The following is a 54,560-nucleotide window of genomic DNA, read 5'->3' as shown; positions in this document are numbered from 1 at the left end:
CAGCCCGCCGGCCGCCGAGATGGCCTGCAGTAAGGCGGCCCACCAGTGTGACGGGTGCACCTCGGTGCCGCCCGGGTGCGGAGCGCGGCCCTCGCGAACCAGCGCGCCCGTCTCCGCGTCTCGAATGACGACTTTGCAACTCTGCGTGGAGGAATCGACCCCAGCGACCAGCGTCACCCACGAACTCCTAACAAGTGCTCCAGCGCAAGCTGGTTCAGATGGGTGAAATGGTATCCGTGCCAGGCCGCCGGCCCAGGATCGAAGTCGGACGGCGTCTCGCCGTGGTCGAGGGTGGACGGGCCGGGTTCGTCGGCGTCCGGATTGGTCCCGAAATTTCGGACTCTCTTGCGATAAATTAGGGACGTCCGAATATTGGCCGAGCCCGAAACCCGCACTTCCGCCGTACGTGACAGTCCGTGGTCGTCATGGACGCCGTGCTCCGGCAGATCGGCCAGATCGCCGCCATGGACGGCCGGCCAGTGCCGGCTCTCGGAAAGGGCGGCGTCCCCGAACGGGACGCGTGCCTGCCGGCCGGCCGTCCGCAGACCGAGCGCGAATCGATCGCCAGGGGGTGGCTCGAACATGTTCCGATGCTCCCCTGGCGATCGGTTGTTCACAAGCCCGATGGATCGCGCCCCACGCTGATCTCTTCAGCGATCTTGCGGATCTCCGCCACCTGGAGGCCGGGAGCCTTGGGCAGATGGAGCAGCAGCGCCTCCATCACCACGGGCACCGGCTGGCCGGCGAACCGCCCCGCGATGCCGTGAACCGCTCTGAACAGCGCCTCTTCGGTGTCGTGCATGGGCAATCTCCTTCGTCGGGTACCGGGAGAACGCTACGGCCTCGGCAGAACAGTTTGCCCGCTCATCCCGCCAGCGTGTTCCCACCGGACTTGGAATCTGGCCCGCCCCAATTTAGTTGCACCCTCATATAATTCTTGATGGGACTCTTGTCAGGGAGGGGAACACCATGCCGGTCCAGCGGCTCAATCACGCGGTCCTCTACGTCCGCGACGTGGAGCGCAGCGTCGCCTTCTACCGCGAGGCCCTCGGCTTCGAGGTCGTGATGGGCATGCGGGGCGCCGCGTTCCTGCAGGCGCCCGGCTCGACGAACGACCACGACCTCGGCCTGTTCGAGATCGGCGCGGCCGCCGCGCCCTCGCCCGCGGGCCGCACCTCCGTCGGCCTGTACCACCTGGCCTGGGAGGTCGACACCCTTGAGGAGCTCGAACGGGTCGAGGCCAAGCTGATCGAACTCGACGCGCTCGTCGGCTCCACCGACCACAGCACGACCAAGGCGCTGTACGCCAAGGACCCCGACGGGCTGGAGTTCGAGGTGTCGTGGCTGGTGCCGGCCTCACTGCTGACCGACGAGATCCTCGCCGGACGCGCCGACATCCGGCCGCTCGACCTGAAGGCCGACAAGGAGCGGTACGGCGCCAGGACCATCGGCGGCGTCGGCGTGTCGATTCCGGGATAAAGGTACCGTTAGGTATATCCGACCTCCATCTTCCACGGAGACGGTCATGCCAAGCGACCCTGATCACGTACTCGACGCCATCGACGGTGTCGTCGACGAGTGGGAGACGCTGAGCGCGGACGCCATGCGCTGGGCGCCTCCGGAGAGCAAAAGTCCCGATCTCATCACCGAGGTGACGGAGATCTTCAGCCCGCTCGCCGACGCGTTCGCGCAGGCGCTGCGGCCGGTCAGCGACGCGTTCGAGCGCGTGATGCACGCCTTCGAGGACGACGACTAACTCGTACGTCGCCTCGGTGTCCTGCGCGGATAGGCCTTGGCCGTCTCGGCCAGGCGCACGGCGTGCTCGGCCTGCTTGCGCCAGTGTCCGTAGGCGTCGCCGCGCTGGGCCAGCCGATCCAGCTCGCTCATGGTGCTGAGCGGGATGAACGCCGGCTCGGCGTCCCGCCACGGCGTTCCCGGCAGTGGCATGAACGTGTGCGTGTGGATGCGGGCCCCGAGATCGGCCAGGTCGGAGGCCAGTTCGAGCGAGGCGGCCTGGTCCTGCTCGCTTTCGCCTGGCATGCCGAAGATGAAGTCGACGTTCGGCCTGAACCCGTGTTCCACCGCGATCCTGACCGCGTCGCGCACCGGCGCGGTGTCATGCCCGCGTCCGGAGGCGGCCAGCACCTGGTCAGAGCCGGACTGCGCGCCGATGATCAGGTTGTCGTTGGCCACGTAACGCCTGAGCAGCCGCATGGCCTCCGGGGTGACGTGCTCGGGACGCACCTCGGAAGGGAAGCTCCCGAAGAACACCCGGCCGTGCGGCGGCAACTCCTCCTTGACCCCGGCCAGCAGCTCCTCGACCGCGCCGAGGTCGGGATCAGGGCCAGGCGAGCCGTAGGAGAGCGAGGTCGGCGTGATGAACCGCACGTCGCGCAGGCCCTTGGCGACCATGCCGCGCACGTGCTCACGCACGCTGGCCACCGAGCGGTGACGGAACTGCCCGCCGAACATGAACGGTGTCTGACAGAAACGGCACGTATAACGACACCCGCGAGTGATCTCGATCGGCCCGTGCCTGCCGGCGAACGAGGGGAACGCGTCGAGCGGCAACTGCGGCGCCGACCCGGTGCGTAGCGCGACCCCGTCGGTGTCCTTGACCGCCAGCCCGGGGACCGAGGTGAGCGGCCGGTCGTCCTGGAGCGCCCGTACGAGGGAGATGATCGTCGACTCCCCCTCGCCGATGCCCGCCAGGTCCCAGCCCGCGTCGATGACCTGCTGCGGCTCGGCGGTGGCGTGCACCCCACCCGCGATGTGCAGCCCCCGGCCGCCGCTCAGCGCCCTGACCTGGGCCAGCTCGGCCGCCATCGCCTCGGCGTCAGGGGAGTAGAACGACCACAACACGAGCACCCGCTCGGCGCCGCTGTCCGCGATGTGCGCGGCGGTCTCCTCGACGGTGGTGCCGAGCCGCAGGTCGTGCTCCACCCCCGCGGTGTCGAGCGCGGCGAGCAGGGCGTGCACGCCGTACGTCACCGCCTTGCGGTATCGGACCACCACACTCACCGTCAACGCCACGCCCGGCAGCGTAGTCCATAGATTGAGGGTCATGACCGGCCTGGGAACGCTGATGCGCCACCTCCACGAGCTGATGGACGGCGCGATCGCCGACATCTACGCCGAGCACGGCCTGCCCGAATACCGCCCCCGCTTCTCCCCCGTGGTGCGCACGCTGGTGGAACGCGGCCCGATGACCATCCGCGACGTGGCGGAGGCGATCGGCGTGACGCACTCGGCGGCCAGCCAGACCGTGATCCAGATGCGCCGCTGCGACCTGGTCACCCTGGAGAAGGGCAAGGACGCCCGGCGCCGCATCGTCCACCTCAGCCAGAAAGCCATGGCGGCGCTGCCCCTGATCGAGGCCGAGTGGGCGGCGACCGAGCGGGCGGTGCGTGAGCTGGACGCGGAGCTGCCCATGCCCCTGGCCGACGTGCTGCGGGCGGCGGCGCAGGCGCTGGAGCGCCGCCCGTTCCGCGACAGGATCGCGCGCATAGACCCCACAACCGACCGCCAAGCCCCAGCGCCCGACCACCAGAACCCCGCGACCAACCAGTAGGCCCCATACCCGAGCACCACAACCCCGCGACCAACCATTAGAACCCCGCGGTCGACGGCCAGAACCCCCAAACAACCGTTAGAATCGCGGCATGACCTGGCGACATTGATCCATAACCAGGGGCCGGCGCGGGGCGCGCGGGCCTCCGAGGCGGCAAGCACTCGGAGTCCCTGCTCGTTCCCCCGGAAGGCCTCACATGCTTGTCGCGAAGCTGTACGCGTATGCGTTCCTTGGCGAGTTCGTTCTGCTCTACCCGGTTTACACGCTGTTGTTCACCGACGCCGGGTTGTCTGTCGCCGAGACCTCCTCGCTGTTCGTCATCTGGTCGGTGACGGGCCTGGTGCTGGAGATCCCGTCCGGCGCCTTGGCCGACAGGGTGTCCAGACGTCTGCTGTTGTGCCTGGGCCCGCTGCTGACCGGCCTGGGTTTCGGTCTGTGGACCCTGTTCCCGTCCTACTGGGTGTTCGCCCTCGGATTCGTGATGTGGGGTGCCGGAGAGGCGCTCATCTCCGGCTCGTACGAGGCACTGGCCTATGAGGAGTTGGAGCGGCGGGGGCAGTCGGGCCGCTACGCCGCCGTCATGGGCCGGGCCACGGCCGTCGGCCTGGTCGCCGACGCGGCGGCCATCGGCCTGGCCGTGCCGGTGTTCGCGGCCGGCGGATATCTCGCCGTGGGTGCGGCCAGCGTGCTGGCGTGCGTGTTGTGCGCCGTCACCGCCCTGACGCTTCCCGAGCACAGAACGTCCGGCGGCGAGGGGGAGAGCTACCTGGCGATCCTCAAGTCCGGAATCTCCCAGGCGCGTACGGATCGGGGTGTGCTGCACGCGCTGCTGCTGGTCACGTTTGTGACGGCGATCTGGGGGGCTTTGGAGGAGTACGTCCCGTTCTTGGGGGCCGAGACCGGCGTGGCCAAGACGACCATCCCCCTGCTGATCCTGGTGGTCTGGATCGGCGCGACGTCGGGCGGCCTGCTGGCCGGGGCCGCCGCCGAGCGGATGTCCACTCGCGGGTACGCCCTGACGATCGCGCTGGCCGCGCCGGCCATGGCCGTGGGAGCGATGAGTGGGCACCCGGCCGGGTTCGTGCTGATCGCGCTGGCCTTCGGGGCGTTCCAGCTCGCCGGTGTCGTGGCCGACACACGACTGCAGGAGCGGATCAGCGGTCCCGCGCGGGCCACCGTGACGTCCGTCGCCGGTCTGGGCACGAACCTGGTCACGCTCGTGGTGTACGCCGTCTACGGGGCGGCGTCGTCGGCCGTGTCACATGGGACGATGTTCGCCCTGCTGGTGCTGCCGTACCTGCTCATCGCCCTCATGATGGCGCGCGGCAGGGTGCCCGCCCGCCAGGAGTGACCGTCCCCGGGATCCGTTTGGGCGCAGGAGGCGGCGCGGGGGCCGCCTCCGGCCTGGGCCCCGCGCCGACGCGAACCCGGGCAGCAGCGCCTACGCACAGACACCACCTCCGGCACCGGGACGCTACCGACCGACCACCTCATCCGCCTTTCGGCATGAAATTCCATATTTGGCCCTTGTCCGAAAAACGGCCATAACACCGACATAGGGGCCCTTTTGGTATGCGCCAGGACCCGCGCCAGCCGTTAACTTGACAGAACCCCCACCCGAGGAGTGCACATGTTGAGTAAACGCTGTGCGCTGGTAGGCGCCATCATCCTGGGCGCCTGCGTGGCCACCCCCCTCAGCCCGGCATTCGCTGACCCGGCACCTCAATCCGCCTCCCCAACTCCCCCGTCCGTGATCGACGCGCTCGAACGCGACCTCGGTCTGTCAGAAGAGCAGGTCGTCACCAGGCTGGCCAACGAGGAACGCGCCGCGGCCACCCAGGCCACGCTCTCCTCCGAGCTCGGCGACTCCTACGGCGGCTCCTGGCTGAACGACGACGCCTCCAAGCTCATGGTCGCCACCACCGACGCGGGCGCCACCAAGGCCATCGAGTCGAAGGGCGCGCAGCCGGTCGTGGTCGAGCGGTCGCTCGCCCAGCTCGACGCGATCGTGGCGCAACTCGACCAGGCGCCGCAGGAGAAGAGAGCGGCGGCGGCCCTCTGGTTCGTCGACGTCAAGACCAACAAGGTCGCCGTCCAGGCCGCCACCACCGAGGCCGCCCAGACCCTCGCCAAGGCGGCGGGCGTGGACCAGAACGCGATCACCGTGACGGCCACCGCCGAACGGCCCACTCCGTTCATCAACATCGTCGGCGGCGCCGCCTACTACATCGGCGGCAGCCGCTGCAGTGTCGGCTTCTCCGTCACCCGAGGCAGCACCCCCGGCTTCGTCACCGCCGGGCACTGCGGCCGGGCCGGCAACGCCACCACCAGCCCGACAGGCACCTTCCAGGGCTCGTCCTTCCCCGGCAACGACTACGCGTGGGTCGCCGCCCCCGGCAACACCACGACACCGTATGTACGCGGTTCCGGCGGCGCGAACGTGACCGTCCGCGGCTCCACCCAGTCGGCCGTCGGCGCGTCCATCTGCCGCTCCGGCTCGACCACCGGCTGGCGCTGCGGCACCATCCAGCAGCACAACGCCACCGTCACCTACCCGCAGGGCACCGTCACCGGCCTGACCCGCACCAGCGCGTGCGCCGAGCCCGGCGACTCCGGCGGCTCGTTCATCTCGGGCAGCCAGGCCCAGGGCGTCACCTCCGGCGGTTCCGGCAACTGCAGCGTCGGCGGCACGACGTACCACCAGCCGGTCAACGAGATCCTGAGCGTGTACGGACTCACACTCAGAGTCGGCTGACCTTCCTCTGCGCGGCGCGCCTTCCCCCGGGGCGCGCCGCGCTTTTTCACGCCCTCATCACCGATGAGTTTCCCGCGGCGCCCCAGTCTGCCCATGGACGCGAAAAGAAAGGAGCACCGCGATGCAGCGACCCGTCCTGGGCAGCATGCTGCTGGCCAGCACCGACCCCGAGCGCCTGAACACCTGGTACGCCACCGTGCTCGACCCGGAGCAGAACATCGAGGTCAACGGCTACAGGCTGCTCAAGTTCGGCGAGTTCTTCCTGATGATCGACACGCGGGCGGACGTCACCGACAAGAATCCCGAGCCCGGCAGAGCCATCATGAACTTCGACGTACCCGACGCCCGGGCCGTCGTCGCCCGCATGAACCAGGCGGGCGTGTCGTGGCTGGCGGAGCTCGAAGACCGCGACGGCAGCCTCTTCGCCACCGCCATCGACCCGGACGGCAACTACGTCCAGATCATCCAGCTCAGCGACGCGCACCGCGCCGCCATGTGACGTCAGGGGGCGGAACATGTTCGAAACGGCAAAGGCCTTCAGCGGTTTCTCGGTGAACGACATCCCCGCCGCGAAGAAGTTCTACGGCGAGACCCTCGGATTGCGGGTCTCAGAGCAGAACGGCCTGTTGACGCTCCACTTTCCGGGCGGCAACGACGTTCTGGTCTACCCGAAGGAGGACCACACACCGGCCACATTCACCATTCTCAACTTCCCGGTGGCGGACATCGAGAAGGCGGCGGACGAACTGACGGCCCGCGGGGTGAGGTTCGAACGCTACGAGAACATGCCGACGGACGAGCGCGGCATCTTCCGCGGCGGCGGCCCACTGATCGCCTGGTTCAAGGACCCGGCGGGAAACGTCCTGTCGGTACTCCAGCAGTAACACCGAGGGGGCCCTTCTCACCGCGCGGAGAAGGGCCCACCATTTCCAGAGTTCATCGAGCCGACGCCCAGGCCAGGTCGCGGGCAGGAGCGGGCTCGGGGTAGGCGGCTCGGGTGAGCATGACCTGCGCCACGCTCGCCTTGAACAGGGCGGCCATCCGCACCACCGGCACCAGGGTCAGCGCGAACAGCGCGCCCACCGCCGTGGTGACGATCACCAACATCGTGGGCGTGTTGGGCAGCCCCAGCCACTCCAGGTGCCCCCCGGCACCGGGAATCCTGGCGATGACCCACCCGTAGATGGGGAAGGTCAGCCCGGCGACGGCCGCGGCCCACCAGGTGACGGTCAGCACGAAGGAGACCAGCGCGAACGGCAACGCGATGATCCCGTGCAGCAGGTCCATGCACGCCTGCCCGCTGGTCAGCGGATTCATCACACGCCGGAACCAACCCGCCCGCTCGGGGACGGGCGTGTACGCCGGACGGGCGACCGGGTGACCGAGCACTCCGGGAAGCGCGACCCGTTCAAGATCGGCCAGATGCCTGGACGCGGCGGCGGTCGCGGCCAGCAGGGGCAGGCCGACAAAAGCGACGGCACTGCCGAGACCCGCCGAAACCCCGACGACGGTGGTGGTGAACGCGGCGACGGACAGCGGCAGTCCGAGCAGGACGTAGCGGGTGTCGGTGCCAAGACGCTGGAGGGTTCCCATGGGGACAACGCTACGAACCAGGACAGGTCTCCATCGACCCTGCGTACAGGCCGATGCATGGTAGGGACAGCCCTACCAATACGGCCGGCGGACGGGCGATATGACCTCGGTGATGCGCAGGTGGTCGACTCTCGTTGCATAGCGCGGTACGCAACAGGCACAGTTCGGCCTTGAAGGCACCGCTTCGTGCCTCGCTGCACCGCCACTCGTACCAATCGGCGTCCTCCAGCAGCCAAATCAGGCGGGCGCCGTCGGCCGGCAGGCTCCAGAACTCGGGCGGCTGCGGATGGGCATCGCCAAGATCTTCAAGAAGGACGAGGGCCGCCTGGCCGAGCGGTTCCTGATCGTTGTTGACCTTCTCGTTACGGCAACTTCTATGGTCGTGAACGAGCCGGAAAGTACCGGCTCGGTGATGAGCAAGGACGGGTGAGCCGGTCATGGCATGGTCGATCGCGCAGGTGGCCCAGATGTCGGGAGTGACGTCCCGGACGCTGCGCCACTACGACGAGATCGGGCTGCTGCCGCCCGCGCGGGTCGGCGGGAACGGCTACCGCTACTACGAGGAGGACCAGTTGCTTCGCTTGCAGCAGGTCCTGGTGCTGCGTGAGCTGGGTCTCGGCCTGACCGAGATCAAGGAGATCGTCGAGCGGCACACCGACCCCATCACAGCGCTGCGTGAGCATCACCGGGGCCTGCTGGCGGAGCGCGACCGGCTGGACCGGGTTGCGGGCATGGTGGAACGCACCATCGCCGAACTTCAGCAGAACGAAGGGAAAACGACCATGTCCAAGATCAGCAGACCGGAGAACCTGTTCGAAGGGTTCAACAGCGCACAGTACGAGGCCGACGCCCGCGAGCGCTGGCCGGAGCAGTGGCAGCGCAGCGGGCAGCAGGCGCTCCTGGCCGGCCGCACTCCGCGAGAACTGGAGCAGATGCAGCGGGAGGCGACGGCGGGGATGATCCGGTTGGCCGAGCACATGCTCGCCGGCACTCCTGTCGACGCTCCGCAGGTCTTCGCCGAGCTCGACGTCCACTATCGGCACCTGAGTGAGTCCTGGACGCCGACCGCCGCGCAGTATCTGCACCTGGCCCGGATGCAGGCGGAAGAGGAGCACTTCCGGACGAACTACGAGCAGGTCGCCGAGGGGTTGGCCGAGTACATGCGCGACGCCATGACCGCCTACGCGCACGCCCGGCTGACCTGAACCCCGCCACCGCGATTCCTCGACAGCTCCTCCGCCGCGTCTCCGGGCGAGGCTCGCCCGATTACAACCTCACCGCCGGATCGCCACGCGGTGGCGTCAATCCTCCATGTGGTTCTCACGGAGGTTACGGGTGAGTGTCCGAGACGAGACTTTCGGTCACTTATGAGGGGATGCTACCTATGATCGTCCCGTGACGTCCTATGCCTCCCCCACCGTCGTCGGTCTCAGCGATCAAGATCCCCGGGAGCTGGGCGAATACCGCGTCGCAGGTCGACTCGGCGACGGTGGCATGGGCAGCGTCTACCTGGCGGAGGGCCCGACCGGCCTCGTCGCGATCAAGCTGATCAAGCCGCACTTGGCGCACGACCCCGAGTTCATGCGCCGGTTCCGGCGGGAGGTGGCGGCGGCGCGCAAGGTGAGCCGATGGTGCACGGCGCCGGTGCTCGACGCGCAGTTGGACGATGCCCCGCTGTGGCTGGTGACCGAGTACGTCCCCGGCCTCGACCTGGGCCGCCACGTCAAGGAGCACGGGCCGCTGACCGGGGCCGCAGGCGAGTCGCTCGCGGTGGGCGTGGCGGTCGCGCTGGCCGCCATCCACCAGGCCGGCATCGTGCACCGCGACCTCAAGCCGGGCAACGTGCTGCTCTCGCCGCTCGGTCCGAGGGTGATCGACTTCGGTATCTCCCGCGCGCTCGACACCGAGCAGACGACCCGGTCCGGGCAGATGATGGGCACCCCGGGCTACATGGCGCCGGAACTGTTCTCCGGGCAGGTGGACCCGGCCGCCGACATCTTCGCGTGGGGGTGCGTGGTGGGCGCCGCCACCTCCACCACCGCGCCGGGCAGGTCGCCCTTCGCCGCCGACAACATGATGCAGGCCTTCCACCGGGTCATGCAGGAAGAGCCGGACCTGGACGGCGTCGAGCCCGCGCTGCGCGACCTGGTACGTGCCGCGCTGGCCCGCGACCCCGCCGCGCGCCCCACCGCCGAGGAACTGGTGGCCAAGCTGTCCGGACCGGGCACGGAGGCGGCCGAGATCGCGCGGACCCTGCGACTGCGCGTCGGGTATGGGGAAACCGTGGCGCTGCCCCCGGCGTCGGCCGCGCCACCCAGCCGGCGGCTGCGCGACCTGGCGACCGGCGCAGGGGCCGGCGTGGTCGCGGTGGGCCTGGTGGCCGCCGCCGTCGCGGGGATCCAGGCGCTGCCACCCGCCGTGCCCAAGCCGCCGGACGTCCTCTACGAAGAGGACTTCGGCAACGACAAGTCAGGCTGGTACAACAGCGGCTCCTCCTCACTGACAACGGACCGTGGCTACACCGGCGACGGCCGGTACACCATGGCGGAGGACTACTCGAACAACTCCCACTGGGCGACCGCCCCGGTGAACGCCGTCCTCCCGGAACAGGCGCTGATCTCGGTCAAGATGGACCTCAGCCAGAGCAAGGACAGCTGGAACGGCGTCTTCTGCGAATACTCGAAAACCGACGAGGACAAGGACGATCTCGCCTACCTCCTGGAGGTCCGCGAGAACGGGTACGCCAAGATCGTCAAGGTGGCCGGGACGGGATGGACGGACCTGACCCCCGATCTCCGCATCCCCGGGTTCGACCAGAAGAACACGCTGCTGCGGGTCGAGTGCGCGCGCGGGAGCGGCGAGGTGCGGGTCGCGCTGTGGGCGGGCGAGGAGCTCATCGCGGAGCGGGTGGACCACGAGGTCGCGGCCGCCACGGGCCCGCCCAGGTTCGGGCTCTACATGGAAGCGGGCAAGGACTCGAAGAGCCGCGCGTTCTACGACGACTTCGCCATCAGCCGCCTCCCCTGAGCCCCTGACCGGCTAGCCGAATCAACAGCCTGGACACCAGAAGCGTCAGGAGACACAGTCCCTCCTGACGAGCGCCCGGCCAGGATGCTATATATGAAACCGCCACAAAGGTCACAGCTGTTGAGGCGGGCACATGGCTTCCGAACGCGAGGATCTCCGTGGTTTCGGGGAGACGGCACGCGGGCTGGTGGGTGCCACGGTCGGTGCCGACGGCCTGCTCGAGCGCGTGCGCATCACCCCGCGGGCGCTCCGGCTCAATTCCCAGGAACTGGAGGAGCAGGTGCTTGCCGCCGTGCGGGCCGCGCAGCAGGACCGGCTCGCACGAGCCGGGGAGCCCGCCGACGACCTGCCACCCGCCCTCGCGCCGGAGACCATGACGAAACGGCTTGACGAGTTCGAGGCCGAGGCACTGGGACGTTTCTCCCGGATGAACGCCTCACTCGACGAGTTGCTGCGGCGGCTGGAGGAACGGTGAGCGAGATCCCGGACGTAGTGCACGACAACGACGGGCGGGCAAGGTCCGGGCACGCGGTGCAGGCGCTGGCCGACGAGCACGAGGAGTTCAACCGGTCGCTGGGCACCGCCGTGGCCGCCGCCGGGCTGCTGCCGTACGTCGGGGTGGCTCTGGAGGCGCTGCTGCGGAACATGCTGGAGGAGTCCGAGGACCTGCACGGTCGCACCAGCCTGGCGGCCGAAGGGCAGATCGCGATGGCGGGCAGCAACGCCGCCACCGAGCTGGCCGGCGTCCAGCATGCCGAGACCTTGCGCCGGATGCTGGCATGAGCGACGACCCGCTGGTCGCGCTGGGCGCGCCACTGCTGCCGGTCGAGCGGCCGCGCGACGTGCCGACCGGCGACCATCTCACGCTGCTGGCGCGAGGCGCGGGCTTCCACCGCGACCGCGGCACCGAGATGGCGATCGCCCAGCAGCCCGCCCGCGACGAGGCCGGCCCGGCGGCGCAGGCGTCCGACGCGCACACGGCAGACACCGCCACACGGGCCGCCGACCTGGGCCGGCGGATGGATATCGCGCACGGCGGAGTCGAGACGGCGGCGCTGGTCGCGGCGGCGGGCGGGGCGGCCTACCTGTTCTACGCCGCTTACGCCGGCATCGGCCGCCAGGTGGCCCCCCAATCGGTGCCCGCCGTTCAGGCCGCCGCCCTGCGCACCGACGGCCAGATGCAGCTGGCCATGCGCAAGATCGCCGAGGTGTTCGACCGGCTGAAGAAGCAACCGCCACGCTCGGGTGGGGCGGCCCGCCTGGGCGGCGGGCCGGCCCCCGAGAACATCGTCCGGCTGCACCTCGACGGGGTGCGCCGCACTCTGGAGGCCGCCCAGCGCGCTGCCAAGGAGGCGCGCGGGACGCTGGAGGTGAGCCACGTCCGCATCAGGAACACGATCGCCACCACGCGGTCCCGTCACCCGCACAACGTGAACGACTACACCGTCCGCTACACCGGCGACTGGAACCGGCATCCCTTTCTGTCGCCCGCCGACCGGGAGTCCATGGTGGCCGCCCGTAACGGCCTGCGCGAGCAGAGCGACCTGGTCGGCCACGCGGGAGAGCGGCTCGGGGTGGCCGGCCGCCAGATCGACGACAGTCTCGCCGGGACGCGCGGCGAGGAGGCCGCCCGCTTCCGCCAGCTCCGATTCGAGGCCGACGGCCTGGCCGGCGAACACGAGCGGCTGAGCGAGCGCCTGCGGGTGCTCACTCAGCGCTACGACGGCTCCCCCGGCTAGACGGGCGAGGTGGTCTGAATCGGGTTGCCGATCGCCTCGGATAACGCCCTGACCTCAGCAACCGACATCCTCGACGATCATCCCGAAGCTTCGGCCTCAAGTGCCGACGAGTCGTACGGCGTCGGCGATGACGTAGCCGTTGGCATCGTCCGACAGGTCGATTGTGGCCGCACCGCCGGCCAAGAACGGGAAACTGCCGAGCACCACCCACTGCCCGCCCTTGACCTGCTGGTTGACACGTATCGTTGTCCCGCCGTCGGCATGGTTGACGACGTATGGCGCGTTGGAGGCCCGGTTCTCATGCGCCGTGTACCAGACCGCGACCTGATAGACGCCCGTCATGGGAACGTCCGGCCGGAACCGTACCTTCGCGGCACCCGTACCGGCCGGGTGAGTGAGATAGCTCTGCCCGTAGTATCCCGCCACCCCAGTCGCCCGGTTCCAGGTGCCCGACGCCACCTCCAGGCTCGCCATCGAGTCGTTGTCGACCACGACACCGTTGCGGACGAGTCGTACGGCGTCAGCGATGACGTAGCCGTTGGCGTCGTCCGACAGGTCGATTGTGGCCGCACCGCCGGCCAAGAACGGGAAACTGCCGAGCACCACCCACTGCCCGCCCTTGACCTGCTGATTGACACGTATCGTTGTCGCGCCATCGGCATGGTTGACGACGTATGGCACGTTGGAGGCCCGGTTCTCATGCGCCGTGTACCAGACCGCAACCTGGTAGACGCCCGTCATGGGAACATCCGGCCGGAACCGTACCTTCGCGGCGCCCGTACCAGCCGGGCGGGTGAGGTAACTCTGCCCGTAGTATCCCGCCACCCCAGTCGCCCGGTTCCAGGTGCCCGACGCCACCTCCAGGCTCGCCAGAGAGTCGTTGTCGGCCACGACTCGTGGTGCGTCGGCATGCGCCGCACCATCAGAGATCAGCATGAGCTGATCTGGAGCGATCACCAGACCACCAGCTCGTCCCGCGCCGGCCAGAGTGAAGCGAATCCGGTGCGTTCCGGACGACAGATGGACCCGCCCCACGGGATAGACCTGGTAGCCCTCGGCCACCGTCATCGTCGGGTCGACTGTGCCATGCGGCAGTTCCACCCCGTCTATGCCGGTGCTGATCCGTCCCCGGTCGGCGATCCGGTGATGGCGCACCGCCACCTCGTAGCTGCCAGCCGCGGGCACGTCGAACGGGACCTCGACGTAGGCGGGCACTTTGCCGGCGGCGTATCGGAGGGTGCGGCCACCGCGAGCATTGGCGTCCTGGACGATCTGCGGCACGCCCGCGTCGGTCCTGGCCTCATTGGTTGCGAGCTCGATGTCGCGCAACGTGAACCCGGGCCCGGTGGCCAAGCTGTCCCGCCCGTTCGTGAGCCATTCGAGGTCGAAGCGGGCCATCGAGATGCGTTCAGGAAACGCCGCCGAGGCACCATCGCGGCCGTACACCAGCAGGATGGTGCCGTCGGACAACGTACCGAGGTCGGAGTAGTAGGACGGGCCGGCGTTGACCACCCGGCTGTACCGGTAGCTCGCGCCCTCGTCGTACGAAATCGAGACGGTCATCTGCTCACGGGCGGACGAGTCCGGTCGGCTGAAGAGCAGCCGGTCCACCGAGCCGCGGGTGTACTGGACCAGGCCCGCGTCGACGGAGACGAACTGCCCGGTCGCGCCGTCGGCCACCGGCTTGGACCAGGTGATTCCGCCGTCGGTGCTGGTCGACGATATGCGGTAGCGAGTCCCGCCGGAACCCCACCGGCCGTTCAGCGTGACGGTGCCGTCGTCGCGCTGATGGACCCGCGCTTCGTTGATCGGGTAGCCCGTCGAGAACGGAACCGGACCGCCGCGTCGCCACGTGACGCCGTGGTCGTCGCTGTAGAGCATGTCGTCCCCGTAGTTGGGGTTCGGGTCCGGCGCGCGGTGGGCGACCGGCATCAGCAGTCGGCCGGAGTCGAGTTGGATGCCGTGGCCGGGGGTGGGGCTGTGGCGGGTCCAGCCGTGCGGACCACCGGTATACAGCGAGGTCAGGTCGACGGCCGCGCTCCAGGTCGCGCCGCTGTCGTCGCTGCGCTTGATGAACAGCGACCCTCCGGACCCTTTGTAGAACAGGAAGACCGCGCCGCTCTGCTCGTCCACCAGCGGTGTGGCGCTGCCCCAGCTGTGCGCCGGATCGGCGGCGACGACCGGCGTGCTCGCGGACCAGCTACGCCCGGCGTCGTCGCTGCGCCGAACGAGGAGGTCCTTGGCGCCGGCATCGGAGACTACGAAACGCCCTTCGGTGAAGGTGAGCACAACGTCCTCGGCAAGGACGTCGCCGGTCGCGGGCACCGGCGTGCCCGCCCGGATCACGGCCAGTCCCTGGACGTGGAAGTTCGCGTATTGGTCGACGGCGGTCGAGTCCCACAACGTCGTCTCGGTCAACGTGCCCGCCGCCGCAGCGGCCGTCGGCGGATCTGTCGGGGCCACCACTGCGGTGATGGCCAGGGCCAGGCTCAGTAAGGAGAACAGTGCTCGTCTACCCAGGTGTCCGACCACGCCGCAATATTAATCTCCATGAATGCCAATGGGTATGTATGTTTTTTTCAGTACGGTGCCAGAGGGTTCCGGGCGGTTGACCTGGTCTTCTGGCCTCGACGCCCGACGCACTGCCGCCGCCGGCCTACCAGCGCCGTGTCAGGGGCAGACCGGGTCGCTGATCTGCTCGGCGGCTGCTCTAGTTGCGCTGATTCCCCGTCACGAGATCGCATCGGCACAGAGCGAGTCATCCCAGCTCACACTACGAATGGCGCTGCCGTACTAGCAACGCACCCAGGTGGCGATATTCTGTGCACACACCAAGGACTCAGTATGCGTGGTGTCCACCACCAGGTCGTAGACCACGCCTTCGTGAACCACTTCCGCCTGCGAGGCGGCCATCCCCCCGATACGGTCGCCCCGGGCAATCTCGCGTCCTGCGGCAACCGCGCTATCGCACTTCACACCGACCCATAGCACGTCCAGGCCGGTAAGAGCCTTCTGCCACCGTTGCTGGGACGCTGCTCCACCGAGGAACACGTCATCCACGATGACCCGAGCGCCCACGCGAACCATTGCGGCGATCCCCTCCGCCCACGCCGCATCCAGCGTCCGGAATTCCGGCCCGACAGTGACCTGGCCGTCAGGGGCGAAGTCGATCCCCGCGTCCGATGCTTGCATGGAGGCAGGCATCGCGTCGACCAGAGTGTCAACCGAGAGGGCAAGCCATGGATCCGGCAGGATCGCCTGCAAGCACCGGGAGATCCCGGACTTGCCCGAACTGGAGCCGCCGTTGAGAACAATCACCTGAGTTGTCACCGCGTCACGCTAGAGGTCGGCCTTTCACATTCCAAATGGTTTTCGCGTGACCCGTCCGTGCCGTCCACCGACTGGCAGGGAGTGCCTTGATCACCGCCCCATCGGACACGCACACCCACTGGCGACGGTTTACGGCGCGTGACCGTTCCGGCTGTGAGACGGCTTTCTACCTGCGGCAATGGTCGTGCTCCCCGCCCGCGAGATCCGTGATCATTGCACGCCTGCCGCTGCGGCGGAACAACCGGCGGCTCACTGATCGCTTCCTCGGCGGGACCCCTTAGACCACGATCAAGGTACGCTGCGGGCCCAGATCTACGGGACTAAGCAAGATGGAAGGCCGCATGGGAGCGATCAGGAAGCGCGTAGTCGGCGAGGTGCCGATTGTGGCGGAAGACCATGGCGGGCGTGGGCAGGACGTTCTCCTCCTGCATGGTGGGGGGAGGACGCGCAGGGATTGGGATGTCTTGGCAGGGCTTCTCGTGAGTAAGGAGTTCCGGCCGGTGTCGATGGATCTCCGTGGTCATGGGGAGTCCGGTGAGGCGCCATGGTCGTGGCGAGAGGCGCTCGCAGACGTCGCGGCGGTGGTCAGGGAGTACGAACTCCACCGGCCCGTGATCATTGGGCATTCTCTTGGGGGAATGGTTGCCGCGCAGTGGGCTGAGGAGCATCCGGACTGTCCGCTGGCGGTCAACCTTGATGGCCATGGCAACCCGACGCGGCCTGACCAGTTCTTCGGCCTGGACGAGGCGTCAGCGGAACAGGCATGCAGAGAGATGACGTCGTTCCTGGCAGAGATGGGTCAAGGGCTTCCTGAGTCCTTCCTTCAGGTCATGCGCGAGATAGACACCCTTGATCTCTTCGCCGTCTATCGCGCAGCGCGTTGTCCGCTTCTTGTCGTCAGCGGCGATGCGCTGGCGTTCGCGGGCGTGTTCCCCGACCATCTCGTCCCGGCCTGGAACGCCTACTGTGTTTGGACGCAGCGGGAGCTCGAAGCAGTCGTGAAAGAGTCGCCCTTGGTGCGAGAAGCGTCCCTGCCCACGGGGCATGATCCGCATGTTGAAGATCCCGATACTCTGCTGCATCTGCTGATCGAACACGTACGACAGGGCGAACGATTGGCTCCGTGACCTGGGTTCCCTACGAGAGATCCGTGTCCGGCCCCTACCAGGCCCCGCAGGTCTGCGGGGGCCTGGTAGCGGTTCTGTCGGTTCACGCCGGCTGTGACGTCCCTCCTGAGGGTCGCATGCCGGGCCCGGTCAGCCGGGCAGGAGCGCGCCGCTCCATGATGTCGCAGCGGCCTTGTAGACGATGTTGGTCTCGCCGTCGAAGTACGGGGACAAGCTCATGTCGTAACGCAGGTTGCCATCGGTATCGGCGACGCTGGCGGTGATGCCGTTGAGGTAACCCTTGCCGCTGCTCTTGTCATAGCGCAACAACCAGGAAGAGCCCAGCGACCCTTCACCGGTGAACGGTGAGTCGACGGCGGTGAATTCTTCGGCCTTCAAGCTTGGGACCATGACAGCAGTTGTGCGGCCTCTGGACGACTCGAGGGTCTCACCCGTGTAAGGGCGCTTGCCATCGGGGTTAGGGCCGGCCGGAAAGCCGAAGACGTCGACCGAGGAGTCCAGCGGCTGGTTCCAGGCCACACCCTGTCCGCCGGTGTTGTCGACCAGCCTTCCGAAGTTGGTCAATTCACCTGAGGCGGAGGAGACGACGCCGCCGTAGACGGTGACGAAGGCGTAGTCGCGGTCATAGTCCTGGAAGACGGGGAAGTCGTAGTGGGTGAAGGCCTGCTTTCCGACGTAGAGACCCCATGGCGTCGCGCCGTCGGCGTAATCGGGAACGAAGACCCACTTGTCGAGGGTCGTCTCAGTGCGCTGGGTGTCGTACACGCACTGACCGGCCGTGGCGACGAGGTTGCGGTATTGCGACTGTACCGCGGTGCCCGTGCACCAGTGCGGCTGGCCGTCAGCGGCGACGAAGAACACCTTGCCCGAGGTGGTGGGCGTCTTGGCATTCGCTCCGCCGGAATTGAGCGGAGGCGCCGGCGCGGTAATACCGGGCAGGGTGTCAGGGGTGTTGCCGCCGGCGGGAAAGACCTCGTCGACGGCGGTCTGGATGTTGTACGGGGTGGCGTTCTTCAGGTTGGCGCCGCCACCGCCAAGCCAGAACGCCGCGACTTCGACGGCTGTCGCTTGAGAAGCGACCAGAGGATCGGTCCACACACTGCCGGCCTGGGCCGGCGCGGCCATGAGACTCGTGGCCAGCAGGCTGACGGCCAACACACCTAAAGTTCGCTTCATGTCGCTGTCTCCGGGGGGGGTCTACTCGTGCGTAATGACAGGAATTCGAACCTGCGATCTACAATTCGAGTCGACGCTACATGACCAATTCAGGCTGATCAACCGGTTTGCGGGCTGTCCGTAAACCCTGCGAGACGACGAGCTGTAGAGCCGACGGCCCCATTGAGGCGCAATGACATCCGCGAGGGGTCCTGACCGCTATGCCAGCCTAGGAACACGAGTCCGGCATGGCGGCTTGCGCCCGTCGTCCTGCCAAGGACAGAATGCGGCCACGATAGGCGTCGCCGTGGATCATCCATGGCGTGCGGCGCACAACATCGCTGGCGGCCGGTCACGGTGCGGCCATGCGCATGGCGGCAGGTGAGGTGCGCCCCGTGTGGCAGCCGTCCAGATGAAGGACGTCGGCAACCGTAGGGACGCCGCCCTCTGGACGCCCCTCTCTGACACCCACAGAAGATCAAAAAGGGCCCTCTCCCCGACCAAGGGAGAGGGCCTTTTACGTGCGGAGGATCGGGGATTTGAACCCCGGATGGGCGGTAAACCCAAACCGCATTAGCAGCTCGGGAGGTCGGCATTCAGGACAGTCCCACTTAGACCAACGTCCCTCCCCGATCCGCCTGGAACGCACTCGCACGACGGTGAACTGCAACCCAAACTGCAACCAGGAGGCAGCGACCGCCACACGTGAAATGACCGAAGAGGTGGCTACGTTCGGAGGAAGTAGCTGAGATCAGCCGCCAAGCGGGTCAGTTCCTCCCCGGCTTCGAGGACGAAGACGGACCTAGCGGACCAAGCCGTGTCATCCAAGTCGAGTCCGGGAGCCCGCAAGGTCACACCCAGCGACACGTGACCGCGCCCATCATGCCGAGCATCAAGCGCGAGTTCGCGCTCCAAGGATGTCCAGGTGCGGACACCGTTCCAACCTCGCCACTCGACTACGAGCCCCTCCATGAAGCCGGCCAGGGTGCAATCCAGGTTGGCATAGAGTCCATCGATCTTGGCGACCGTCGACGCGGTCATACCGTCGTCGTGCAGTTCCGTCGCGACGGTGTACACGTAGCCATCACCGTATGGATCCTGTGGAGGATGGACGACCCACCGCAGGCCGCCTGAGGTGTGCAGGACGAATGGTTCACTCATGATGGCTCGCAGTATGCACCTTCCTCGAACCGCAACCGGCAGGCGCAAGCCGAGAGTGTCGGATTAGAAGTGGAGCGACCACAAGAGTGAGCATGTGGCTCTGACCTCAGAGGATGGGCATTGCATGCTGCGAGTACACGAAGATCGTTCCGCATATGGTCCGGATCTTGGTAGCCTCCTCGGGTCTCCGCCATCCGAATGCCGACGGTTTTACAGCGGGTGGACGTTCCTAGCCGCATTAGGCCACTGACCTCCGGGTACGGCTTTGTCTGATCTGCTACCGGGGAATGTCATCCCGCATATATCCCGCGAGGCAGAGGCTGGCACACGATCCCGTCACTCCACCAGCCACCAATGCACATTCTCAAGATCCAGTAGATGTCTCGAGCACCCTCACCTGCCGGCCATACCGTCGTGTCCATAAGACAGAACGACAACGTGGACGTGCTCAAGGTCATGGCCAGCCGGTTCCGCATGCAGCTCTTCAGCCTCCTGCGCCGGATTGGCCCGGTCACAGTTCTCACTGACTCCCTGCTGCTCTCTGTGGATTCCCACCCCGTCGGACACGCGAGCTGGCGGGTGCGGCGACGTTGTCGCTACCGCTGGATGGACAGCTTGGGCGCGGGACTCACAAAGCCCCAGAACATAGGAACAGTGTCGGGTATACCCTAGGAAGATGTCCAACTGGGAGGCCAAACAGCAGGCAGATATCTTCGTACTGCTGAAGGACCTCGGCGGCCTACGAGTGAAGTGCCTCAACAACGAGCCTTCACTGAGGATCCTCCAACGTCGCGTCGGCGTATCACGGGGGACGATCAGTAACTGGCTAAAAGGTAGCACCTTCCCAACGAACATAGATCAGCTCACCGTGCTTGTACGGCTCATCAGAGCTAAGGCAATTGACTCTGGCATCGCTGATAGCCATACACATCTCTGGGATGAATCTCAGTGGCGCACGGCGTACGAAGCCGAAGCTGAGAAGCGCGCCGGCCGGACGCAGGAGTACGTTAAGCGAGCCCAGGCTAGCGCTGCCCTTGGCAGGCTTGCAGTTGGACGTCCGCTGATGGATGTCACTGACCCCTATGCGTATGAAGTGCACCGGTGCATCGAAATCCCTGGAGTGGATCCGAGCACGCTACCTGCATACGTCAGTAGAGAACACGACGCGACATTGGCTTCCATAGTGAAGAGCGCAATCGCTGGCCAAAGTCAAATTGCAATTCTAGTGGGCGGGTCATCAACTGGTAAGACGCGTGCATGCTGGGAGGCCCTCCACGCCCTTCGCGCTGGCAGTAGTGACTGGAGGTTATGGCACCCGATCACGCCTGCTCGCCCCGATGCGCTTATCGAGCAACTGAAGCGCGTTGAACCACATACGGTGATATGGCTCAATGAGGCCCAAGAGTATCTGAGCACCTCGCCTGCACAACTCGGAGAACAGGTAGCTGCGCATCTACGGGACCTGCTCCGCGATGCTTCGCGGAGCCCTGTCCTTATAATGGGGACGCTCTGGCCCGAACATCGAGATGAGATCAGCACGCCACCATCACCCAACCAGAGGGACATACACTCTCAAGCACGTCAACTCATCGCGGGACAAACAATTGAGGTGCCTTCAGCTTTCAATGAGCGAGCCCTAATCAATCTGTTAGATGCGGCTAAGACCGATATGAGGCTAGCTCAATCCGCGGCAGAGGCTGAAGCTGGACAGATCACTCAGTTCCTAGCGGGAGTACCCGCCCTGCTGGAGCGCTACCGCCATGCTCCAGCAGTTGCGCGCGCCCTTGTGCATGCCGCTATGGATGCCAGACGACTCGGATACGAGCTAGTGATGACGAAGCAGTTCTTGACAAAGGCTGCAGTCGGATATTTGACCGACAACGAATGGAATTCACTCTCCGATGACTGGCAAGCCGACGCCTTTTCCTACGTTGCTAAGTTCTGCAATGGAGTGCCCGGACCGCTGACGCCTATCAAGTCCCGCGTAATCGGCGAGACGCAAATCGAAAAAGTCAGACTGGCCGACTACTTAGATCAAATAGGGCGAAAGGAAAGGAATGACCAGCTTCCTCCTTTAAGCTTGTGGGACGCCTTGCTTGCGAGCAATAATGCTGGCGAGCTGGTGGACTTTGCAGCTGAGGCTCGCAAGAGAGGACTTTTCAAATATTCTCTCCGTCTTCTTAAGCGGTCCGCCAGCCTCGGGGATCCAGGTGCAGCCGCCCTCGCGATTGCCTATCTCAAGGATATGGGAGCCGCCGTAGACCAAGCAGTGGCATTCGCCATTAAACACGCCGATCATCGAGATTCCTTTCTTTCTGGCCGGCTAACAGAAGAACTTATGAGGGCAGGGTATATCAGCGAGGCGCGATCGTATTTAGATCAGGCCATTACAGAGGCTCCGCTGACGACAGTTATCGGAGTTAGCCAACTACTTCGTTGCATAGAAATGGCTGGCCTAGACGACGAGGAATACGATCGCCTTCTCTCGCGGGATCCAGCAAATCAGATCGAGATTGGCGACGCATATTCAGTAGCTAGTTTGCTACGCTCATTCTATGAAATCGACGCAGAAGAGGAGGTATTTACCTTAGCCCGAAGGGCTGCGCAGTCTGTAGCGATAGATGATGCCGAGGACGTCGAGTGGCTCCTGGTCGCAATCATGGAATGCGGCGATATAGATTCGGCTCATGTTCTAGCCGAACGCGCCGCCCAGGGAACTTCTGTCGATGACGACGATGACCTCTTTAACTTGCTGAATGCATTAAGACACATACATGCTCAAGCAGCAATCAATACCCTGCTAGCCCGCATGAATGCTAAAGCGATCCACGATGGCCCAAATAGTCTCATACAAAGCATCTACTTCGCTAACCAGTGGAAACCAGATACCGTACCGAGCCTTCTAAAGAGAGCCAGAAATGAGTGCTCCTTAGACGACCCAGCCAATGCCGCCATGCTTTTGGAGACTCTTTGGGAACTTGGGTCTAAGAGACAGGCTGTCGGTGTCCTGAAACGCGATCCAGCTCGCCTCGCCTCGCTCCACGACCTCAGCGGAGTAACCAGCCTCCTTCGGGTGCTGGTCGCGCTTAAGGCAGAAGAACAAGTAACTATACTAATCGAACGAGCTGTCGGCCATGCGCCTCTTAATGAACCCCAGAGCGTTGCTGCGCTACTCGCGATTTTGCGAGATCTCAAGCTGAAAAGCGAAGCGGAACGCGTTCTTTCTCGGTTGCATATCGGTAGCCTCAGCAGGAAGGACCCTGCTGGAATCGCTCAACTTATCGAAATCCTTAACGCTATCGACGAACGTAGCGCTATTCAGGAGATCATCAACGGTGATCCCGCGAGCTCTGTGGCACTTGAGCGCCGCGGTATTCGCAGTCTAATGAAGCAGTTTCTTGACTACGGCGCTCGCGATCAGTACGACACTCTGGCCACTCGCGTGGCCACATCCTTCGACCTTACACCAGTTTACTACGTCTCCTTTCTCCGCGATGCCCTACTTGATCACGGAGACAAAGGTCGAGCCGATCTCCTTGAGCGCCGAGCTGTAGCGTCGGGGCTTTTTTATGAACTGTTGCATGAGTTTGACAATAAGTCAGAGCTATACATGTTCGGTCGAGAACTAGATGGGTCCCCATCTCGCCCGTGGGGATGGGGAGACCTCACCTAAGCATTCAGCGGTAGGCAGCTACGCCCGCGAAGAAGATCGCCATTACGGTCCCAGCCGCGCCAGCTCCAGCAAGGAACGCATTTGTCGCGCTTGCTCCGCCATATTTCACGACAATGCCAGTCACGAGTCCTACGTTGAGCGCAGCTAGCAGCGCCACGAAGAGCACGAGAATTTCGTTGGAGTTCATAGCCCGAGCTTCACTGTCCAACTATGTGTCCAACAGCCGGATAAAGCACATTGGACAGTTATCCCGAGGTGGCTCCCAGAAATCGCTTCGCGACCTTGGCTTATGAGTGCGCCCCTGCAGTCCGCCCGTTCAAGTGTCGAGATCGGCGATCAACCATCTTGCACGGTGAGCCAGGGTGAGGAACGAACCCTGGATCGTCGATCGCCCCAAGCACATACGGTGGCCTGCCACCCCGTGGCGATCGTAAGGGCTGTATCTGTGTGGCGGCGTGGCAACCTCGGACGGTGCGTTCGGTTGGGATGGCGGGGTCGGCGCGCGGTGCCCGGCCCGGTGTCCCGCCGCCGTCCGGGACCGGCCCCCAGGCCGCACGCCCGGACGGCGGGCGGGCGGAGGGCCGGCGGTACGGCGGCGCGCCGCGCCGCCGCTTGATCCTTATGAGCGCTATTCGGCAACGTTCTGGGCTGTCACTGAGAAGTGCGTGTACGCCGGGGTTGTGGGCCGGTAGCTTCGCGGTGTGGCTGATGACGCTGAGCTGACGCGCTGGGTCGTGCATGGGGAACGGCTGATCTACGACGACCGGTGGATTCGGCTGGGGCTGGCCGATGTGGAGATCCCTGGTGGGGAGCGGTTCGAGCATCATGTGGTGCATCTGGATCGGGCTGCCATTGCGGTCGTCGTCGACGAGCAGGACCGGGTTCTGTTGATGTGGCGGCATCGGTTCGTGTTCGACCGGTGGGGGTGGGAGCTTCCCGGCGGTTTGGTCGAGGCGGGTGAGGACCCGATGATGACTGCTGCGCGGGAGGTGGAGGAGGAGACCGGGTATCGGCCTAAGCAGGTTGAGCACTTGGTGAGCTATCAGCCGATGGCCGGCATGGTGGACTCCGAGCACATCCTGTTCCTGGCGCGTGGGGCCGAGTTGGTGGGCAAGCCTGAGGGTGAGGTGGAGGCCGACCGGATCGAGTGGGTTCCGATGTCGGAGATCCCTGACATGATCGCCCGTGGTGACATCTGGACGTCCGGGACGTTGGTCGGTCTTCTCCAGGCTCAGCAGCGGCTCAACGGCCAAGGGCGCGGTTGACCGCACGAGACAGTTCCTCAATGCGGCGTCGCTGACGGCGGGAGCCGGTCATGGTCGCGAGTTGCTGTGCGCGCTGAATATGAGGCTGGGCGGCTTCGGGTTCGCCGGCCGCGAGGAGGGCGTGTCCCAAGTCGCAGCGGACGCCGGATTCGGCGCGGTTGTAGGTGCCGTCCATTCCGGCCAGTGCTGAGCGGAGGTCCTCGACGGTGCCGGGGTCGCCGAAGCGGAGAAGGCAACTGCCTCTCCAGCGGGCGAAATGGTGGACGTTGATCGACAGGTAGGGCGTCTCTGGGTCCCCGTCCCCTTCCGGCAATACTGCGGCGGCCTGGTCGAGTGCGCGACGGCAGGCGTCCTCGTCGCCGAGGACGGCGGCGGCTTCTGCTTCGGCTGCTGCCAGCCAGGTTCTAAGGCGGGCGGGGACGTGGTCGCGGTGAGTGGCGTGGATGTACTGGAGCAGTTCCGCGGCTTCGGCGGGTCTTCCCAGATCCATGAGGACATACGCCTGCTCACCGGAGACGTAGGCGAGGACGGCGGGGTCGTCGGCTTCTTGGGCGGCGGCCTTGGCACGTTCGTAGTGGCTCCAGGCGTCGTTGAGGGCCACAGTGTTGATGGCCTGCCATCCGGCCAGTGACGCGGTCTCGGCGAGGAGGTGGGCGAGTTGGGCGCGGATTTGGGGACGCACAGCGTGACGGTGGGCGCGTTCGATCTGGGCTATCTGGGCTCGCATCTTGTCGGCGATGGCGGGTCCGCCGATGCGGCGGTCCTGGAGGCGGAGGTTGTTGGTGTCCGTCGTGAGGATCATGACCATCGTGGGGTCGATGGCTGAGGCGGCGTCCAGGCGGGCGGCGAGTTCGCTGGTCTGCTCCTGGTGCTCGTCGTCGTGATCGCCAGTCGGTGAGGCGAGGTCGAGCGGGGCCAGCCCAAGGAGCATTCTGGCGTGGTCGGGCAGGCCGAGTCCGGTGGCGATGCGCTCGAATACCGCGAGCTCCTCGATGGGACCGGCGGTCCCGTTGAAGATCTTGTTGACTCGGGGTTGTGCGATCTCTGTTGCTGATGCGATGCGCACCTGGCTGAGTCCGGCGCATTTGGCGACGAGGCGAAATAGCCCGGTGATATCGCGTTTTTGGAGAATTTCGCGGCTTTCGTCGCGATCCCACACCCATTCTGGTATGTCGATCGGGTCGAAAGCGGTTTTACGCATGCGGTCCTCCGGAAGTCGGCTCCCAGGTGGTGCATTGAGATGCCGCAGACTCTATATGCCTCCGCTGTATAACACCGTGGGATATGTATAAAAGGTCTGGCTCCTCATGCTGTCGGGCATGACAACTCCAGTCAGGTGCACCGAATGCGACGGCCGAGGATGGAAGATCGTCACCCGGCGCGGCCATGCTGCGGCAGCGAGGTTGGGCATGGCCGCGTCCGCCAAGGAAGACTGCCTGCACTGTGACGGCCTCGACCAGGGCGGCGCGCTGGGTGAGCTGTTCGAGTGGGAAGTCCGTATCACCGCCAGCCAGGGCGAGGAACTGGGACCGTGCGGGGCGAGCCCGTTCCAGGCCACCGCCATGGACGAGCTCCGCAAGGCGATGCGAAGAATGCCTGAAGGCGCTGCCGTGCGGGGGTGCATCGTGCACAGCGTCCGCGACTTCGGCGCCCTCCCCGACGACCACTTCCGCCGGGAGATCTTCCGCGCTTCGCTCGACCCGGCGGGCATGGTGCGATTCACGCGGGTGGCCGAATGAACACGACGAGAATGATCACGATCGACCCGGCTCATTCGGCCGAACTTCTCCGGCAAGCGCTGGCGGGTAAAGGAGTTGTCGCCGACGTTCACGACGGATACGGGCTCGCGCTCGTATCGGTCTGGGTCGGGCTGGTGGTGTGGTGCGACGGCCGGAATTTCTGGTGGCGCACGGGCTGGAATGCCGCACGTCGGCGAGTTATCTATGCCTGGCATCCCGCGATTGACCCGGTACGGGCCGCTCAGCGCGTGGCCATGTACTACGCGGATCTGCGGGCCGCGCATCCGGCAATCGTCCCACTGGCCGATTTCGTCCGCGAGATCGAGCCATGAGCGCAAATGCCTTCTGGGGATGCGGAGTGGAGGCCGTCCGGCGAAACTCCGTGCTGGTGCAGCATGCGGTGCGGACGGATGGCACGACGGCCTGGTGTGGGGTGTCGGTCCGTCCGGTGATGGTCGGTACGTGGCATGTGCCGTTCGCCCCGACCTGCTCGTCCTCCTGTTCAGCGTGCGTTCGGCACTGGTACAAGGCCCGTGCCGGACTATAGAAGACTTGCCTGAAAGGGCCCTGACAGGCCGTACCTTAGCCAGTACTGTACTTGTGCGGACGAGCGCAAGAGTGAACGGACGGCCAAGATGAGCATGGACTTCGCCCCGCCGAAATACGCCCAGGTCATGCGGGCGATTCAGGAGCGGATCGAGTCGGGCGAGTATGCCCCAGGTGACATGCTGCCGTCCGAGACACAACTCGTGCGCGAACTCGGCGTGGGCCGTACCACCGTCGTGCGGGCGCTTCAGACTCTGGCCATGCAAGGGTGGATCGAGCGTGAGCATGGGCGCGGCTCGTTCGTGAAGGGGCGTCCCGAGAGCGGGGCCGATCGTGTCCGGCCGAGTCTGAGCACGGCGGAGCAGGGTGAGAGCGCTGGCAGCCTCGTGGAGGTGACCCGTGTTCCGGCACCTCGACACGTGTCCCGGCTCCTGGGTGTCGCCGAGCGCACGCCCGTGATCGTGCGTAAGCGGGTGGCCCGTCAGGGGGATGTGCTGTCAGCGGTGGAGACGGTGTGGATTCCGCTGGAGATTGCTGTCGGCACTGACCTGGACAAGCCAGAACCGCTGCGCAACGGCATCCGCCGGCATCTCCAGGCGGTCAAGCATCTCCGGTTCGACCACATCACCGAGCGCGTCTCCGCGCGAAAGCCGACCAAGGAGGAAGCCGAGCTGCTGGGGTCGTCCAACCCGGTGCTCAGCGTGCTGGCGACCGTGCACGACCCGGCGGGAGCCGTGCTGCTGGCCATGAGCCTGGCGTTGCCTGGCAACCTGCACGAGCTTGAGGATGTCTTCAAGGTCAGCTAAGTCTTACCCCATCTCTCCGCCATAACCACTTGTGCGGACGAGTTGGCGGACTTACATTCAACTCATGCGGACAAGTGGACGAGCGAATGACCGCTCTCCCCGCTAGCGAGAGGAACCACATGGCAATCCAAGGCCCCATTCCGATCAGCTTCGACCAGGTCTTCCCGCACGGCTGCTTCCTCGTCGGGCAGGCCGAGCAGGTCAAGGACTTCGACGCCTCGACCAACGGCAGGACCGTCTACGCCAAGGACAAGACGACCGGACAGCCGGTCTGGCAGGTCCCGGTCATGGACGGCGACCCGACCGTCAAGGCGTCCCAGAAGACGGTCGCGGTCAAGATCCTTTCCGAGACCGAACCCACCGCGCCGCCCGCCGTGCCCGGCCTCCCGATCACGCCCGTGGAGTTCGTCGGGATGACCGTTACGCCGTACGTCGGTCAGACCGGGCGGCTGGCCTACTCCATCCGCGCGACCGGGATGCGCTCGCCGCGCGCCAAGCAGGCTCCCGCCAGTAAGGAGGCGGCGGCGTGAACCTCGGCCCCTACACCTACGTCACGCTCTCGATGGAGCCGGGCGAGCCCACGCACGTGGACGTCTCCTTCTACACGAGCGGCCTTCAGGCCCGATCCAGCGTGATCAACGAGCGCCGTCCGTCCCTGTCGATCATCAGCCGGGACGCCAAGGTCGCCGTCTCCACCACGGGAGGTGGGCCGGTCACCAACGCCGACCTGGCCATCGCCCGCGAGATCTTCACCGCCGCCGCCCAGTACCTGGCCGACTGCGAGCGCCTGCACGCCGAACACGACCAGCCGGCGGCCTGACAGACAAGGCGGGGCCGCTGGAAGCGGCAACTTCCGGCGGCCCCTCGGTTCTCCCTGATCTCACTCACGAGAGGTTCCAAGCATATGTTCAAGCGGCTGCCTGGCGACGAGACACGCAACCTCGTCACCACCACGCCCGACACGGCCGTCGTCTTCCGCCCGGCCGTCATCCGCACTCCGGCCATCCTCACCCTGATCATCTTCGCCTGGCGTCTCCTCGCCGCCCTCGTCCGGCTCCTGTGGCGTCATCCCATCGCCATGCTCGCGACGCTCACCCCCGGCGTCCTCACGCTGCTGTACGGCTGGCAGACGGCGCTGCTGCTCACGGCACCCATCCCGGCAGGTCTGGCGGCCTGGGCCCTGACCCACCGGACCAGCTTCGTCCATCTGATCGGCTGGCGGCTGCTGGCCTGGTGGCGGCTCGTCTGGGTCTACCGGCGGCACTGGCAACCCGTCATGATCGTCTCCGGCCTCGGCAGGCACCTGTGGGGCCGTGACTACCTACCTCGGCTCGGCAAGGTCACCTGCACCGCATGGGCCGACCTCGTCGCCGTCCGCATGCTCAAAGGACAATCGGTCAAAGACTGGGCCGACCGCCTCGACCACCTCGCCCAAGGGTTCGGCTCCGCGTCGTGCCGGGTCGCGCTGTCTCGGGGCGGTCGCCTCACGCTCACCTTTCCCCGGCATGACCCGCTGGCCGAACGCATCCCGGCGATTCCTGTGCCTGACTCGCCGACCGTGGAGCCGGTCGAGATCGGCAAGCAGGAAGACGGGCGGCCATGGCTGCTCAAGGTGCACGGCACACACGTCCTGGTCGCGGGCGCCACCGGGGCAGGAAAAGGCTCGATCATCTGGTCCACCATCCGCGGACTCCTCCCGGCCGTCCGCGCGGGCCTGGTCGAGATCTGGGCCCTGGACCCCAAGCTGATGGAACTGTCCTACGGACGCGCCCTCTTCGGTGACCGATACGCAGCCACCCCTGAAGACTGCGCCGATCTCCTCGACCAAACCGTGAACGTCATGCAGAAACGCGCGGCCCGCTTCGCCGGGGTTCAACGCTCCCACACCCCAACCGTGGATGACCCCTTCGTCCTGGTCGTAGTCGACGAGGTCGCGTTCCTGACCGCCTACCAAGCCGACAGAGACCTGAGACGGCGGATCTCGGCCGCGCTGGCCACCCTCACCACACAAGGCCGCGCGGTCGGCGTCGGTGTCCTGGCAGCACTCCAAGACCCGCGCAAGGAAGTCATGAACATCCGCAACCTGTTCCCCGACAAGATCGCACTGCGGCTGGACGAGTCCGAGCAGGTGGACATGGTCCTCGGCGACGGCGCACGGGACCGGGGAGCGCTGGCCGACCACATCTCACCCATTCCCGGACTGGGCGCCGGCGTCGGCTACGTCCGGCTGGAGACCTCGCCCGACCCGATCCGCGTCCGCGCGGCCTACGTCTCCGACACCGACATCCGCGCCATGGCCGACGCCTTCGCCGCCGGAGAGGACGCCTGATGAAGGTCTGCTTCCACGGCACCGCCGAAGAGATCGAGCTGGTGGCAGGACGTTCGATCCTCGTCATGCTCACCGTCCGCGACCTGCCTCGCGTGCGGGCGTTCGAGGTCTTCCACACCCGCATAAGCCGTCACCCCTATCAAGGCCTCTACCGGCTGTGCGCCGAGCTGGCCGAGACGGAGGGCGGCGACCATGCGTGAGCTCTCCTACCTCCTGGAGGGGCTGCGCTGCTCGGCCTGCCTGAGCGACAACACGCTCTGGCTGGACCTGGCGGCGGGCCTGGTCGAGTGCCGCGAGTGCGGCCAGGGCGCACTTATCGACCACGATGGGGAGGACATGTGACCTACGACCGCGCGTTGCCCCGCGCCGAACGGCTGGCCATGCCCCTGGCCCGCGATGTGGCCGAAGAGGTCGCCAAGCAGTACGGGGTGTGCATCCGGCCCGTCCCGCTCAAGCGCCTCGACACCCACACCGGCCTCTGGGAGATCATCGACGTCCCGTGCGGGGCCACTCTGGAGGTCAAGTGCCTGCCGTGCGCCAAGCGCAACCGGCACCTGCGCATGGCCCAATGCCGGGAAGGCTGGCACCTCGACGAGGAACCCACGATCACGCCGGACGAGCCGAACGACGAACAACGCTGGCTGGTCGAGTTCCGCGCCGACGTCCAGGCCCAACGCGACCAGGCCGACCAGGACACTACCGACCTGGACGAGCTGATCGCCGGGCTGGATGAGGAGATCAACGCGGCGGGCATGCGCGGCAACGTCCTCGGCCGGACGGTCCCCAAGCGCAACCGCTCGACCAGGCGACGGCAGGACGCCCCCGAACTGCCCAAGCGCAAGATGACGGCAACGACGCTCGGGCGCACCTTCGAGTCTGCGGATGGGAAGACCTACCGGCCGTCGCTGTTCGTCACCCTCACCCTCCCGTCCTACGGCAAGGTCAACAACGGCGTTCCCGTCAATCCCGACACCTACGACTACGCCCGCGCCGCTCGTGACGCGCTGCACTTCTCCAAGCTCGTCGACCGCTTCGTGCAGAACCTGCGCCGCGTGGCGGGTTACGACGTGCAGTACTTCGCCGCTGTGGAGCCTCAGAAGCGGCTCGCGCCGCACCTGCACATGGCCATCCGGGGCACCCTGCCACGCGCGGAGATCAAGCAGATAGCCGCCGCCACCTACCACCAGGTCTGGTGGCCGGCGACCGACCGGGTCGTCTTCGACGGTGACCACCTGCCCGTCTGGGAGGACGGCACGGGCTACCTCGACCCCGGCACGGGTGAGGTGTTGCCCACCTGGGACCAGGCGCTCGACCAGCTCGACACGGACGAGACGGCCGAACCCCTGCATGTGATCCGCTTCGGCGTCCAAGTGGATGTGCAAGGCGTGCTCGCGGGCACCCCGGACGCCGACCAGTGCATCCGCTACCTGTCCAAGTACCTCACCAAATCACTCGGTGACAGCCTCGACCCCGACGACCAGGCCCAGCGCGACCACGCCGCACGGCTGGCCGAGGCACTGCGCTTCGAACCCTGCTCCCCGAACTGCCCGAACTGGCTGCGCTACGGCGTCCAGCCCAAGGGCGCCAAGCCGGGCATGGCTCCCGGACAGTGCCGTAGCAAGGCGCACAAACCCGACCACCTCGGCTACGCCGGACGCCGCGTCCTGGTCTCCCGCAAGTGGTCCAACAAGACCCTCGCCGAACACAAGCAGGACCGCCGTACCTGGGTCCTGGAAGCCCTCGGTCAGACCGACCAGCCGACCGACCCACACCGCTACGTCTGGAAACCCGTCCCGGCCGGAGACGCCAACGTGCCGCCACTGGCCGTTCGCCTCCTCCGATCGGTCCACGAACGGCAACGATGGCGAGCCCACATGGCCCAACTCCAAGCCCAGGCAGACGCTCAAGATCTTTCGGCAACTGGAGAGGCGGCCTGACGTGGACAAGCTGTTCTACCGCCCGAAGGATGCCGCAACCGTTCTCGGCATGAGCCGAACGGCCGTGTTCCGGTTGATCAAGACGGGCGAACTTCGATCGATCAAGCACAACGGCTACCGGCTCATCCCCGGCACCGCTCTCCTCGACTACGCCCATGCTCTTGAGACCCAAGCGTCCGAGGAGGTGGCCTGATGTCCGTCAGAAAGCCCAATGGACGCTCCTCGATCTTCCTCGGCAAGGATGGACTGTGGCACGGCTGGGTGACGGTGGGGATCAAGCCGGATGGCTCCCCGGACCGACGCCATCGTAAGGGCAAGACCGAGACCGAGGTAACGCGCAAGGTCCGCGAACTGGAGAATCAACGAGACTCGGGCCGGGTGAGCAAGGCCGGCCGTGCTCCGACCGTTGCGGAGTGGATGTCCGAGTTCCTCGACGTGATCTGTGCGCGCCTGGTGCTGTCGGAGAAGATGGCTCCTCGCACGCTCACCGACTACCGGTCCAAGTCGAGAAACTGGATCGCGCCGCTCCTCGGCAAGCATCGCCTCGATCGGCTCGCCCCTGAGCACCTGGACACCGCCTACACCACGATGCTTGAAGAGGGCCTCTCCTCCAGCAGCGTTCTCAAGGTTCACCGCATCCTGTCGCGTGCCCTCACCATCGCCGTGCGGCGGGGACGCGTCGCACGAAACGTAGCCACGTTGGTGGACGCTCCTTCCGCCGCCACAACGGAGATCGAACCCCTGACAGGAGAGGAGGCGCGGCGCATCCTCGATATCGCCAAGACCAGGAGGAACGGCGCTCGCTGGTCCGTCGCTCTCGCGCTCGGCATCCGGCAAGGCGAAGCTCTCGGGCTCCGCTGGTCGTACATCGATCTGACCACAGGGGAGATTCGGGCATGGTTCCAGATCCAGCGGTCGGAGTGGCAGCACGGCTGCAACAATCCACACGCCTGTGGAGAGAAGTGGCACCGCAAGGCGTGCAAGAAGAACTGCAAAGAGCATCAGCATGATCGCGACTGCAAGCCGAACTGCAAGAAGCGCTCCCACCGCTGCTACAAGCGCCCATGCCTCAAGGACTGTACGAGCCACGCGGACAAGTGCCCGAAGCGCACCGGCGGCGGCCTGATCTTTCGGCAACGCAAGGGCAAGAGCAAGCTCACCCTCCAATGCCCGCCGGCACTTCTGGCCCTACTGCGAGCCCACAAGAAGCTCCAAGCCGCCGAACGGCTGAAGGCTGGGGATAAGTGGACCGATCACGATCTGGTCTTCACAACGCAACTCGGCGGGCCCATCGAGCGCACCGAGGACTGGAAGCAGTGGAAATCCATCCTCAAGCAGGCCGGCGTACGAGACGCCCGCGTTCACGACGCCCGCCACACCGCCGCGACACTCCTCATCGAGCAAGGCGTCCACATCCGCGTCGTACAGGAGATCCTCGGCCACACACGTGTGACGACAACAGAGCGCTACACCCACGTGGCCACGCTCCAAATGAAGGACGCCAGCAACCGCATGGACCAGGCCCTCTGGGGTCAGCCCTGACGGGCAACTGCAACCCAAACTGCAACCCTGATGTCCACAGAGATCAAAAAAGGCCCCCTCCCCGAAATCGGGAGAGGGCCTTCCGCCTGCGGAGGATCGGGGATTTGAACCCCGGATGGCCGGTAAGACCAAACCGCATTAGCAGTGCGGCGCCATAGACCTGACTAGGCGAATCCTCCTGGAAGCCATCGCGGCTCAGCACAGCGTACCGGCCTTCTGGCGAGGCAGCAAAGCGATTCTCCGCCCAGCCTTCACCAAGAGTTATCAACAGCCTGTGGGTAACTGCCTGTGGATGAAGCCCGCCCAGAGCATGGACGGGCTTCGGGGCTGTGGATAACTGTCGGGATGCGCGGTTGTGAGGGCCGGACCGACCCCCAAAAATGCCCCGAAAAGCCCCCAGATGCTAGGCCGGGTTGGCCTCGCCCTCGATCTCGATCTTGACCTTCTTGCCCACGAGCACCCCGCCGGTCTCCAGGGCCTGGTTCCAGGTCAGACCGAAGTCCTCGCGGTCGAACTCCGCGCTGATCGAGTAGCCCCAGACGACCTGGCCCCACGGGTTCGAGCCGACGCCCCCGTACTCGACCGTGAGCTCGACCTCCTTGGTGACGTCGCGGATGGTCAGGTCGCCGACGACCGTGAACTCGTCGCCGGAGTGGCCGACCACGCGGGTGCTCTTGAAGGTGATCTGCGGGTACTTCTCGACGGCCAGGAAGTCGTCGCTGCGCAGGTGGCCGTCGCGGTCGACCATGCCCGTGTCGATGCTTTCGGTCTGGATGCTGAGTTCGGCGGTGGACTCGAGCGGGTTCTCGGCGATCGTGACCGAGCCCGTGAAGGCGCCGAAGTGGCCGCGGACCTTGCTGACCATCATGTGCTTGACCACGAACCCGATGCGGGTGTGGGCTGCGTCCAGGTTGTAGGTGCCGGCGGCGGGGACGGTCAGGGACTCCCAGGTGCGGGTGGTCATTGGGGTTCTCCTCGTTGAAGGTAAGGTGACGCTTGCTGTGCGGATGTCTGCGGCAACAATTTTCTACACGAGGAATATTCCACACGTCAACTATCATCGGCTAGGATGGTGAGGGTGATGAACGTTGACGACGCCCGCCTGACAGCCATCGGCCTCCTGACCGAGGTGCACGCCGGCCTGATGGGCAGGCTACAGCCGGTGCTCGCCGAGGCGGGGTTGTCCGAGATCGACTTCGAGACCGTCATCCGCCTGGCCCGTTCACCCCACCAGCGGCTGCGCATGAGCGACCTGGCCGCGCAGACCGGGCTGTCGACGAGCGGCGTGACCCGCGTGGTCGATCGGCTCGAACGCGAGAGCCTGGTGCGCAGGGAGGCCTGCGCGAGCGACCGCAGGGCGTCCTACGCCGCGCTGACGGACACGGGACGCGAACGGCTGGAGGGGGTGCTCCCCCAGCATCTGCAGGACGTCGAGAGCTGGTTCACGGGCCTGCTGGAGCCCCAGGAGCTGCAGGCGTTCCTCTGCAGCCTGCGCAAGATCAGAGCCGTCGTACGTCCCTGCGCTACCGCGGGGGTTGTGGAGAACGAAGTCCCAGCGCGTCCCTGAGCTTGGACATCGCCCGCGACACCGTGCTCTTGACCGTCCCCACACTCACCCCGAGCGTCCTGGCGATCTCCGGCTCGGTCATGTCCTCGTAGTAGCGCAGCACGATCGCCGCCCGCATCCGCTCGGGCAGCGACTCCAGGGCCTGTTCGAGCAGTTCGTGCACGTCCCCGTCGCGAGCCGGCCCGTCATTCGGGGGCTCGGGCAGTTCGGCCGACGGGTACTCCTCCAGTTTGCGCCGCCGCCACTGCGAGATGTTGATGTTCACCATGGCCCGCCGCACGTATCCGTCCAGCGCCCTGCGGTCCTCGATCCGGTTCCAGGCCAGGTACGTCTTCGTCAACGCGTTCTGAAGCAGGTCCTCGGCGTCCAGCGGATGCCCGGTGAGCTGATGAGCGGCACGCAGCAGCGCGGGCCCGCGGGCCCGGACGTACTCATGGAACTCATCTTCCCAACCAGACATCGTGGCCAGAATCGCAGCCTGATGCCCGATTGGGGTGGAACCACAATTCAGGTTTCGGCCCGCCGACGATAAAGGTAGGCCAAGGTCGGTGGCGGTTTCTACGCCGCCGGATGTCCACACCCTTCCCCAGGGATGCGTATTTTGCTCTGATCTGCCCCCGTACGGTGTGGACTACCCCCAAGTCGTGTGAATCTAGTAGCCGACCCGAGGGAGGGCCGATGGGGGATCCGAGCGTTGAGCGCCGCCGGGTGCTCGCCGCCGCGGCGCTGGGCCGCGAGTCCGGCGTTCCAGGCCCCGACCCGAGCAACGGGGAACCGCTGCGGGCCGTGGCGGGCGAGGTTCTGGACGTCAGCCCGCACCTGATCATCATCGAGACCCCCGGCGGCACGGAGGAGCGGCTGGTCATCGCGCCCTGGGCCACCGCCTGGCACGGTCAGGACGTCGGACCGGCCGACATTCCCGTGGGTTCGATGGTGATGATGCGCGCCCTGCGCGACGGCCGCGTGATCGAACGGATCTGGGCCGACGCCACCCGCATCACCGGCACGATCCTGTCGATCACCGGACGCAGGGACCTGACGGTGGAGCTCGACTGCGGGCCGCACCGGGGACATCGCTCGGTCGTCATCCCCTACCGGGCGACGGGACGGCTGCAGGTGCGCCATCCCAAGTTCGAGCCCGGTTACCTGTTCGACGCGATCGGGATCAGGCGCGACGGGGCCGGCCTGGCCCTGCTGCCGGCGACCTCCCAGCCCGCCTACCCGGCGCGCGCCGTGCCGCCCCCGCCGCCCGCCTACGCCGGCGTGCAGTCGCGCATTTCGGGCACGGCCACCTGGTCGGACACGTTCGACGAGGAAGAACGCGGCGCGGCCTACCCGATGCTGGAGGGCTCCGACATCGGTTGCGCCGAAGCGGGGACGTCCTGTGCCGGCCTGCCGTACCTGGCCGTCGGTTCGCTGCTCCAGGTCCGCAACCTGTGCTCTCAGCGCTCCGCGAACGTGCCGGTGGTCGCGTGCGGATGCCTGGCCGGACGGTTCTGCGACCGCTGCGTCGAGTGCGACACCTCGCCGCGCGGACGCATCGCGGAGTTGTCGCCGTCCTCCTATGTGGAGCTTGGCGGCGATCTGATGAAAGGCTGCTTCAACGCTCAAATCGGATTGGGGTGACCCGCGTGCTGGAATCACAGCTCCCGCTCCTGATCATGCTGCTCGTCCTGGGGACGGCGGCCAAGGTGGTCACGGTGCGCTCGGGCGGTGAACCGGGCGCGCTGTCCCAGTTGGGGCCCGCGGTGCTGGTGCCGGACCGCATGCGGGCCGCGGCGCTGCTGATCTGCGCCGCCGGTGAGTTGATGCTCGCCACGGGCCTGCTGCTCACCACTCATCCGTTCTTCAGGTGGGGGACGGCCGCCTTCTTCGCGCTGTCCACGTACGTGCTGCTGGAGCTGCGCAGGCGGCGTCCCGACGCGGGCTGCGGCTGCTTCGGCGAGGTGAGCTCGGCGCCGGTCGGGCTGCGTTCCGTCGGCAGGACGGTGACGTTGACCGGCATGGCCGGGGTGTCGGTGTGGGCGCCGGTGTCCGGATGGGAGGCCGTGGGCCACCTGTCGTGGCTGACGGCCGCCGGGGCGGTCCTGCTCGCAGTGCTGTCGCCCGAGATCGAGGAGCTCATCGATCGTGTGCGCTTCCGCGCCCCCTGCGAGCAGCGCCGCAGCCCCGCCGAGTCGGTCACCCTGTCCAGGCTCAGGTCGAGCGGCACCTGGCGGACCCACCGGGGCGAGCTGGCCTCGGCCGAGCCGTACGACACCTGGCGCGAACTGTGCTGGCGTTTCTTCGCCTTCCGCAACCACGACGAGGACGACGTCGTCTTCGCCGTCTACCTCAGCGGGCGGCGCCCGGCGGTGCGGATGGCCGTGGTCAGCGCGGAGGACAGCGAGTCTCTGGCGGAATATACGCCAGTATCGGCCTGACGCTATACAGCGTTAGATTCCGCTCGACAGGCATGGCGATATTGCTCTATTGGGCTGTCTAGCTTCCCCACTAGACAGCCCAATAGAGGTCTAGGGGCGTCGCTCAGATGGGCTGAGCGCGCAGGAACTTCCCGAAATGCGGCACCGTGAACGCGATCAGGCCGCGCTCGGCGCTGTAGATGAGCCCTTTCTTGATGAGACTGTCACGGGCGGGCGAGAGGCTGGACGGCTTCCGCCCGAGGGCGTCGGCCACGTCGGCGGTGGCGACCGGCTCGTCGCCGATCTGCGCCATCGCGTGCATGTAGTCGCGCTCGGCCGGGGTGGCCCGCTCGTAGCGGCTGCCGAAGAACCCGACCGCGAGCTCCTCCTCGGCCTCCGGTGCGGAGACCTTGACGTCATCGATGGTGATCGGGCTGCGCGGCGCCAGGTCCCAGGCGACCTTGCCGTAGGCCTGCACGAAGTAGGGGTAGCCGTCGGCGGCCTCGTAGAGAGCGTCGAGGGCGTCCTGGGTGAACTCGACGTCCTCCTCACGCGCCGGCAGGATCAGCGCCAGGTCGGCGGCGTCGCGGTCGAGCTTGTCGATGCGCGCGTAGCGGAACAGCCGCTCGGAATAGCTCTTGCTGGCCGACAACACGCTCGGCAGGTGGGGCAGCCCGGCGCCCACCACGATCAGCGGCCCGCCCGACTGCGACAACTCGTGGCAGGCGGCGCAGAGCGCCGAGACGTCGGCGGCCTGGACGTCCTGCATCTCGTCGATGAACAGCGCGATGCCGACCGCCAGGTCGGTGGCCACCGACGCGGCGTCGACGAACAGTTCGGTGAGGTCGATCTCCAGATCGCCCGAGTCGGCGCGCCCGCGGCTGGCGGGCACCTCGATGCCGGGCGACCAGTGGGAGGTGCCCTTGGCCGCGGAGGGGTCGCGCATGGCGAACGCCTTGAGCACCCCGAGGAACTCCTCGATGCGCTCGGGCGCCCGATGGCGCGGGGCCAGCTCGCGGATGGCCATGTGCAGGGCCGCCGCCACGGGCCGCCTGATCGACTGGTCGGGCCGGGCCTCGATCTTGCCCGTGCCCCACAGCCGCTGCATGGCCATGGATTTGAACGTGTTGAGCAGGACGGTCTTGCCGACGCCGCGCAGGCCGGTGACGACCATGCTGCGCTCGGGGCGACCGCGGGCCACTCGCTCCAGCACGACCTCGAACTGCTGCAGCTCTCGATCCCGCCCGGCGAGCTCCGGCGGACGCTGGCCGGCGCCGGGAGCGTAGGGGTTTCGCACAGGGTCCACGCTCTCGGACTTTATTGCCGGATATAGCGGCCGTCTTAGATTTGGGAAGAAAGTGCTACGGCGTGTCCGAGCAGGGGCGGTCGCGAGCACCGTCATCGGACACACCCCCTCTCACCTGGCCGAACCCTTGTTCGAGTGCGATACGTAGAACTGTAGCGCGGACTCGAACACCTATGCGATGGTTTCGAGTAAAGATCTTCGCAACGTGGCGCGAGGCCCGCCGGCAGCGCGAAACTTGGCACCCGTCGCCGCGCCGCAATAGCGTTCGGAGCCATGCGGACCTTCGCGAACGTACAGGAACTCAAGGCGGCCATCGGCGAGACGTTCGGCCCCACCGAGTGGCGCACCGTCACTCAGGACCAGGTCAACCTCTTCGCCGACGCCACCGCCGACCACCAGTGGATCCACGTGGACGTGGAGCGCGCAAAGGAGGGACCGTTCGGCGGCACGATCGCCCACGGATACCTGACCCTGTCGATGCTCCCGGTGTTCATGTTCGAGATGGTCGAGGTGCAGAACATCGCGATGGGCGTCAACTACGGCCTCAACAAGGTCCGCTTCCCCAGGCCGGTGCCGGTCGGCGCGCGGATCAGGGCCGTGGGCGAGCTCACCGACGTCAAGGGCACGCCGGCCGGCTACCTGTCCACGCTGAAGATGACGGTCGAGGTCGAGGGCGAGCGGCGGCCCGCCTGCATCGCCGAGACCCTTTCCCTGTACGTGCCGGCCGAATAGGTCCCGTGCAACAGTAAGGCGCCCTCATCGCTCCCTGGGTTCGTGGAAGATTTCGACGAGTTCGTCCGGACCCGGGGCGACGCGCTCCTCCGGTACGGCTACGTGCTGTCCGGCAACTCCGAGGACGCGGCCGATCTCGTACAGGAGGCGCTGGCCCGTCTGGGCGACGCCTGGCCCCGCGTGCGCAAGAAACACGACCCTGAGGGGTACGTGCGCACGACCATGGTCCGGTTGCACATCAAGTCGTGGCGCAGGCGGCGCCGGGAGGACCTGGTCGCCGCCGTCCCCGACCACGGCCGATCCGACCGGTACGGCGACGCCGACCTGTGGGCCGAACTCCAGCAGCTGCCCCGCAAGCAGCGGGCCGTGATCGTGCTGCGCTACTACGAGGACCTTCCCGACCAGGAGATCGCCGAAATCCTCGGGGTGTCGCGCGTCACCGTGCGCAGTCAGGCGGCCCGTGCCCTGGACAAGCTCCGGATCAAGCGAGTGCTGCAGGAGGCACGATGAGAGGCGAGCAGGACCTGGTCCGGACCCTGCGGACGGCGGCGGACCAGGTGGAGGGCCTCGACCTGGCGGGCGGGGTGGCCCGGCGGCGGCGCGCCCTGCGTACCCGGCGACGGGTGGGAGTGGCGCTCGCGGCGGCGGCCGTGGTGGCGATCGTGGGCGGCACGACGGTGGCGCTGTCCGGCGGGGAACAGCGGGCCCAGCCGGCCGAGATCGTGACCCCCGAAGTCCCGAAGATCACGCCGGTCGAACAGTTGTGGCCGCGGGCCGTCGTCAAGATGCCGGCGAAGAAATGGAAGCCGGTGACCGGCCTGAGCCCCACTCAGGTGCTGCTGGCGGCCAATTCCGCGTTCGAGAAGGCCGGGCAGCTCGGGGTGTACGACTCGGCGCGCGGGACGACCCGCGTTCTCGGCGACATCCCCAGTCCCAAGAAGAAGTACTACCCGCAGAAGTTCGCGGTGAGCTCGCGCTACATCGCCTGGTACGGCGAAACGCCCCAGGACGACGACCCCTGGGCGGATTTCTGGATCATGCCCAGGGAAGGAGGCACGGCCAGGCGCGTGACCGAGGTGACGGCGGACGTCGACGCGATCGGCCTCACCGGCGACTCCCTCGTGTGGTCGGTACGTGGCGGGGGCGTCTACCGCGTGCCGCTGACCGGCGGAAAACCCTCGCGCGTACCCGGCTCCGACGGCCTCCATCTGACCGCCTGGCCCTGGGCGAACGGCCGGGCCTCCAAGGAGCCCGGCGCGAACGAGAACCGGGTCGTCAACCTGGAAACGGGCCGATCCGTCGACGTTCCGCTGCCTCCTCAGGTTCAGATGACGCAGTGTCACGCGGAGTGGTGCGTCGGCGTGAGCGGCGGCCGCATGATCGTGCAGCGAGTGGACGGAACCGGTAGGAAGACCCTGCCCGTGATGTTCCGGCCCCACGGGGCGCGCTGGCTGCTGGGTGACCGTTATGCGATGTTCGGCGTGTACGACGAAACCCGGCGAGGACTGCCGATCGCCGTGGTGTACGACCTGGCCACCGGTGTGACGGCGGGACTCGGCGAGAAGTCCGAGCCGTGGGTGAGCGGGTCCGTGATGATGGGTGCGAATTCGTCGGCGCCCTCCACCACGCCCTCCTGGGACGCGGACGTGACGTACCACAGGGAATGCGGGAACGGCCGCTGCGTGGTGAAGACACGCGGGGGCGGCAAGCAGCTCACCGTCGTGAACCTGCTGGCCGCCACCCGATGATTCACGCGCGCACCGCGTACTACAGGCGTTGCCGCGAGGGCCGTGGCAACGCCTGTACGGCGGGAGGTGGGCCCTGCGCCCCCTGAGTTATCGGCCTATGCCCCCTCCGAGTAATAGATCGCCGCCTGCACCCGGCTCCTCAACCCCAGCTTGTTCAGCACCCGGCTGACATGCGTCTTGGTGGTGGCCTCCGCCATATTCAGCTCTTTGGCGATCTCGGCATTGGACAGCCCCCGCCCAATACACGCCAGCACCTCCCGCTCCCGAGGCGTCAAACTCTCCGGATCCCCCGCCGACTCTCGACGCGCCGGCGCCTGCTCGGCGAAGGCCGAGATCAACCTCCGCGTAACCCCGGGCGAGATCAGCCCATCCCCCCGCGCCACCAACCGCACGGCCTCGACCAGCGACTCGGCATCGGTGTTCTTCAACAGGAATCCAGCGGCCCCCGCCCTCAAAGCCCCGAAAACATATTCATCGAGATCGAACGTCGTCAGGATCAGCACATCGGTGACCCCCGCCAGTTCTCTGGTGGCGGAGATGCCGTCGAGCCGCGGCATGCGTACGTCCATCAACACGACATCAGGCCGCATCTCCCGAGCCATCGCCACGGCCTGCTCGCCGTCACCCGCCTCCCCGACGACCTCGATGTCGTCCGCCCCATCCAGAATCAGCGCGATCCCGGCCCGTACCGCCGAGTGATCGTCGGCCACCAACACCCTGATACTCACGATCCCACTTCCTTACGAGTCACCCCCGGCCAGCACAATCGCCCCCTCACGCCGCATTGCAGAAAACGCTAGGTTTCCAAACTCGCGGCCCCAGCCCCCGAACGACCGTTCTCCCCGGGCACGAACGCGAAGGACCGCTCTTCGGCCGTGGGCAACACAGCGGCCACCCGCCACCACCGGCAGTCCCCTTCTCCCTGCCGCGAAGACCCACGTCCGGAAAAGGCCTCATGAAACGACGGGGACCCCTGCAGGGAAGATGGGCCGGCCTCGAAGGTCCCCCCGACCAACGCGGCCCGCTCCCGCATGCCGATCAGCCCGGCCCCGGCCCCCGGCAGCCGCGCCCCACGCCCACCGAGCGCGTTCTCGACCCACACCAGAACCCGTCCGGCCTCGTACGCGAGAAGGACCCGAACGGGCGAGTCACCATGCTTCAACGCGTTGGTCAGGGCCTCCTGCAAAATCCGGTATCCCGCCAGGTCGACGCCGACGGGCAATTCCCTGGGTTCCCCTTCGATCCGCATTTCCGCGTCGAGCCCCGCCCTTCCGACCCTGTCCACCAGGGTCTCGGCATCGGCCAATCGCGGCCGGGTGGCCTCGGCGGAATCGTCCCCTTCCTGCCGCAACAGCCCGATCATGGATCGCATCTCGGCCAGCCCTTTCACGCTGTTCTCCCGTACGGACTCCATGATTTTCCGGACCGTCGCCTGATCCAGATCCTTGCGGGAAAGCGCGGCCGTGGACTGAATGGCGATCGCGCTGAAATGGTTCGCGATCATGTCATGCAGCTCACGGGCCATCCGTGTGCGTTCGGCCGCGATGGCCGCCTGCCGATCGAGCTCCGCCAGATGAGCCACCTGCTCGGCCCGAACCCGTTCGGTGTTCGCCCGATCCCGCTGCTCCCGCAGCACCAGCGCGGTGGTGACAGGCGTCACCAGCACCAGCCCGGCCTGCACCCCCATGACGGCCAGCATCCGCCAGTCCTCGGCGAGAACCCACGCCACGGCCCCGCCCGCGACCGCCAACGCCGTGGTGATACCGAGCAACACCCGGGCCCACCGAGCCGGCCCATAAAGCACGGCGGAATAGAGATTGTCGGTGAACACCAGAACGGTCGCCAGGGACGGCCCCACGAACCCGTCCAGCGTGATCCCGACGACCCCCAAGCCGAGGGAGGCCAACGGCGCCCGCCGCCGCACCACCACTCCCGCGCAGGTGAGCGCCAGCGGCACGACGAGCAGCCAATCGGAAACGCCACGCTCAAGGCTGGCCCCGCCGACGATGAGGATCACCCCCACCGCGAAGGCCACCCCAGCCCCCAACGCGTCCCGCTTCATGCCCCCCATCTCACCACCCCGCGCGCCCTTCTCCCTCCTGCGGAGGGCCAGCCTGTGGATACACCCTTCGATGTATCCACAGGCTCGTTCACACAGGGGACGTTGATCGTCGCCGTCCTCATCGGCTGCGAGATCACCTTCTGATTCGTCAACGACCCGCCCCCGCTCGATTTCATATCCGGACTGCTCAAGATCCCTTGACCGCCTCGCATCCACACCTTCTGTGCCCCCGGGACCGCGCCAACGCGCGCATGATGGTGGATCTGGTTCGAGGTACCCGCCAGAACCCGCTATGCTTGCTTACGCAGCGAGCGGCCGTAGCTCAATGGATAGAGCATCTGACTACGGATCAGAAGGTTAGGGGTTCGAGTCCTCTCGGCCGCGCACATGCGAAAGGCCCGCTACCAGGGAAAACCTGGAAGCGGGCCTTAGTGTTTGTCAGGACAATCTCGGGATCTTGCTAACACCTTTGCTAACAGGGTGGCCCCCACTGCTCCCCGATCGCCTCAGCGAAGACGTCCGACGACGACGCTTCCGCCGCACGGATCACGTGGGCGTACACGCGGAGCGTGATCGACGGGTCTGCATGGCCGAGGCGGGCCGCGACGACGTGCACCGGCACGCCCGCGAGAAGAAGCGTGGTCGCGTGGATGTGTCGGAGATCGTGCAGCCGGGCATGCGGCAGTGCGATGTCCGGGTGAGCCTCGTTGTTGCGCATTGTAACGTTACGTATGCGCGGGCTGTGGGGGTTCGGCGCGTCGTCACCTCACTTCCCCATTCATGAGCTGCCGCCATAGTGCTTCGGCGTCGACCACCCGCACCCGCGGACTCTCAACGATGACCGAAGGAGAGATGGACCGGTCGTACCTCCGGATGAATCCCTGCCCGCCCGTTCGACACAGCTCGAAGACCAGAGACAGGCATTCGCAGGTGTAGGCCCGGACACGGACCCGATCCGGTTCCCGCTGTAGCGGGTACCACCTCACCGGCTCCGCATCCGAACGAGGCGAGACGGGATGCATGCCGTGATAGTCGTCATCATCTGCCACAGGGTTCACCGCCCTTCGTACGCACGGTCGCCAGTACGGCGCCCACAGCGACCGCCATCGACAAACAGGTGTTGGTGAGCGAGTAGCCAACCCCAGCCACATCGTTCGCCCTCATGGGGCAACCAGCCGGAGCGCACACGCGGAACCCCACCCGGAGGGGCCCTGGACCTTCGCTCACCAACGCCATGTCTCCAAGCTAGCAATCCTGTAAGCCCCTGTCTATTCCGTGAAGCTCCATGGAATTCCACGAGCCAGAGTGAAGGGCCGTGAAACGCCCTCCTACGCTCATACCGTGGCCAGATATCTCGAGCACACGCGCACCTGGGAGTTCGACGAGGACCGCTCCCGCTGGGAGCAGATCCTCGAAGTCTTGACCGCGCGCATCGACTCAGGCGAGTGGGGACCCAAGTTCAAGATCTCCGAAGTCAAGCTCATGGAAGAGTTCGGAGTCGCCCGCCCCACCATACGCAAGGCGATGGAACGCCTCAGAGGCGCCGACAAGGTCTACACCGTCCCCAACCTGGGCAGCTTCGTAAAGACCGGCAACGAGGCCGAATAGAACAAGGCCGTCGACAGCCGAAGACCGAACCTCGGCACGAGTAGGCTCTCGGGCCGTAAGCCAGCGGATCGACTACTTACAACGACCCGAGCGTGCCTGCCGCCAACAGCTTGGTCCCCTCCGTGAACGTCGTGGTCACCAACGAGGCCGGCGAGCTGTTGCTCATCCGCCGCTCAGACAATGACAACTGGGCGCTGCCCGGTGGCGCCATCGATCTCGGCGAGTCCATCCCGCAGGCAGCCATCAGGGAGACCCTCGAAGAGACCGGAATCCTCTGCGAAATCACTGGACTGGTCGGCACCTACAGCGACCCCGGCCATGTCATCCACTACACAAGCAACGACGAGATTCGACAAGAGTTCTCTCTCGTCCTCACGGCCCGACCCGTCAACGGCCGGCCGACGCCGAGCAGCAAATCCGCGGCTCAGGATCGGTCACTACCTCCAAGGAAACTCTCCGCACATCGGCTGAACCAGCCCGGCCGAAGGAGTCCACCACTGAACGACGGCGCCAACCGCCATTAGGCCGCACAAGCCCAGCTCAGAGGCATGTAGATCGACCGGATGAGACCTTCTCCACCGTTTCAAGGCCAGTCCGCCTGCGGCCGTCTGGCACGCGTCGGGCGGTCGCTGGCCGCGCTGCGGCTCTCCGACCGGTCGCGACCCGCGCCGCCCGTGCGCTCAACCCCAAGGCAGAGCATCCTACTCAGAGAGTCATGACGGATAACGTAGGAGTCAAGACCGCCTTGTCTTGGTGCGCGCTCGCATGCATCATCTGCGTCCACTGATCAACTTGAGTCGGTGTCGGCCGAGTTTCTCTGACAGCCTGTCCGTAAATTCCCTCGTGAGGGTAGGCCAGTTCCAGAATCGCAACGCAAAGTGTGTAAACGCCCAGGGCTCCTGAAGGTCCCAATCATTCAAGTGAGCGCATTACCCGCAAGCCTCACATGTACGATCAAGCGATTCGCCCGAAATCCATTCGTAGATAGGAAGCACAAACTTGTCCCAATGCCCAGTGGCCACTCTGGCATGCCACAAAGGCGTGGAGAATCTACACGCAGGACAGGTGGCCGATTCTCCCCTTCATGGGATGACAAATTACGCGTCCAATGGAGAAAGAGGCTATCCTTTAGTCACGACGCCTCTTTGATCTCTTTGTTTCTCGTCAGCACATACTCGCCATCAGCGATTGGAGCTCCCCTTAAGAACTTCACGACTACCGCTAGCGTCCCCTCGTCGAGCAAGGAAGCATTCCCCTCAAGCGCCAACTTGATTGCGCCCCTCAATTTCGGAGGGAGATTATCATCCTCGATGCGGACATTGATTAGCATTCTCTTCTGTTCTGTTGCGTATTCTTCGGCTGCTAGAGCCGCAATAAGGCGCTGCTGGAATTCTGCGCTGCTCATACTGGTTCTGGGCCCCTCGACCGCAGCGTCCACTTCTCTAAACGAATCTGCAGGTGGAGTTGCAGCCAGAACGGCCAGTTCGGCAGTACCGGCTTGGCCGCTAGCCTCTCTAGTTGTAGATCGGAGGCTCTTGGCAATCCCGCTCAACTTCCGCTTTATAGCTGGAGCGACGACCTCCTTGACAACGGGGGAAACAACTTCCCTTACGACTGTCTCGAGCACTTCTGCTATCGCGTCTGCTAGCGCCTGCTGGGCTGGCGAGAGCTCCCGCACGTCCGCGCTTCTTGGTGAATCCGTTTCATACGCGTGAACTCCAAGCAGCGCGTCCTCGTCAGCCGGAAATGATTCGGTGGGCCCTAAGAGCTTATTCGTGCCGTCTTCACGCAGGAGGTCGCGCTCAACGCCGGGAGTATCTTTCGAGCCCGAAAGATGCGTTCCATCTGGAATTCGAACCCAGCGGAGGTGCCAATCTTGATTCACACGACTCCTTTACTCCGACGCCTTAAGCAGAAAGATACGTTATTCGCGCGTACTTGGCTCTCCAGCGCGTCCAGGGGCCCGGCAAGTCATGGGAGAGTCCGGCTTGATCCGCTTGGTGTATACGCGCCCGTGCTGGTGGTAGCAGGGCGGCCATGACCGATTCAGATGATCATCGAGGTTCTCTACGCCTTGCCATCATGCCGAAGATTGTGTCACACGAGTGTCAAATGTTAGCCCAATGACAGATTTGGCTGTCCGTGGAGTCACGGGAGTTCGTGCCCTCGATCCGGGCCGGCCCTGATGAAGGGGTCAGTCAGCCGGGTTGCAGTCTGGGTTGCGACACGAGACCGTTCAGAGCTGTTCAGGACGGATCGAGCGCAGGTGCTGACCTGCATTGAACGATGCGGAACGGCCCGAACTGGATCTCTTAATCGGCATGTTGGTGATCCACCGACTTCCAAGACACCATCGCCGCGCCAGTGCCCTGACGCGTTGCCGTACGGCTCACCATGCAGGTACGCGGGCGGGCTTGCCGGCGGATCACCACAACGAGTATCGGCAGCTCACGTGGGCGCTGGCAAGCCCGCTTCTGGGAGCCATCTTGGGAGCCACCCGGACGGACGATCACGAACTGAGCTGGACGGGTCTGAACGATCCTGGAGATCGTTTGGGGACCTACGGATCAGAAGGTTGGGGATTCGAGTCCTCTCGGCCGCGTTCCAGATCAAAGGCCCACTGGGGTCATCCCGGAGGGCCTTTGACGTAGCTCGTACAGCAGCGTTGTACAGCTACGCCGCCGCATGCAGACGGCCTCCTACGACATCAGCGGCTCCTGCCCGGCCACCCTTTTCAAACGCCACCGAGGCCCTCCCGTAGGCGGTGAACCCAGTCCGCCGAAAAGACTTGCTCAAGCCGCTCCTTGCTGGTCTCCAGCAGTCCCTCTTTCGCCAGAGGAAGTAGAGCGCCGTCCTGGATGGCCTTGTGGTCCTCGGGCGCCGGGCAGATCAGAACGGCAAGGATCCGGCACGTCCGTTGCAGCTCCTCGACTCCAGTCGTGTGGACCATGCTCTTGATGGGCTCCCACGCCGTTCGTACGGCAAGGCTTACCAGTGCTTCGAGGAGAGGGCTGCGATGCTCAGTCTTGCGGGACTGCATGATTACCGTCGTGACGTACTCCGGTATTCGGTCCAAGGCTTTCGAGAATCTCTCGATGGCTTCAGCCAAGGCTACGAGGAGATCGCACCAGAAGTGATTGGTGAGTCGCCTCCTCGCCTCCCGTGGCTTGCTGCCGCCGAATCTCTTGTCAAGCTTTTGGATTACAGGACCAGAGAGGATATTTCCGACTTCCTGGATATACTCGATAGCGTCGGGGTTTTCGGATAGCCAGTCGACAAGGTCGACTGTGGCACTATCGGTGGCGGCTGCCTTTCTCCGTCTGGATGGCTCTCGCCGCCCTCTGGGAGGCTGGGTGGAGGCCCAGTTGGTGTCGCTGCGGTCTCTCGCCTCTTGACGAGCGATGGGAGAGGGGTCACGGGCCAACGAGAGACCGTAGGTCCAGCCGTGCTGCGCCCCACCGCACGCGGAACATCCACAGTCATGCCCCTTGGCGCGTTCGCAATTCACAGGGTGCGTCATTCGCCCTCCGCCGCGCTCGGCCGACTCGCCAGAATCCTCATTCCTTTTGAATCACAAGCAGCGAAAAGCGGAATGACCATCACAGCCAGTCCGGCATATCTCATCGGTTATGAGAGAAGAGCGGAAAAACTAAAGCCCCTTTGAGGCGGCCCTAAAAGGGCCTTTTTGGCTGTGCGAAGACCAGCTATCTGTCGCTCCTGGTCATCGATATCTGCGAGTGACGCAGGATGCGCATCGCCACGCGCGGGTGGACATCGAGGGCGGCCAAGAGTGAGGCACAAGTATGCGGGGTGTCGTGCACGCGAATGCGCGGGACGCCCGCTCGGCGGCAGTGGCTCTCGAAGGTCCGATTGAAGTTGCGCGGCTCAATCGGCGCGCGGTCGGGCAGGCCGAGGCCGGACGAGGGGACCCTGCGCGGGCTGCAAGAGGTCTACCTCAAGGAGACCGAGGGCGACCTGGAGGACAAGTGATCAAGCGTAGAGGTCGTCAAGTGTGATCAGGCGCACGTCGTTCCCTGGTTCGGCGCCGAGTTCGTGGGTGAATCCGGCGCCCGAATAACACGTGAGCACCGTGTCACGGGTGTCGTATCCCTTGGCCGTGAGCAGGTCGCGCGCGCGCCGGAGCCGGGCCACATGCTCGGCTCCCATGGCTCTGTCCCACTTGACCTCGCCCAGTGAGAGAACCCGTCGCGGGCGTCCGTGATCCGCGGGCGCCAGAACAGCGACGTCGACCTGGATCTGCGTGCGGTTGGCGGGATCGGGTACGACTCCACTCCCTACCTCACCGGCTGCGGCATCGGCATGCAGGGCATACTCGCGGCAGAGCACCTCGACATGGGGGCCGACGACCTGCGACAGGAAGCGTGCCCTGCTGCCCCGCCACACCGTCGCCGCGTCCCCGCGCTCCAACCGCGCCCACTCCCTGACCATGATCGCCTGATAGAACGTCATGAGCGGTTCGGCCACTCGGTAGTAGCTGCGGTTCGGCCGGAAGAGATCGCGCTCTTTGACCAGGAGATGGCTGTCTTCCAGGACGCGGAGCGGGTGCGCGATCTCGTTGGACTTCCGCCCCACGTAGCCGGCGATTCCCCCTGACGTCGTGTTGCCGTCGGCGACGGCGGCAAGGACGGAGTGGTAGAGCGACGGGTCGCGGATCTCCGTCTCCTCCGCCAACAGATAGCGGGCCTCCCTGAACAACGGGACCTCGGCGTTCAACACGGATCTGATCACCCAGTCGTCGAAATCCGCCGGCCCGGCCGGAATATCGCCACGGACGAACTCCTTCCGGTAGGCCGGGGTCCCACCCACCACCGCGTGGACCTGAGCCGCCAGACGCGGATCGCTGATCCCCCAAAAGCGGGCGGCCTGGCGGTAGTCGAAGGGCCTGATGACCATTTCCAGTCCCGCGCGTCCGCGTAGCGGAGCCGTACCGGACAGCAAACCGCCCATCACCGACATCGCCGAACCGCAGAGCAGCACCCTGGCCGTGCTGGCGGCTCCGGAGCCGCCAGGACCCAGCTCCCGCTGGATGATCGAGGGAAGCTCCGGGGATGCCTTGGCAAGATATGGAAACTCGTCCAAAACGACCGGCACCGCCCGATCGCGCACGACACCGAAGAGGTAGGGGATTGCGTCGATCCAATCGCGGAAGGCCGGGACAGGTGCGCCGGTGAATCCGATCAGTTCGTCCGCGAAGAGGCGCAACGCCACCGCCTCCGTCACCTCGAGCGCGGGGAAGTAGATGCCGCCCATGCTGCTCGCCAAGGCCTGCAGGAGATAACTCTTCCCCTGGCGGCGGCGGCCGCTCACCACACCGAGCCGAGCTCCCGGGCTCACTTCCGAAGCGAACGAGACCAAGCCCGCCCACTCTCGCTCACGGTCGAACACATGCTGAGGCTTCCGCATCTGTCGAAGTATACTTGAGCGAACTAAAGTTGACTCAACCGTACTTCACAAGAAGCTACAGCGAAAGGCCCACAGGCGCGGCTCCCGGTGTCCGACTAAAGCACGGCCTCAACGACCGGGGAGAGACGACGTCAGCGGGCAATCGCCCCGATTCGGGCCAGAACGACCTCATCCCCAGGGGAGATCGGAGACTAAAGCGTGCTTGCTCGACACAAGTGTGACGAAGGTCGTGGACGCACATCTCCCCGTGCCATGCGGACGGCACCCCACCATCGGCGGAGGCCTGGACACCATCGGAGCGCCCGCTCCAGATAGTAAAGGATCCCCTATACTTGAATGCGTGCAGGACGAGTGGGACATCTACGTTACCGACGAGGTTGATGCCTGGATCAGCAGCCTTGGTCCAGAGCCGCATCGACTCGTCATCGATGCGCTCGATCGGCTCGCGGAGAACGGTCCAGCGCTGGGTAGGCCACTCGTGGGCAAGGTGGACGGCTCGCATATCGCAAACCTGAAGGAACTACGCCCCCGGTCCACCGGACGTAGCGCGCTTCGACTGCTGTTCGTCTTCGACCCAAGACGGGACGCCATCGTTCTTGTTGCCGCAGACAAGATCAAGGCGAGCCCTCGCGACCCTAACCGCTGGTATGAGGAGGCCATACCGCACGCAGAGCGGCTGTACGAAAATTACCTAAAAGAGCGCGCAGAAGGGGAGGGGCAGAACCAATGACGACGTTCAAGAAGTGGAACCGCGCCAAGCACGTTGAGCAGGCCGGAGGAGAAGAGGCCCTTGCCGAGACCCGGCGCATGGTTGACGATTTCATCGACGCTTGGCAGCTTGCCCAGCGCCGCAAGAGCGCCGCTCTGACGCAGAACGAGGTCGCTGCCTTGATGGGTGTGACGAAGGCGCGTGTCTCGCAGATCGAGCGTGGCGAAGTCTCATCAGTGGATGTGGTGGCCCGCTATGTGGAGGCCATCGGCGGACATCTTGAGCTCACCGCTAGCTTCCCTGGCGGCACCTACCGGCTACGCGCCGGCAGGGCGAAGAAGACGCGTACGCGACACTTCAAGTTCATGGGCTCGCGACCATTCACGCCCGATAGCTAGTTCAGCAAGGGCAACCGCTTTGCTGCCTCGGCTCGAAGGTGCGCCAATCATGAGGAGGGTTGGGAGTTCATGGTGCCACGCAACCGGAGTGCCAACGACGGTCTTGGAGGAACCTGGACCGAGGTGGTTGGCGCTCCGGTACCGCATGGCCTCCACCAGCAGCGGAAGCCTTGCGCGGAAGGACCTGGACAAGCCTGATCCGACTACAGATCAGAAGGTTAGGGGGTTGGAGTATCCACCTCATACCGCGTTAGGCCTGGTAGCTGGAGTAGGGAGGACCTCGTCGGGTCCCGTTTGGACAACGCTCGGCGGCTTGGCGCCCGGTCGGTGGCAGCTACCGACCGGCCAGACTCTGGATGACGAGTTCGTCAGCCGATCAGCTCGATGCCCCGGGCTGCGGCCTGTAGAAAGATCGGGTCGCTGGTGATCGCGAACTCCCTGACCGCGGCCTCGGTCAGCTTGATCGCGTGCTCGTCGCCGTTCGCCAGCGCCCGTTCGGCCAGGTCTTCGGGCGTGAGCGGGGCGGCCGACGGTAGGGGCTCGGCCAGCGAGTCGGCTGCGTAGCCGGTATAGATGGCGGCGGCGACCTGCCAGAGTGCGTCATGAGTGGACGCCCGGAACTCCTCCGGCAGTTCCTCGATCACTGAGGCCACTGCGACTGGCGCGGTGATGGCATGCAGGAAGACGACCGGCCTCTTCCTGCCATGCGTCAGGAAGATCTTGGCGAAGGCTCGGGCGAGTTCATGGAGGGATGTGGAGGCGTCCTGCGGCGGTGCCAGGTTCGTCAACGCATCATCGAACCCGTGGGCTTCGCTGGCCTTGACGAGATTTGTTGTGATGCTGCCGGTGCGCCTGCCCGGGATGAGGGGGAGGGCGCCGATGGCCTCGTCGAGTCGCAGCCGGCCGCGCGTGGCCGGCCGTCCGGCCAGCGGTCGGTGGGCGGCTGCCCAGTAGGCCAGCGCATGTGCCAGCTCGGTACGTCGCTCGCGGGTCTCGTGCTCGGCCAACCCGCGCAAGGCGTGGGAGGTGCGGATGATGCCGTGTGTTGCTCCCGCCGCCGCTCCGGGCACCAGGCGCGGCCACCACTCACCGGCGACCTCGCGCCACGGCGCCTCCTCGATCCGCCGCTCGAAGTGGAGCGTCCAGTCACCGACTCGAGTCAGGTCGCCGATTGCGGCGCGCCAGTTCTGCGCGTCGACGGGCATGCGCGGACCAGGCCGCTCATCGAGTTTGGGCAGGTATGTGGAGACCCAGTCGGACAGGGCGTCGGCGAATCCGAGCCTCGTCAAGGCTTCCACGGCCATCGGCCCATGGTTGGACAGGCCGCCGCTGAACTCGGGGCCGGTGGGAGCGAGCCGGTGCAGGGCCTCGTCAAGCTGATCCATATCGCCATTCTCCTATATAGAGTGCCTTCTATATAGTAGGTTTCGATATCATGGGCAACGTGGAGATCGACGTCTTGCGTGCTCTGGCGCACCCGGTACGGCTTGGCATCGTGCGCAGACTGGCCCGCGAGCCAGACACCTGCGCGTGCGACTTCACCGACGAGTTCGAGGTCAGCCAGCCAACAATCTCCGCCCACCTCAAGGTCCTGCGTGAGGCCGGTGTGGTGACAACCCGCAGAGAAGGCAACACCATCTGCTACTCACTGGCGCCGCGCACGCTCACCGACGTGGCCTCTATGTTGAACGAGCTGGCGGGCATGTCCCTGGTGCCCTGAGCCAGCTCGCCGAGCCGCCGTGGAGCAACGCCGCCTTACGAGACCAGATCCCATGGCTGAGGTGACAGCAGCGCTGACAGCAACGTCCTCACACAGCGACGTATTCGCGCCACCGTCCACATGAACCTGACCACGGTCTCAATCAGCCGAGCAGGGTGATTTGCTCCGCCTGAAAAGCGGACGGTCACACCCCCACTCCGCCGACCTACTGACTATCGCTCTCCCTTACCTGGGCAGCTGCTGCCTCTGTGAAGTCCAGTAGGGCACGGCGGGCTTTGCGTCCCCGATCCCTCCGGTCCGACTCATCGGCAGCCAATGGGATTTCCTCGGTAAGTTTCAGCGCGGCGGAGGCAAGTTCGCTGAGCGTCCCATTCGCCGCCACAAGGCGCAGCCTGAAGAGGGTCGAGGTGGCATCGACTCGCTTCTGATAGGACGCATCCCGCGCCGCGATAAACGCCTGGCTTTGCGGGTCTTCCTGCTCGCGATGCCACCGGTCGTTCTGGCTCTGCCGAAAGTCGGTCAACGCGCCGGCGAAGGCGCTGTAGGCAACCAATCGCTCCTGCCAGAGTCGCTCTTCTCGCGCGACCTGACGGGCCTGCTTCGCCGCACGAGCCTGGAACACATACGTGACGGTGACCCCGAGCAACGTTCCTACGACCGCGATGATGCTCGTTATCGCGCTTACCATCTAGCCAGTGGAACACAGGGAAAGCCTTTAAAACCTTGCCTCCAGGCAGTCATCAGCTGTCCACCACCGGACGGACGGTGAGGCCCTTCGGTGCTGGCGGCACGGAGGCATGCAGGGAGATGTCGCTGGCATCCGCTTGGATGAGGCTCATGACTGCTCACGATGTGGCCCGCCTGCTGCCCGACATCCCGCAGCTCCGTGATCTGTGCCGGTCCATGGCGGTGTTGGAGGCCATCCTGAGCCCGGAATGGTCCGACCGCTACTACTCCTACGACGCCGACTGGAGCGCTGGGGAGGAGATGGCTTCGATGCGCAACGGGTCGGGGGACGAATACTCCATCGTCTTTTCTGCGGCGGGTGCCTACGTCCGCGGCTTCGACCACGAGGCGGGGATGAGCCCGTACGGCAACGACGGGCCGTGGCCGGGAGTGCTCGACTCCGTCCCTGAGGTCTTCCGCCACTGTGTACAGGAGCCTGCGTTCTGCGACGAGCACGGCATGCCGGTCGTGACCATCTGCCTGTGGCGCGCGGCCAGTGATGGCTGTTGGCGGGTGGGTGAGATCGATTACCCGGACGGTGTGAGCGATCCCGATGGGGCGATGCACCTGTTCCCACAGCTCGTCGACCCAACTCCGGAGGCGTTCCAGCGGTTCGCGGAGGACTACTACGAGGTACCCGTGGATCTCAATGCGGTGCGGCACGTCTACGCCCTCCGTCCGCTGACGCAGGCAGTGGTCACCGCGCTGAACGCTGACCTCCCCCTGGCGGACCTCACCGACGACCTTGCGTCAGCCCAGTATCCATGTGCGCCGTGAGGCGCTGATGATTCGAGTGGAGGTGAGAGACCTTCACCGCCGACCCTGTCGCAGCAGGGCGGTGGAGCTGGCGGCAGCCTGATCCG

61 protein-coding genes, 2 tRNA genes and 1 pseudogene (1 of these 64 running past the window's edge) are annotated in these 54,560 nt (G+C 65.9%); 40 read left to right on the top strand and 24 right to left on the bottom strand.

Annotated elements, in window-relative coordinates:
* The 3 genes in view from ACFOY2_RS42505 to ACFOY2_RS42495 are tightly spaced (at most 29 nt apart) and all read right to left on the bottom strand, a layout consistent with a single transcriptional unit that may run on beyond the window.
* On the bottom strand, positions 1–177 hold the 5' end (the start) of the coding sequence (locus ACFOY2_RS42505; protein WP_379533809.1) for a xylulokinase. It extends 1,338 nt beyond the left edge of the window; 177 of the gene's 1,515 nt are visible here — the first part of the coding sequence; it begins with the start codon at positions 175–177; its stop codon lies beyond the left edge, outside the window.
* Positions 174–584 (bottom strand): hypothetical protein, encoded by a 411-nt coding sequence (locus ACFOY2_RS42500; protein WP_379533808.1) that lies wholly within the window; start codon positions 582–584, stop codon positions 174–176. The genes ACFOY2_RS42505 and ACFOY2_RS42500 overlap by 4 nt, the downstream gene beginning before the upstream one ends.
* A 29-nt stretch (positions 585–613) precedes the next feature.
* Positions 614–802: a hypothetical protein gene (locus ACFOY2_RS42495; protein WP_357813374.1), complete on the bottom strand. Its 189-nt coding sequence runs from the start codon at positions 800–802 to the stop codon at positions 614–616.
* Positions 803–969: 167 nt separating this feature from the next.
* On the opposite strand from ACFOY2_RS42495, the gene ACFOY2_RS42490 reads away from it, so the two are divergent.
* Positions 970–1,479 carry a VOC family protein gene (locus tag ACFOY2_RS42490; protein ID WP_379533807.1) on the top strand — a complete coding sequence of 170 codons (510 nt, stop codon included), beginning with the start codon at positions 970–972 and terminating at the stop codon, positions 1,477–1,479.
* Between the two features lie 46 nt (positions 1,480–1,525).
* Complete coding sequence (locus tag ACFOY2_RS42485) at positions 1,526–1,756, top strand: hypothetical protein (protein ID WP_379533806.1); 231 nt, start codon at positions 1,526–1,528, stop codon at positions 1,754–1,756.
* Here ACFOY2_RS42485 and ACFOY2_RS42480 read toward each other — a convergent pair.
* Positions 1,753–3,033 (bottom strand): TIGR04013 family B12-binding domain/radical SAM domain-containing protein, encoded by a 1,281-nt coding sequence (locus tag ACFOY2_RS42480; RefSeq protein ID WP_379533805.1) that lies wholly within the window; start codon positions 3,031–3,033, stop codon positions 1,753–1,755. The genes ACFOY2_RS42485 and ACFOY2_RS42480 overlap by 4 nt on opposite strands.
* A gap of 31 nt (positions 3,034–3,064) precedes the next feature.
* Here ACFOY2_RS42480 and ACFOY2_RS42475 point away from each other — a divergent pair, with 31 nt between their 5' ends.
* The 5 genes from ACFOY2_RS42475 (at position 3,065) to ACFOY2_RS42455 (ending at position 7,210) form a co-directional block, all read left to right on the top strand.
* Positions 3,065–3,571 (top strand): MarR family winged helix-turn-helix transcriptional regulator, encoded by a 507-nt coding sequence (locus tag ACFOY2_RS42475; RefSeq protein WP_379533804.1) that lies wholly within the window; start codon positions 3,065–3,067, stop codon positions 3,569–3,571.
* A 196-nt stretch (positions 3,572–3,767) separates the two neighbouring features.
* Entirely contained in the window at positions 3,768–4,922 is a 1,155-nt protein-coding gene (locus tag ACFOY2_RS42470) for an MFS transporter (RefSeq protein WP_379533803.1), read from the top strand.
* A 279-nt stretch (positions 4,923–5,201) separates the two neighbouring features.
* Positions 5,202–6,326: a S1 family peptidase gene (locus ACFOY2_RS42465; RefSeq protein ID WP_379533802.1), complete on the top strand. Its 1,125-nt coding sequence runs from the start codon at positions 5,202–5,204 to the stop codon at positions 6,324–6,326.
* Between the two features lie 121 nt (positions 6,327–6,447).
* Positions 6,448–6,825 (top strand): VOC family protein, encoded by a 378-nt coding sequence (locus tag ACFOY2_RS42460; RefSeq protein ID WP_379533801.1) that lies wholly within the window; start codon positions 6,448–6,450, stop codon positions 6,823–6,825.
* Between the two features lie 16 nt (positions 6,826–6,841).
* Complete coding sequence (locus ACFOY2_RS42455; protein ID WP_379533800.1) at positions 6,842–7,210, top strand: VOC family protein; 369 nt, start codon at positions 6,842–6,844, stop codon at positions 7,208–7,210.
* Positions 7,211–7,262: 52 nt separating this feature from the next.
* Here the strand turns inward: ACFOY2_RS42455 and ACFOY2_RS42450 are convergent, their stop codons facing one another.
* Entirely contained in the window at positions 7,263–7,919 is a 657-nt protein-coding gene (locus ACFOY2_RS42450; RefSeq protein WP_379533799.1) for a sensor domain-containing protein, read from the bottom strand.
* 286 nt (positions 7,920–8,205) lie between these two features.
* Here ACFOY2_RS42450 and ACFOY2_RS42445 point away from each other — a divergent pair, with 286 nt between their 5' ends.
* From ACFOY2_RS42445 to ACFOY2_RS42420, 6 genes are all read left to right on the top strand, one after another.
* Complete coding sequence (locus ACFOY2_RS42445) at positions 8,206–8,349, top strand: hypothetical protein (protein WP_379533798.1); 144 nt, start codon at positions 8,206–8,208, stop codon at positions 8,347–8,349.
* A gap of 7 nt (positions 8,350–8,356) precedes the next feature.
* Complete coding sequence (locus ACFOY2_RS42440; RefSeq protein ID WP_379533797.1) at positions 8,357–9,124, top strand: MerR family transcriptional regulator; 768 nt, start codon at positions 8,357–8,359, stop codon at positions 9,122–9,124.
* A 190-nt stretch (positions 9,125–9,314) separates the two neighbouring features.
* Positions 9,315–10,946 carry a serine/threonine-protein kinase gene (locus ACFOY2_RS42435; RefSeq protein ID WP_379533796.1) on the top strand — a complete coding sequence of 544 codons (1,632 nt, stop codon included), beginning with the start codon at positions 9,315–9,317 and terminating at the stop codon, positions 10,944–10,946.
* 133 nt (positions 10,947–11,079) lie between these two features.
* Positions 11,080–11,421, top strand: a complete 342-nt coding sequence (locus ACFOY2_RS42430; RefSeq protein WP_379533795.1) for a YbaB/EbfC family nucleoid-associated protein — start codon at positions 11,080–11,082, stop codon at positions 11,419–11,421.
* Positions 11,418–11,729: a hypothetical protein gene (locus tag ACFOY2_RS42425; protein WP_379533794.1), complete on the top strand. Its 312-nt coding sequence runs from the start codon at positions 11,418–11,420 to the stop codon at positions 11,727–11,729. The genes ACFOY2_RS42430 and ACFOY2_RS42425 overlap by 4 nt, the downstream gene beginning before the upstream one ends.
* Entirely contained in the window at positions 11,726–12,685 is a 960-nt protein-coding gene (locus ACFOY2_RS42420) for a hypothetical protein (protein WP_379533793.1), read from the top strand. The genes ACFOY2_RS42425 and ACFOY2_RS42420 overlap by 4 nt, the downstream gene beginning before the upstream one ends.
* A 96-nt stretch (positions 12,686–12,781) precedes the next feature.
* Here ACFOY2_RS42420 and ACFOY2_RS42415 read toward each other — a convergent pair whose 3' ends face one another.
* Together ACFOY2_RS42415 and cpt are read right to left on the bottom strand one after the other, a co-directional pair.
* The gene (locus ACFOY2_RS42415; protein WP_379533792.1) at positions 12,782–15,217 is read right to left on the bottom strand and encodes a golvesin C-terminal-like domain-containing protein; all 2,436 of its coding nucleotides are present in this window, start codon (positions 15,215–15,217) and stop codon (positions 12,782–12,784) included.
* 261 nt (positions 15,218–15,478) lie between these two features.
* The gene (gene cpt, locus ACFOY2_RS42410) at positions 15,479–16,015 is read right to left on the bottom strand and encodes a chloramphenicol phosphotransferase CPT (RefSeq protein WP_379533791.1); all 537 of its coding nucleotides are present in this window, start codon (positions 16,013–16,015) and stop codon (positions 15,479–15,481) included.
* A 341-nt stretch (positions 16,016–16,356) separates the two neighbouring features.
* On the opposite strand from cpt, the gene ACFOY2_RS42405 reads away from it, so the two are divergent.
* The gene (locus tag ACFOY2_RS42405; protein ID WP_379533790.1) at positions 16,357–17,142 is read left to right on the top strand and encodes an alpha/beta fold hydrolase; all 786 of its coding nucleotides are present in this window, start codon (positions 16,357–16,359) and stop codon (positions 17,140–17,142) included.
* A gap of 129 nt (positions 17,143–17,271) precedes the next feature.
* Here the strand turns inward: ACFOY2_RS42405 and ACFOY2_RS42400 are convergent, their stop codons facing one another.
* Both ACFOY2_RS42400 and ACFOY2_RS42395 read right to left on the bottom strand, forming a co-directional pair.
* Entirely contained in the window at positions 17,272–18,300 is a 1,029-nt protein-coding gene (locus tag ACFOY2_RS42400; RefSeq protein ID WP_379533893.1) for a trypsin-like serine peptidase, read from the bottom strand.
* 723 nt (positions 18,301–19,023) lie between these two features.
* A complete protein-coding gene (locus ACFOY2_RS42395) occupies positions 19,024–19,458 on the bottom strand; it encodes a DUF6228 family protein (protein ID WP_379533789.1) in 435 nt (144 codons plus the stop codon).
* Between the two features lie 676 nt (positions 19,459–20,134).
* On the opposite strand from ACFOY2_RS42395, the gene ACFOY2_RS42390 reads away from it, so the two are divergent.
* Positions 20,135–23,131: a hypothetical protein gene (locus tag ACFOY2_RS42390; protein ID WP_379533788.1), complete on the top strand. Its 2,997-nt coding sequence runs from the start codon at positions 20,135–20,137 to the stop codon at positions 23,129–23,131.
* 4 nt (positions 23,132–23,135) lie between these two features.
* Here the strand turns inward: ACFOY2_RS42390 and ACFOY2_RS42385 are convergent, their stop codons facing one another.
* Entirely contained in the window at positions 23,136–23,318 is a 183-nt protein-coding gene (locus ACFOY2_RS42385; RefSeq protein WP_379533787.1) for a hypothetical protein, read from the bottom strand.
* 514 nt (positions 23,319–23,832) lie between these two features.
* Between ACFOY2_RS42385 and ACFOY2_RS42380 the strand changes: the two genes are divergently transcribed.
* Complete coding sequence (locus ACFOY2_RS42380; protein ID WP_379533786.1) at positions 23,833–24,396, top strand: NUDIX hydrolase; 564 nt, start codon at positions 23,833–23,835, stop codon at positions 24,394–24,396.
* On the opposite strand, the gene ACFOY2_RS42375 is transcribed toward ACFOY2_RS42380, so the two are convergent.
* Complete coding sequence (locus ACFOY2_RS42375) at positions 24,374–25,597, bottom strand: XRE family transcriptional regulator (protein ID WP_379533785.1); 1,224 nt, start codon at positions 25,595–25,597, stop codon at positions 24,374–24,376. The two genes, ACFOY2_RS42380 and ACFOY2_RS42375, sit on opposite strands and share 23 nt — an antisense overlap.
* Positions 25,598–25,715: 118 nt before the next feature.
* On the opposite strand from ACFOY2_RS42375, the gene ACFOY2_RS42370 reads away from it, so the two are divergent.
* From ACFOY2_RS42370 to ACFOY2_RS42320, 11 genes are all read left to right on the top strand, one after another.
* Positions 25,716–26,135, top strand: coding sequence for a hypothetical protein (locus ACFOY2_RS42370; RefSeq protein ID WP_379533784.1), 420 nt, complete (start codon positions 25,716–25,718; stop codon positions 26,133–26,135).
* Between the two features lie 11 nt (positions 26,136–26,146).
* Complete coding sequence (locus ACFOY2_RS42365) at positions 26,147–26,467, top strand: hypothetical protein (RefSeq protein ID WP_379533783.1); 321 nt, start codon at positions 26,147–26,149, stop codon at positions 26,465–26,467.
* Between the two features lie 309 nt (positions 26,468–26,776).
* Positions 26,777–27,487, top strand: coding sequence for a GntR family transcriptional regulator (locus tag ACFOY2_RS42360; RefSeq protein WP_379533782.1), 711 nt, complete (start codon positions 26,777–26,779; stop codon positions 27,485–27,487).
* Positions 27,488–27,606: 119 nt separating this feature from the next.
* A complete protein-coding gene (locus ACFOY2_RS42355) occupies positions 27,607–28,017 on the top strand; it encodes a plasmid replication, integration and excision activator (RefSeq protein WP_379533781.1) in 411 nt (136 codons plus the stop codon).
* Complete coding sequence (locus tag ACFOY2_RS42350) at positions 28,014–28,307, top strand: hypothetical protein (protein WP_379533780.1); 294 nt, start codon at positions 28,014–28,016, stop codon at positions 28,305–28,307. The genes ACFOY2_RS42355 and ACFOY2_RS42350 overlap by 4 nt, the downstream gene beginning before the upstream one ends.
* Positions 28,308–28,391: 84 nt before the next feature.
* Entirely contained in the window at positions 28,392–29,816 is a 1,425-nt protein-coding gene (locus ACFOY2_RS42345; RefSeq protein ID WP_379533779.1) for an FtsK/SpoIIIE domain-containing protein, read from the top strand.
* Positions 29,816–30,016 (top strand): hypothetical protein, encoded by a 201-nt coding sequence (locus ACFOY2_RS42340; RefSeq protein WP_379533778.1) that lies wholly within the window; start codon positions 29,816–29,818, stop codon positions 30,014–30,016. The genes ACFOY2_RS42345 and ACFOY2_RS42340 overlap by 1 nt, the downstream gene beginning before the upstream one ends.
* On the top strand, positions 30,009–30,158 hold the full coding sequence (locus ACFOY2_RS42335) for a hypothetical protein (RefSeq protein ID WP_379533777.1): 150 nt from the start codon (positions 30,009–30,011) through the stop codon (positions 30,156–30,158). Before ACFOY2_RS42340 ends, ACFOY2_RS42335 begins: the two co-directional genes overlap by 8 nt.
* Before the next feature lie 38 nt (positions 30,159–30,196).
* Positions 30,197–31,753, top strand: a complete 1,557-nt coding sequence (locus ACFOY2_RS42330; protein ID WP_379533892.1) for a replication initiator — start codon at positions 30,197–30,199, stop codon at positions 31,751–31,753.
* Position 31,754: 1 nt separating this feature from the next.
* Entirely contained in the window at positions 31,755–31,946 is a 192-nt protein-coding gene (locus ACFOY2_RS42325; RefSeq protein ID WP_379533776.1) for a helix-turn-helix domain-containing protein, read from the top strand.
* Entirely contained in the window at positions 31,946–33,295 is a 1,350-nt protein-coding gene (locus ACFOY2_RS42320) for a tyrosine-type recombinase/integrase (RefSeq protein WP_379533775.1), read from the top strand. Before ACFOY2_RS42325 ends, ACFOY2_RS42320 begins: the two co-directional genes overlap by 1 nt.
* Positions 33,296–33,384: 89 nt before the next feature.
* Here ACFOY2_RS42320 and ACFOY2_RS42315 read toward each other — a convergent pair.
* Both ACFOY2_RS42315 and ACFOY2_RS42310 read right to left on the bottom strand, forming a co-directional pair.
* A tRNA-Ser gene (locus ACFOY2_RS42315) sits at positions 33,385–33,474 on the bottom strand.
* A 224-nt stretch (positions 33,475–33,698) separates the two neighbouring features.
* Positions 33,699–34,259 carry a YceI family protein gene (locus tag ACFOY2_RS42310; protein WP_379533774.1) on the bottom strand — a complete coding sequence of 187 codons (561 nt, stop codon included), beginning with the start codon at positions 34,257–34,259 and terminating at the stop codon, positions 33,699–33,701.
* A 117-nt stretch (positions 34,260–34,376) separates the two neighbouring features.
* Here ACFOY2_RS42310 and ACFOY2_RS42305 point away from each other — a divergent pair, with 117 nt between their 5' ends.
* Positions 34,377–34,862, top strand: coding sequence for a MarR family winged helix-turn-helix transcriptional regulator (locus ACFOY2_RS42305; RefSeq protein ID WP_379533773.1), 486 nt, complete (start codon positions 34,377–34,379; stop codon positions 34,860–34,862).
* Here ACFOY2_RS42305 and ACFOY2_RS42300 read toward each other — a convergent pair.
* Positions 34,819–35,322: a SigE family RNA polymerase sigma factor gene (locus ACFOY2_RS42300; RefSeq protein ID WP_379533772.1), complete on the bottom strand. Its 504-nt coding sequence runs from the start codon at positions 35,320–35,322 to the stop codon at positions 34,819–34,821. The two genes, ACFOY2_RS42305 and ACFOY2_RS42300, sit on opposite strands and share 44 nt — an antisense overlap.
* A gap of 218 nt (positions 35,323–35,540) precedes the next feature.
* Between ACFOY2_RS42300 and ACFOY2_RS42295 the strand changes: the two genes are divergently transcribed.
* Positions 35,541–36,488, top strand: a complete 948-nt coding sequence (locus ACFOY2_RS42295; protein ID WP_379533771.1) for a hypothetical protein — start codon at positions 35,541–35,543, stop codon at positions 36,486–36,488.
* Between the two features lie 5 nt (positions 36,489–36,493).
* Positions 36,494–37,285 carry a MauE/DoxX family redox-associated membrane protein gene (locus tag ACFOY2_RS42290; protein ID WP_379533770.1) on the top strand — a complete coding sequence of 264 codons (792 nt, stop codon included), beginning with the start codon at positions 36,494–36,496 and terminating at the stop codon, positions 37,283–37,285.
* A 103-nt stretch (positions 37,286–37,388) separates the two neighbouring features.
* Here the strand turns inward: ACFOY2_RS42290 and ACFOY2_RS42285 are convergent, their stop codons facing one another.
* Entirely contained in the window at positions 37,389–38,570 is a 1,182-nt protein-coding gene (locus ACFOY2_RS42285) for an AAA family ATPase (RefSeq protein WP_379533769.1), read from the bottom strand.
* A gap of 273 nt (positions 38,571–38,843) precedes the next feature.
* Between ACFOY2_RS42285 and ACFOY2_RS42280 the strand changes: the two genes are divergently transcribed.
* From ACFOY2_RS42280 to ACFOY2_RS42270, 3 genes are read left to right on the top strand one after another with little or no spacing between them, the layout of a single operon-like run.
* Entirely contained in the window at positions 38,844–39,302 is a 459-nt protein-coding gene (locus tag ACFOY2_RS42280; protein WP_379533768.1) for a MaoC family dehydratase, read from the top strand.
* Between the two features lie 42 nt (positions 39,303–39,344).
* Entirely contained in the window at positions 39,345–39,812 is a 468-nt protein-coding gene (locus ACFOY2_RS42275; RefSeq protein WP_379533767.1) for a SigE family RNA polymerase sigma factor, read from the top strand.
* Entirely contained in the window at positions 39,809–41,050 is a 1,242-nt protein-coding gene (locus tag ACFOY2_RS42270) for a hypothetical protein (RefSeq protein ID WP_379533766.1), read from the top strand. The genes ACFOY2_RS42275 and ACFOY2_RS42270 overlap by 4 nt, the downstream gene beginning before the upstream one ends.
* A gap of 95 nt (positions 41,051–41,145) precedes the next feature.
* On the opposite strand, the gene ACFOY2_RS42265 is transcribed toward ACFOY2_RS42270, so the two are convergent.
* On the bottom strand, positions 41,146–41,778 hold the full coding sequence (locus tag ACFOY2_RS42265; RefSeq protein ID WP_379533765.1) for a response regulator: 633 nt from the start codon (positions 41,776–41,778) through the stop codon (positions 41,146–41,148).
* Between the two features lie 68 nt (positions 41,779–41,846).
* Entirely contained in the window at positions 41,847–43,112 is a 1,266-nt protein-coding gene (locus tag ACFOY2_RS42260; RefSeq protein WP_379533764.1) for a sensor histidine kinase, read from the bottom strand.
* 311 nt (positions 43,113–43,423) lie between these two features.
* On the opposite strand from ACFOY2_RS42260, the gene ACFOY2_RS42255 reads away from it, so the two are divergent.
* A tRNA-Arg gene (locus ACFOY2_RS42255) sits at positions 43,424–43,496 on the top strand.
* 88 nt (positions 43,497–43,584) lie between these two features.
* Here ACFOY2_RS42255 and ACFOY2_RS42250 read toward each other — a convergent pair.
* Positions 43,585–43,830, bottom strand: coding sequence for a tyrosine-type recombinase/integrase (locus ACFOY2_RS42250; RefSeq protein WP_379533763.1), 246 nt, complete (start codon positions 43,828–43,830; stop codon positions 43,585–43,587).
* Between the two features lie 623 nt (positions 43,831–44,453).
* On the opposite strand from ACFOY2_RS42250, the gene ACFOY2_RS42245 reads away from it, so the two are divergent.
* Both ACFOY2_RS42245 and ACFOY2_RS42240 read left to right on the top strand, forming a co-directional pair.
* A complete protein-coding gene (locus tag ACFOY2_RS42245; protein WP_379533762.1) occupies positions 44,454–44,720 on the top strand; it encodes a winged helix-turn-helix domain-containing protein in 267 nt (88 codons plus the stop codon).
* Positions 44,721–44,787: 67 nt separating this feature from the next.
* Positions 44,788–45,244, top strand: a pseudogene (locus ACFOY2_RS42240) (NUDIX domain-containing protein).
* Between the two features lie 608 nt (positions 45,245–45,852).
* Here ACFOY2_RS42240 and ACFOY2_RS42235 read toward each other — a convergent pair.
* From ACFOY2_RS42235 to ACFOY2_RS42220, 4 genes are all read right to left on the bottom strand, one after another.
* Positions 45,853–46,605, bottom strand: coding sequence for a hypothetical protein (locus ACFOY2_RS42235; RefSeq protein ID WP_379533761.1), 753 nt, complete (start codon positions 46,603–46,605; stop codon positions 45,853–45,855).
* Positions 46,606–47,454: 849 nt separating this feature from the next.
* On the bottom strand, positions 47,455–48,144 hold the full coding sequence (locus ACFOY2_RS42230) for a hypothetical protein (RefSeq protein WP_379533760.1): 690 nt from the start codon (positions 48,142–48,144) through the stop codon (positions 47,455–47,457).
* Between the two features lie 280 nt (positions 48,145–48,424).
* Positions 48,425–48,610, bottom strand: a complete 186-nt coding sequence (locus tag ACFOY2_RS42225; RefSeq protein ID WP_379533891.1) for a tyrosine-type recombinase/integrase — start codon at positions 48,608–48,610, stop codon at positions 48,425–48,427.
* 100 nt (positions 48,611–48,710) lie between these two features.
* Positions 48,711–50,126 (bottom strand): AAA family ATPase, encoded by a 1,416-nt coding sequence (locus ACFOY2_RS42220; RefSeq protein WP_379533759.1) that lies wholly within the window; start codon positions 50,124–50,126, stop codon positions 48,711–48,713.
* A 358-nt stretch (positions 50,127–50,484) separates the two neighbouring features.
* Here ACFOY2_RS42220 and ACFOY2_RS42215 point away from each other — a divergent pair, with 358 nt between their 5' ends.
* Together ACFOY2_RS42215 and ACFOY2_RS42210 are read left to right on the top strand one after the other, a co-directional pair.
* A complete protein-coding gene (locus tag ACFOY2_RS42215; protein ID WP_379533758.1) occupies positions 50,485–50,874 on the top strand; it encodes a type II toxin-antitoxin system RelE/ParE family toxin in 390 nt (129 codons plus the stop codon).
* Entirely contained in the window at positions 50,871–51,251 is a 381-nt protein-coding gene (locus tag ACFOY2_RS42210; protein WP_379533757.1) for a helix-turn-helix domain-containing protein, read from the top strand. Before ACFOY2_RS42215 ends, ACFOY2_RS42210 begins: the two co-directional genes overlap by 4 nt.
* A gap of 368 nt (positions 51,252–51,619) precedes the next feature.
* On the opposite strand, the gene ACFOY2_RS42205 is transcribed toward ACFOY2_RS42210, so the two are convergent.
* Complete coding sequence (locus ACFOY2_RS42205) at positions 51,620–52,636, bottom strand: hypothetical protein (RefSeq protein WP_379533756.1); 1,017 nt, start codon at positions 52,634–52,636, stop codon at positions 51,620–51,622.
* Between the two features lie 50 nt (positions 52,637–52,686).
* On the opposite strand from ACFOY2_RS42205, the gene ACFOY2_RS42200 reads away from it, so the two are divergent.
* The gene (locus ACFOY2_RS42200; RefSeq protein WP_379533755.1) at positions 52,687–52,971 is read left to right on the top strand and encodes an ArsR/SmtB family transcription factor; all 285 of its coding nucleotides are present in this window, start codon (positions 52,687–52,689) and stop codon (positions 52,969–52,971) included.
* A gap of 205 nt (positions 52,972–53,176) precedes the next feature.
* Here ACFOY2_RS42200 and ACFOY2_RS42195 read toward each other — a convergent pair whose 3' ends face one another.
* A complete protein-coding gene (locus tag ACFOY2_RS42195; protein WP_379533754.1) occupies positions 53,177–53,659 on the bottom strand; it encodes a hypothetical protein in 483 nt (160 codons plus the stop codon).
* Positions 53,660–53,808: 149 nt separating this feature from the next.
* Here ACFOY2_RS42195 and ACFOY2_RS42190 point away from each other — a divergent pair, with 149 nt between their 5' ends.
* Positions 53,809–54,474, top strand: coding sequence for a hypothetical protein (locus ACFOY2_RS42190; RefSeq protein ID WP_379533753.1), 666 nt, complete (start codon positions 53,809–53,811; stop codon positions 54,472–54,474).
* Positions 54,475–54,560: the final 86 nt, after the last annotated feature.

This window comes from Nonomuraea purpurea, from assembly GCF_042650645.1.
Classification (GTDB): domain Bacteria; phylum Actinomycetota; class Actinomycetes; order Streptosporangiales; family Streptosporangiaceae; genus Nonomuraea; species Nonomuraea purpurea.
Note: the sequence above shows the minus strand (reverse complement) of the source record. Positions and strands in the feature narration are given on the sequence as shown.

Excerpts from the sequence above, each read along its gene's own strand:
- ACFOY2_RS42340 (WP_379533778.1), top strand. The coding sequence starts at position 29,816 with ATGAAGGTCTGCTTCCACGGCACCGCCGAAGAGATCGAGCTGGTGGCA.
- ACFOY2_RS42195 (WP_379533754.1), bottom strand. The coding sequence starts at position 53,659 with ATGGTAAGCGCGATAACGAGCATCATCGCGGTCGTAGGAACGTTGCTC.
- ACFOY2_RS42210 (WP_379533757.1), top strand. The coding sequence starts at position 50,871 with ATGACGACGTTCAAGAAGTGGAACCGCGCCAAGCACGTTGAGCAGGCC.
- ACFOY2_RS42375 (WP_379533785.1), bottom strand. The coding sequence starts at position 25,597 with ATGCGTAAAACCGCTTTCGACCCGATCGACATACCAGAATGGGTGTGG.
- ACFOY2_RS42455 (WP_379533800.1), top strand. The coding sequence starts at position 6,842 with ATGTTCGAAACGGCAAAGGCCTTCAGCGGTTTCTCGGTGAACGACATC.
- ACFOY2_RS42205 (WP_379533756.1), bottom strand. The coding sequence starts at position 52,636 with ATGGATCAGCTTGACGAGGCCCTGCACCGGCTCGCTCCCACCGGCCCC.
- ACFOY2_RS42390 (WP_379533788.1), top strand. The coding sequence starts at position 20,135 with ATGTCCAACTGGGAGGCCAAACAGCAGGCAGATATCTTCGTACTGCTG.
- ACFOY2_RS42465 (WP_379533802.1), top strand. The coding sequence starts at position 5,202 with ATGTTGAGTAAACGCTGTGCGCTGGTAGGCGCCATCATCCTGGGCGCC.
- ACFOY2_RS42250 (WP_379533763.1), bottom strand. The coding sequence starts at position 43,830 with ATGCGCAACAACGAGGCTCACCCGGACATCGCACTGCCGCATGCCCGG.
- ACFOY2_RS42385 (WP_379533787.1), bottom strand. The coding sequence starts at position 23,318 with ATGAACTCCAACGAAATTCTCGTGCTCTTCGTGGCGCTGCTAGCTGCG.
- ACFOY2_RS42330 (WP_379533892.1), top strand. The coding sequence starts at position 30,197 with ATGCCCCTGGCCCGCGATGTGGCCGAAGAGGTCGCCAAGCAGTACGGG.
- ACFOY2_RS42310 (WP_379533774.1), bottom strand. The coding sequence starts at position 34,259 with ATGACCACCCGCACCTGGGAGTCCCTGACCGTCCCCGCCGCCGGCACC.
- ACFOY2_RS42490 (WP_379533807.1), top strand. The coding sequence starts at position 970 with ATGCCGGTCCAGCGGCTCAATCACGCGGTCCTCTACGTCCGCGACGTG.
- ACFOY2_RS42320 (WP_379533775.1), top strand. The coding sequence starts at position 31,946 with ATGTCCGTCAGAAAGCCCAATGGACGCTCCTCGATCTTCCTCGGCAAG.
- ACFOY2_RS42440 (WP_379533797.1), top strand. The coding sequence starts at position 8,357 with ATGGCATGGTCGATCGCGCAGGTGGCCCAGATGTCGGGAGTGACGTCC.
- ACFOY2_RS42475 (WP_379533804.1), top strand. The coding sequence starts at position 3,065 with ATGACCGGCCTGGGAACGCTGATGCGCCACCTCCACGAGCTGATGGAC.
- ACFOY2_RS42260 (WP_379533764.1), bottom strand. The coding sequence starts at position 43,112 with ATGAAGCGGGACGCGTTGGGGGCTGGGGTGGCCTTCGCGGTGGGGGTG.
- ACFOY2_RS42280 (WP_379533768.1), top strand. The coding sequence starts at position 38,844 with ATGCGGACCTTCGCGAACGTACAGGAACTCAAGGCGGCCATCGGCGAG.
- ACFOY2_RS42335 (WP_379533777.1), top strand. The coding sequence starts at position 30,009 with ATGCGTGAGCTCTCCTACCTCCTGGAGGGGCTGCGCTGCTCGGCCTGC.
- ACFOY2_RS42305 (WP_379533773.1), top strand. The coding sequence starts at position 34,377 with ATGAACGTTGACGACGCCCGCCTGACAGCCATCGGCCTCCTGACCGAG.
- ACFOY2_RS42345 (WP_379533779.1), top strand. The coding sequence starts at position 28,392 with ATGTTCAAGCGGCTGCCTGGCGACGAGACACGCAACCTCGTCACCACC.
- ACFOY2_RS42470 (WP_379533803.1), top strand. The coding sequence starts at position 3,768 with ATGCTTGTCGCGAAGCTGTACGCGTATGCGTTCCTTGGCGAGTTCGTT.
- ACFOY2_RS42295 (WP_379533771.1), top strand. The coding sequence starts at position 35,541 with ATGGGGGATCCGAGCGTTGAGCGCCGCCGGGTGCTCGCCGCCGCGGCG.
- ACFOY2_RS42370 (WP_379533784.1), top strand. The coding sequence starts at position 25,716 with ATGACAACTCCAGTCAGGTGCACCGAATGCGACGGCCGAGGATGGAAG.
- ACFOY2_RS42355 (WP_379533781.1), top strand. The coding sequence starts at position 27,607 with ATGGCAATCCAAGGCCCCATTCCGATCAGCTTCGACCAGGTCTTCCCG.
- ACFOY2_RS42405 (WP_379533790.1), top strand. The coding sequence starts at position 16,357 with ATGGGAGCGATCAGGAAGCGCGTAGTCGGCGAGGTGCCGATTGTGGCG.
- ACFOY2_RS42485 (WP_379533806.1), top strand. The coding sequence starts at position 1,526 with ATGCCAAGCGACCCTGATCACGTACTCGACGCCATCGACGGTGTCGTC.
- ACFOY2_RS42190 (WP_379533753.1), top strand. The coding sequence starts at position 53,809 with ATGACTGCTCACGATGTGGCCCGCCTGCTGCCCGACATCCCGCAGCTC.
- ACFOY2_RS42450 (WP_379533799.1), bottom strand. The coding sequence starts at position 7,919 with ATGGGAACCCTCCAGCGTCTTGGCACCGACACCCGCTACGTCCTGCTC.
- ACFOY2_RS42430 (WP_379533795.1), top strand. The coding sequence starts at position 11,080 with ATGGCTTCCGAACGCGAGGATCTCCGTGGTTTCGGGGAGACGGCACGC.
- ACFOY2_RS42445 (WP_379533798.1), top strand. The coding sequence starts at position 8,206 with ATGGGCATCGCCAAGATCTTCAAGAAGGACGAGGGCCGCCTGGCCGAG.
- ACFOY2_RS42460 (WP_379533801.1), top strand. The coding sequence starts at position 6,448 with ATGCAGCGACCCGTCCTGGGCAGCATGCTGCTGGCCAGCACCGACCCC.
- ACFOY2_RS42365 (WP_379533783.1), top strand. The coding sequence starts at position 26,147 with ATGATCACGATCGACCCGGCTCATTCGGCCGAACTTCTCCGGCAAGCG.
- ACFOY2_RS42200 (WP_379533755.1), top strand. The coding sequence starts at position 52,687 with ATGGGCAACGTGGAGATCGACGTCTTGCGTGCTCTGGCGCACCCGGTA.
- ACFOY2_RS42360 (WP_379533782.1), top strand. The coding sequence starts at position 26,777 with ATGGACTTCGCCCCGCCGAAATACGCCCAGGTCATGCGGGCGATTCAG.
- ACFOY2_RS42500 (WP_379533808.1), bottom strand. The coding sequence starts at position 584 with ATGTTCGAGCCACCCCCTGGCGATCGATTCGCGCTCGGTCTGCGGACG.
- ACFOY2_RS42395 (WP_379533789.1), bottom strand. The coding sequence starts at position 19,458 with ATGAGTGAACCATTCGTCCTGCACACCTCAGGCGGCCTGCGGTGGGTC.
- ACFOY2_RS42420 (WP_379533793.1), top strand. The coding sequence starts at position 11,726 with ATGAGCGACGACCCGCTGGTCGCGCTGGGCGCGCCACTGCTGCCGGTC.
- ACFOY2_RS42300 (WP_379533772.1), bottom strand. The coding sequence starts at position 35,322 with ATGTCTGGTTGGGAAGATGAGTTCCATGAGTACGTCCGGGCCCGCGGG.
- ACFOY2_RS42270 (WP_379533766.1), top strand. The coding sequence starts at position 39,809 with ATGAGAGGCGAGCAGGACCTGGTCCGGACCCTGCGGACGGCGGCGGAC.
- ACFOY2_RS42495 (WP_357813374.1), bottom strand. The coding sequence starts at position 802 with ATGCACGACACCGAAGAGGCGCTGTTCAGAGCGGTTCACGGCATCGCG.